Origin of the sequence: Ideonella lacteola, from assembly GCF_038066555.1 — a bacterium.
GTDB classification, from domain to species: domain Bacteria; phylum Pseudomonadota; class Gammaproteobacteria; order Burkholderiales; family Burkholderiaceae_C; genus Ideonella; species Ideonella lacteola.
Map to the genome: position 1 here is coordinate 1 of NZ_JBBUTG010000030.1, position 56,736 is coordinate 56,736.

Here is a 56,736-nt window from a genome sequence, read left to right on the forward strand (position 1 = left end):
GTTCCCGAAGGGTTGCCACCAGAACCAGCCGCCCGCGGCGTTGCAAAGCCTCGCCGGGGCCGCACCCCGGCTTCGTTTTACGCCTTGCGCTCGACCGGTTCTGGTGGCAACGCATCGGGCTTGCATAGTGTGAACACGCCCTAGAGGCTGAGAGTCTTTCGCCGATGCCCGCCTTGACCCCCCAAACGGCCCGGCTCTTCGTTGCAAATGCTCGCCATAGCCCGAGCTATGGCTGTGCTTTGCGCCTCGATCCGGGGCGCCTGGGGGCCCCTTTCGGGCACCGCCGAAGAACTCTCAGCCTCTGAGTCCGCATCAGGCGGCCACTCCCAGGACGAACCGCGCGATGAGAAGCGCCAGCCCCAAGGGCGCGACCAGCGGCAACATCACCAGGGCGCCGCGCGCCGTTGATGGATGCCGTGCACCCCGGCGACCGAAGGCGCGACACCGCCCACCCACAGCACCAGGTCGCAACGGTCCTCGCTACGTCGTATCAGCCGCCGCGCCAGTCGCCGCCTGCGGTCGTCGCGGCTGCTGCTTCCAGCGTGCGCTGCATCGCCTTCAAGCCGTGTTCGATCATCCCTGCGACGGCGGGCGCCATCTCGTGTGGCAGCAGGTCGGCGATCCAGACGACGCGGCTGCGGCTTTCGCCTTCGTCGAAGACCTGCGCCGAAGCGCTGTGGTGTGTCAGTCGTTCGCCGGTGGCAGACCAGGCGACGCGCCGCTGCTCGTCGCACACATCGAGGATCCGTTCGCTGACCTGCAGGCCGTTGGAGAAGCGCACGAGGCGCGTTGCGCCTTCGAGCTTGCAGTCGGTGACGAAGCCTTGGGCCAGGCGCGTGTGCAAGGCGCCCACGTCGCGCAGCGCATCCCACACATCGGCGGGCGCAGCGTCGATGCCGATTTGCCTGTGAATCGAAGCCATGTTCTTGTCCTCGGTTCGGTGTTGGAACAGGGCCTCAGCTTAGGTGGGAGGTCGCAGCCTGTCATGCCGTTTTCGGACCTGTGCATCGCTTGGGCGTCACCCCGCGTTGGCTCAACAAATCACCAGATTGCGCGCGACCCGTGAAGAACTCTGCGCCCTCCAATAGAGGTGCCCGCCGATAATCCGCCGCTTTAGAACAATCGTGGTGGAGGGATCCATGCAGCAATATTCCGCGTTCGCACGTCGATCGGCCGCCGCCCTGGTGGCCGGACTGGCCGCCTTCTCAGCGACGGCCGAGGAAGAGGCCCAGCATCCGCTGCGGGGTGCCTACATCATCGGTGGCCTGGGTGAGTCGCACTACGTCTCCGATCCCGGCTTCCTGCTGTGCCGTTGCCGCCAAGACCGCTCGATGGCGTTCAAGCTGGGTGGTGGCTACCGTTTCGGCGTCACGTCGCTCGAGGCCTGGTACATCGACTACGGCGATGCGACCTTCGGCGCCGACTCGTTGGGCGGCAAGGGCAACGCGCACATCCGCACCATGGCCATCGGTCCGGCGTGGACCGCGCGTTTCGGCGAATCGGTCGAGATGACCTGGCGCCTGGGCGTGGCCGGCGTCGGCGTGTCCAGCGAAGGGCAGAAGACCCACTACGAGACCAGCGTCATGTACGGCACGGCCGTTGGCTATCGGCTCAACCAGTCGGTCACGCTCGAGCTCGGGGTCGACTACGTCCTGGGCGGGCAGGACAGCCGGGGCACCGGCGTGGACGTGATGTCGTTTGGCCTGGCCACGCGCTATCGATTCTGAAATCGAGGGCGGCAGCGCCCTCGCGCTGTCCCCCGGCGCGTTGCCGTCGCATGCGGCGACATTCCGCGAATCGGCTTGAGGCGCGCTGCGAAGCAGGGGTTGCTGATCACCACCTCGCTGGTGGGCTTGCCCTTGCTGGCATTCGCGGGGCATGACCTCTTCGCCTTCCAAAGCGGGCGAGACGAGATCCTTGCCATCACGCGACATAGGCGGACGAAGCGCCTGAGCGCCTGGCGCGCTGGCGCGCCAGGCTGATCAGCCAGGTGTCCGGCCATGCGCCGTAGCGTGCAGGCCTATCATCAGCGCCGCTGCCGCGCGTAGCTCGCCGTCAGCATCTCCCACCGGTGCACATCGGGCTGGTTCCAGTAGATGCCGCGGCCGCCGAGGCGGTGCTCACCTGCATGTCCATCGGCCCGAACACGTTCACCCAGTAGGGGCGTAGGCATCGCGATGCGGCCTCGCGTACCGCAGGGTGATCGCGTTAAGTCGCGCCCGCTGTCGCCCAACCCTTTAAGCGCTTGGCGACTCGTGCCATCGGTGGCTGTGCCAGCGCATGGAAGCCCAGCCGCCCGGGCGAGGGCCAACGCTTGGCGTCGGTGGCCGAAAGCACCACGAGATCTGGCGGCACGGCGGACACGTTCAGGCACCCGATGCCCCACCCTGCGCGCAGCGCCGTGACCACCGCCTGGCTGCCGCTGCATGCCAGGCGCACGTCGTGCGCGACGCCTCGCCGCGCCAGGGCCGCAAGCGCCATGTCCCGCACGGGGCATGAGTCGGCCAGCAGCACCAGCGGCAATGGCCTGTTGGGCGATGCGTGGAAGCCCGGCGCGGCCACCCACACGAGTGATTCGCGCGCGACGAGCAACGCATCGGCCGGCGGCGTGGTGGCGCTGACGATGGCGAGGTCCAGGGCGCCTTCCTTCCACTGGCGCTGCAGTTCACCGGACCGCGACCACGTCACCTCGAGCCGCGCGCCGTCGGCCTGCTCCTCCAGCAACGCCAGCAGCCCCTTGAGCCGAGCAGGCATGAAGTACTCGCTCAGGCCGATACGCCACAGGCCACGTTCGACGGGAGGCTGAAGGGCCTGCAGCGCGGCTTGCTGCAGGTCGAGCAGCTCGCGGGCATAGGGCAGGAAGCGCTGGCCTTCCTCGGTCAACTGCAGGCGTCGGGTGGTGCGCTCGACCAGCCTCGCGCCCAAGGTCGATTCGAGCTGCTTGAGCTGCAGGCTGAGGGCCGAAGGGCTGCGATGCACGCGGGTGGCGGCACGCGCAAGCGCGCCGTGCTCGGCGATCGCGACGAAGCTGTGCAACCAGTTCGGATCCAGGTGATTCATCAGGATATCTCGTGAATCGAAAGAAAAAGATTCGCTTCGCGAACGATTGTCGCCTGCCTAGCATGGCGGCGTCATCACCTGAACAGGAAGACCTTCATGCCCTACCTGCACATCCAGATTTCCGGCCCGCCCGACGACGCGCTGGCGCAGCGCGTGGCCTCGGTGGCGTCCGAATTGACCCATCGCCTGCTCGCCAAGGACCCGGCGCTCACCGCGGTGGCCATCGACTTCGTGCCGGCATCTCAGTGGTTCATCGCCGGGCAGCGCCTGGGCGCCGGGCTGCCGCGCAGCTACCACTGGACGGTGAGCATCACCGACGAAACCAACACCAAGGCCGAGAAGGCGCGCTACCTCGCGGCGGTGCATCAGGCGATGGATGAGTTGCTTGGCGGGGCGGCCGAGCACTCGTACACCCATGTCGTCGATGCCCGGGCCTCGGCCTACGGCTATGGCGGCCGAACACAGGAATGGCGCTACCAGCACTCGGCGCCGGTGATGCCGACGCCCGTTTGAGCGGCACCTTGGGTCCGCAGGGGGGTGTTCAGCGCCCGATCGGCGTGGCCTTGAAGGCGCGCTGTTGGCCGAGGTAGTCGCCTTCGCCCACGATGACGCCGTGGTTGTTGACGCCGCGGGCGCTGAGGTTCGTCCACGATGGCCCGCTGGCGTCCAGGTGCGTCGTCAGCAGCTGGCACTGGCCGTTCTGGATCAGGGCCGTGCGGCGGTTCTGCCGGCTTCCGTACACGCCCACCACCAGGTCGTCGGTGGTCACGCCGACCGGCTCGATCGCCCGCTTGCCCTCGCACAAGGGCAACTCGTGCATCACCGAGCCGTCATGGAGGAAAGTTCGCGAGCTGCCATCGGCCAGCGAAGACGAGCCCGCCACATGACCCAGCTCGCTGATCGCCGAGCCGTAGGAGTTCAGGCCTCCCAGCGTGCCCAACGAGGTCATCGTTCCGTTGTGCCAGATGAAGGCCCGCCTTGAGCCATCTGCCTGCTCCGAGCTGCCGGCCACTTGACCAGCGTCGTTGAGGTCGCTGGAATAGGTGTGAGTGCCGCCCAGCGTGGGCAGCACGGACAAGGTGCCCTGTTGCCAGACCACCGGGGCGTCGATGGCCACACCCTGGCGGGAACAATGCAGGTGAAAGAGGACGTCGCCCGGGCCATTGAGTCCGCCGGGGGAGGTGTAGTCGAGGGGCTTGAACGCGTCGCAGCCCGCCAGCGTCCCCAGATCCACCAGGGTACCGTCCGCCAGCCACAGCGCGCCCTGCACGGATTGGTGGTCCAGGTGGTTGCCGGTCACCTCGCCCGCATCGTTCACGTCGATACGGCCGCTGCCCGCGCTTTGCGAACCGTCCATGACCACTGGCTTCCCGCCGTGCGGGGCGAGGAACGTGGCGGTCGTTTTGGACCCGCTCAGTCGGCCGTAGCCTGCGATGTTGCCGTTGTCGCTGATGGCATAAGCGGACGTCGGAACGATGCCGTTGCCCTTGGGAACCAGTTCAATGCGGTAGGTGGGTGCCGCCGCCGCCGCCGCCGCCGTGGCAACGGCAGCCAGCACGAAGGCGGCGAGTTTGAACGATGGTGAAGTGATTTGGCGCATGTTCGGCGCTCCCCAACGAATGAAGGAGCACGGATGCTAGGTCAATTGACTCCCCAAATTGGTCCCGCAGTGCGTTAAATTAATAGGTTAGGATCTGATGCCAAAGCGTTCCCCTGACCGAGGCAACGGGGCGATGGAGGGTGATGACGCTGACAAGTCTCGAAGGCTTGGCCGAAACGAAAATGGCCCCGCGATGCGGGGCCTTTGGGCGGCGATAGCCGGTGAGGCTCAGGCGGCCTGCACGTTCTCGATCAGGCCCATGTCGGCGGCGCTCATGAGCGCGGTGATGTCCATCAGGATGAGCATGCGCTCGCCCACATTGGCGATGCCGGTGATGAAGCTCATGTCGACCTGGCTGTTCATGCCCGGGGCCGGCTTGACCTGGTCGGTCGACAGTTCCAGCACGTCCGAGACCGAATCCACCACGGCGCCGACCACGCGGCCCATGATGTTCAGCACGATGACGACGGTGAAGGCGTTGAAATCGGCGGTGTTGCAGCCGAGCTTCACGCGCAGGTCGATGATCGGCACGATCACGCCGCGCAGGTTCACCACGCCTTTGAGGAAGTTCGGCGAGTTGGCGATGCGGGTCGGCTGCTCATAGGAGCGGATTTCCTGCACACGCAGGATGTCGATCCCGTACTCCTCGCCACCGAGGCGGAAGGTCAGGTACTCGCCATGGGTGGCCGCCGCAGCAGCGCCCTTGGCGCCCTTGGCTGCCCGTGCGGCTTCGTGCTTGGCCACCTGCTTGGCTTCGGTGATCATGTCCATGTGTCGGGGTCCTTTGGGGTAGAAGGTGCAGTTGGCACGCAAGGCCACTTGGGAAGGTTATCGGCGGTTGCGCGACTCGATGTAGGGCGGAATTGGCAACGGGCGTGAAACAGGTCAGAAACTCTCCCAGTCGCTGTCGCCACCGCGGGCCGGCGGCGGCGCCGAGGGGCTGGCCGCCGGCCGCGCCGTGCGAGATGAAGCGGCCTGGATGACCTCGTGGGCCACCCGCTCGTGGGCGGTGGTGGCGACGGCAGAGGGCGCCGCGGCGGGGCTTTTCGAGGTCGCTGATCGGGCGCCGGCAGCGCTGGCGGAGCGCGGCGCCTGCGCAGAGGGGCTGGAATGGTGAGGTGTCGAGTCGTCCAGCCGGAACACCGAGACCACCTCCGACAGCCGCGAGGCTTGCTGTCGCATGCTGTCGGCCGCCGCAGCGGATTGTTCAACCAGCGCGGCGTTCTGCTGGGTCATCTGGTCGAGCTGGGTGACGGCCTGGTTGACCTGCCCGATGCCGTCGCGCTGTTCCGAGGCGGCCGCGGCGATCTCGCCGATGATGTCGTTCACACGTCGGACCTCGGCGACGATCTCGCCCATGGCGGTGCCGGCGTCTTGCACCAGCGCGGAGCCACTTTGCACCCGCTCGACGCTGGCGCCGATCAGGCTCTTGATTTCCTTGGCGGCGTCGGCCGAGCGTTGCGCCAGTGAGCGCACCTCGCCGGCCACCACCGCAAAGCCCCGGCCTTGCTCGCCGGCGCGGGCGGCTTCGACCGCGGCGTTCAAGGCCAGGATGTTCGTCTGGAAGGCAATGCCATCGATCACGCCGATGATGTCGGCGATCTTCTTCGAACTGTTGCTGATGTCGTCCATCGTCGAGACGACCTGCGCCACCACCGCGCCACCCTTGGCGGCCGACGCGGACGCCGAATTGGCGAGTTGGTTGGCGGTGCTGGCCGAGTCTGCGGTCTGCTTCACGGTGCCGGTCAACTGCTCCATCGACGAGGCGGTTTCCTGCAGGCTGCTGGCGGCTTGCTCGGTGCGGGCGCTCAGATCCTGGTTGCCGGCGGCGATTTCAGTGCTGGCGCAGGTGATGCTCTCGGTGGCCGCGCGCACCTGTTTCAGGATGGCGGCGATCTTCTCGGTGAAGGTGTTGAACGCGGCGGCGATCTGGGCGATCTCGTCGTTGCCGTGCACGGGCAGCCGTCGCGTCAGATCGCCACTGCCGGCACCGATCTCGTCCATGGCGTCGCGAACGCGGGCCAGGCCGCTGAGCATGGTGCCCACCAGCCAGGCCACGATGACACCCGCCCCGACCAGCACCAGCACCAACGTGAGGCCCGCGGCGCGCAGCACCGAGCTGAGCGAGCCCAGGGCTTCGCCGCGCTGGGCGGCGGTGACCAGCGTCCAAGGCGTGCCGGCCACTGGGGCGGCGCGCAGCAGGTAGTCCTGCCCGCCGATGTCGGCGTCGACCCAGTTGCCGTTCTCGGCGAGGGCCTGCCTGATCGATTCCGCATTCAGGGCCGCCGAGAGTTCTGACACCGGCTTCAGCGATCGGGCCGCATCGGGGTGGGCCACGATCTTCTGATCCGTGTCGACCAGAAAGGCGAAGCCGCTGGCGGTCGGCTTGATCGATTCCACCGTCTTGACCACGCCATCGAGGTACACGTCGGAGGCCACCACGGCCTGCGTGCTGCCGCCTTGCTTGACCGCCAGCGCGAAGGTGACCACCAGTCGCTTGGTGGCCGCATCCGCATAGGGCGCGGTGAGAACGGTGCTGTCAGACGAGGCCGCCTGCTGGTACCAGGGGCGCGCCGTCGGGTCGTAACCCTCGGGCAGTTGCTGCGGGGTGGAGAAGACGACACGCTTGTCGGCGTAGCCCACGTAGGCGGTGTCGATGCGGCCGGACTTCACCGCCTGCTGCAAAGCCGGGATGGGTTCGGGCTGCGCCGCAGCGGGTACCAGCGCCTCGACGATGTCCTTCTGGGTGCGCACCCAGGCGGCGATCGTGCCAGCGTGGGCGCGGGCCAGGGCATCGAGCGAGCGGGTGACGTCTTCGCTGGTGTGCTTGCGCACGGTGACGTAGTTGGCCGAGGTGGCGAGCGCGAGCGTCACGACGACGATCGCGAAGGTCAGCCCGATCAGACGGTTCTTGATGCTGTGGAACATGGTCTTGGAGCTCGCGAGGGGAATGGGTGGGATGCTCTATGGCGAATCGGCTCAAGGCGGCGTGAAAACGCCGGCGAAGGGGCCGGCGTTGGAGGTGCGTTCTGGGCGTGCCCGGGCGGTCAGAAGGCCGTCCAGTCGCCGTCGTCGCCACCGGCCGTGGCGGGCGTCGACGGGGCGGGGGCCGGCGAGGGGGCCGCTGCGGCGGGCGTGCTTTTCGGCGTGCTGGCAGTGGTTGCCTTGGGCGCGCTGCTGCTCGCCGGGCGCGTCGCGCCGGGGGCGGTCGCCGGGCGTGCTGCCGCCGCGGACGGCTTGTACGTCGCGGCATGGCTCAACGAGGGCGATGCGGCGTCGCCGCCGGTCAGTGAACCGGTGTCGTCCAGTCGGAAGGTGGCCACCACCTGCATCAGGCGCGAGGCTTGTTCCTTCAGGCTCTCGGCGGCGGCGGCTGATTCTTCGACCAGTGCGGCGTTCTGCTGCGTCATCTGGTCGAGCTGATTGACGGCCGAGTTGACCTGGCCGATGCCTTGGCTCTGTTCGCTGGAGGCGGCGGTGATCTCGCCGATGATGTCGTTCACGCGGCGCACCGAGCCGACGATCTCGGTCATCGTGGAGCCGGCTTCCTGCACCTGGCGGGCACCGTTTTCGACACGATCCACCGAAGAGCCGATCAGGCTCTTGATTTCCTTGGCCGCCTCGGCACTGCGCTGGGCCAGCGTGCGAACTTCGCCCGCCACCACCGCGAAGCCGCGGCCCTGCTCGCCAGCGCGGGCGGCTTCCACCGCCGCGTTCAGCGCCAGGATGTTCGTCTGGAAGGCGATGCCGTCGATCACGCCGGTGATGTCGGCGATCTTGCGCGAGCTGGCATTGATTTCGTCCATGGTCTTGACGACTTGGGCGACGACCTTGCCGCCGCGCTCGGCCACCTGGCTGGCCGATGAGGCGAGCTGTGTGGCCTGCGAGGCCGAATCGGCGCTGTGGCGGACGTTGCTGGTCAGCTCTTGCAGCGAGGCCGCGGTCTCTTGCAGGTTGCTGGCCGCGTGTTCGGTGCGTTGGCTCAAGTCGAGGTTGCCGGTGGCCACCTCGGCACTGGCGGTGGAGATGCTGTCGGCGCTGGCGCGAACCTGGCCGACGATGTCACGCAGCGATTGCTGCATCTCGCCCAGTGCGCGCACAAAGGCGGAGATCTCGTCCTTGCCGGTGTCTGAGATGTTCTCCGACAGATCGCCCCGGGCGATGCGCTGGGCGCAGGCGGTAGCGGCCGTCAGCGGTTTGGCGATCGAGCGTGACACCAGCCACATCAGCCCGAAGAACACACCCAAGACCACCAGCGCCGCCACCAGGCGGACGTTGCTCTGGATCGTGCCGACCCGCTTGGTCTCGTCACGCTCGGCTGCGATGCGTTCTTCGGTTTCTTTCACCATCGCGGCGAAGGAGGTGCGGGCCTTTTCCAGTTCTGGCAGAGAGCGCTGGGCGTAGGCATAGCCGGCGGTCATGTCCAGGCGGGCTTCCACCACCTGCTGCAGGATCGGGCCCAGCTCCTTCGCGTAGGCGTTCAGCCCCGCCAGGCCCTCTTCCAGGTGCTTGGCGCGCTCGGCGTCGTCGGTCTTGGCCGACAGCAGCTCTTTGGTGGCCGCCACTTCCTTGTCCCAGCGGCCCTTGTGGTCGGCCGCCTCGTTGGGGTTGTTGCCGTTGAGCAAGACCGACTGTTCATGACGCTGGATGCGGTCGAACGCGGCCAGGATGGCGCCGGTGTCGCGGCTCACTGAAGCCTGCGCATCGAGCAGTTCGTCGGCCTGAGACTGCAGACTCTTGTAACTGATGCTCGCCCAGATGCCCAGCGCCATGATCAGCACGCTCACGACGAGCATGCCGCCCAAGAGCCGGTGGCGGATCGAAATGCTTCGAAGGTAGGTTTCCATGGGGGGCTCGCTGACTGCTCAAGGATTCGGTTAGTGCACGGCCGTGTCGCTCAGGTGGAAGCGGGCAACCAGGCCATTGAGAACGCTCGCCTGGCCTTTGAGGCTTTCGGCGGCGGCCGCGGACTGCTCGACCAGCGCGGCGTTCTGTTGTGTCATCTGGTCCAGGTGCGTCACGGCCGAATTGATCTGGCCGATGCCCTGGCTCTGTTCCGTGGACGCGGAGTTGATTTCCCTGATGATGTCGTTGACGCGTTGGACCGACGTGACGATCTCGTTCATCGTCGCGCCTGCGTCCTGCACCTGCCGGCTGCCCGAGTCGACCTTCTCGACCGAGGCGCTGATCAGTGTCTTGATTTCCTTCGCCGCTTCGGCGCTGCGCTGTGCGAGCGAGCGCACTTCGCCAGCCACCACCGCGAAGCCGCGGCCTTGCTCGCCAGCACGGGCGGCTTCGACCGCCGCGTTCAGCGCCAGGATGTTGGTCTGGAAGGCGATGCCGTCGATCACGCCGATGATGTCACCGATCTTGCGCGAGGCATGGTTGATCTCGTCCATGGTGTTCACCACCTGCGCGACCGCTTCGCCGCCGCGCTGCGCGACCGAGGTGGCCGACTGGGCCATTTCGCTGGCCTGGGTGGCGGCCTCGGCGCTGTGGCGAACGGTGCCCGTCAACTGCTCCATCGAGCTGGCGGTCTGCTGCAGGTTGCTGGCGGCCTGCTCGGTGCGGTGAGACAGGTCGGCGTTGCCCGAGGCCACTTCGTTGGAGGCGGTGTGGATGCTCTCGGACGCCTGGCGGACTTGGCCGACCAGGCCCGACAGTGACTGCTGCATGTGCGCCAAGGCGCGCAAAAGGTCTGCGGTCTCGTCCTTGCCATCCGCATCAATGCGGTGGGTCAGGTCGCCCTCGGCGATCGCCATCGCCACTTCCCGGGCGTGCGTGATCGGCCGGGTGATCGACACCGAGTTCAACAGTGTCAGGGGCACCACCAACGCCACCACCAGGCACAACACACCGACAAAGACAGCGAAGGTGTTGCGCAGCGATGCGGTGAACTCGGCCTGCGTTCTTTCCGCCTCGTCTTTGACGATCTTCTCGATCTCGTTCACGCCGGCTTCGACCTTGCCAACATGCTCTTTGGCCTTCGCCAGCATCTTGTCAGCCGTGCGGGCGTTGTCGTAGGCGCCGTTCTGAATCTGTTCCAGCACCTTTTGGGTGGAAGCGGCGTAGGCGTCCAGTTCGGCGATGCCTGCGCGGGCGATGGGGTTGTCTTCGTCTTCTTCGCCTTCCAGCAGCCCGCCGAGAGCTTGCTTGGTGTTCGCGATGGCCTTGGCCCACAACTCACGGTGCTTGAGGACGGCGACGCCGTCTTCATAATCGATCACCATGTTCTTCTCGTGCTGGCGCACTTCGCCGAGCGTATTGCGGATCTCACCCACCGTGCGCACCTCATGCACCGAGTGGTCCATGAAGCCTTTGTTGAGCGCCGCCATGTGGCGGCCACCCAGCAGCCCCGTGATGCCTACCAGCGCGAAGAGTGCGAGCACCATGCCGATGGCACCCTGCATACGAAACTTGATGGAAAAGGCTCTCATCCAGTTCATGCTCTGACTCCGTCCTGCTCTTGTGTCCAGATGACCTGTGGGGGCGCGCTGGAAGGGTGTGGGCTCAGAAGGTTTCCCAGTCGCCGCTCTCGACCGCGGCGGCCGGCATGGGCGCGGGTGCGGGTGCGGCCGCCGGCTTGGGCGCCGCCGGGGCAGCCGCCTTGGGCTTGGACGCCGAGGTGCTCACCGACGACACGGCCGGGCGAGGTGCCGGGGCGCTGCTGGCAGGACGGGGCGAGGCGGCGGCTTGGCGGACTTCATGGCCGCTGCCGACACGGAAGTTCGATACCACGCTGGCCAGCCTGTTGGCTTGTTCCTTCAGGCTCTCGGCCGCAGCGGCCGATTGCTCGACGAGCGCGGCATTCTGCTGCGTCATCTGATCCAGCTGGACCACGGCACCATTGACCTGGCCGATGCCCGCGCTTTGCTCGCTGGCCGCGGCGCTGATCTCGCCGATGATGTCCGACACGCGCTGGACGCTGGAGACGATCTCGTTCATCGTGGCGCCGGCATCCTGCACGAGGCGAGTGCCCGATTCGACACGGTCGACGCTGGCCCCGATCAAGGTCTTGATTTCGCGTGCCGCTTCGGCCGAGCGACCCGCCAGCGAGCGCACTTCACCCGCCACCACCGCAAAGCCGCGGCCTTGTTCTCCGGCACGCGCGGCTTCCACAGCGGCGTTCAGGGCGAGGATGTTGGTCTGGAAGGCGATGCCGTCGATCACGCCGATGATGTCGGCGATCTTCTTCGAGCTGGCGTTGATCTCGTCCATGGTGGTCACGACTTGCGAGACCACTTCACCGCCGCGGCGTGCCACCTGCGTGGCCGAGCTGGCGAGCTGGTTGGCCTGGCTGGCGGCGTCGGCGCTCTGGCGCACGGTGCCGTTGAGCTGGCTCATCGAGCTGGCGGCCTGCTGCAGGTTGCTGGCGGTCTGCTCCGTGCGTTGCGACAGGTCCTGGTTGCCGCTGGCGATTTCGGTGGCAGCCACGGTCACGCTGTCGGCGCCGGTGCGGATCGCACTGATCGAGCGGCGCAGTTCCACCTGCAGGGCCTGCAGCGCATTGAGCACCGCGGAAGAGTCAGAATTTCCGCCTTCGATGACGATGTCGACCGACAGGTCGCCTTCGGCCAGGCGTCGGGCGTGGGCGGTGAACATGGTCAGGAACTGGCGCAGCACCGTCATGCCGGTGAAGAACAGCACCACCGCGAGACCGGTGAAGAACAGGCTGCTGCCGATGATGGCGCCGCTGGACCAGCCGGAGTTCAGGCCAATCACGACACAGGCCTGGCTCGCGACGAGCGTGCCCAGGGTCAGCATCGAGCGCTGCTTGGTGGAAAGGAAGGTGAGCATGGAGGATCCGTCAGAAGAAGAGTCGTCGAGGGCCGTGGCGGCGAACCTGCGTCAGGCGTGTTCGCCGCGGCGCGATGTCAGTGGCGGCTGTGGCGCACGAGGGCACCCACATCGAGGATCAGTGCGACGCGGCCGTCGCCCATGATCGTGGCGCCGGAGACGTCCTGCACCTTGCGGTAGTTGGCTTCGAGGTTCTTGACCACGACCTGCTGTTGGCCCAGCAGCTCGTCGACCAGCAGGGCGACACGGCCACCTTCGGCTTCGACGACGACCATGATGTTTGACACGTTCTCGAAGTCGAACCGCGGCACGTCGAAGACCTTCTCGAGGTCGATGACGGGCATGAACTCGTCGCGCACTTCGACCACGCGGCCGGAGTTGCCGATCGTCTTGATCATGGCTTGGTCGACCTGGAAGGACTCGACCACCGACGACAGCGGGAGGATGTAGCACTCATCGCCTACGCCGATCGACATGCCGTCCATGATGGCCAGGGTCAGCGGCAGGCGAACCTTGACGCTCATGCCGTAGCCCTCGGCGGAATCGATCTCGACGGTGCCACCCAGCTGGGTGATGTTCTTCTTGACCACGTCCATGCCGACACCACGGCCTGAGACGTCGGTCACTTGCTCGGCCGTCGAGAAGCCGGGGGCAAAGATCAGGTTGTAGACCTCGGAGTCGGTCATCGAATCGGGGGCGTCGATGCCGCGTTCGCGGGCCTTGTTGAGCAGCTTCTGGCGATTCAGGCCGCGGCCGTCGTCGCGCACTTCGATGACGATCGAGCCGCCTTGGTGCGATGCCACCAGGGTGATCGTGCCGTGCTCGGCCTTGCCCTTGGCGAGGCGGTCGGCGGGCAGCTCGATGCCGTGGTCGCACGAGTTGCGCACCAGGTGGGTCAGCGGATCGGTGATCTTCTCGACCAGGCCCTTGTCCAATTCGGTGGCTTCGCCCTGGGTGACCAGCTCGACTTTCTTGCCCAGTTTGGCGGCGAGGTCGCGCAGCATCCGCGGGAAGCGGTTGAACACCATCGACATCGGAATCATCCGGATCGACATCACCGCTTCTTGCAGGTCGCGGGTGTTGCGCTCCAGGTCGGCGAGGCCGGACAGCAGCTGCTGGTTCAGCGCCGCGTCCACGCCCTTGCTGTTCTGCGCCAGCATGGCCTGGGTGATGACCAGTTCGCCCACCAGGTTGATGAGCTGGTCGACCTTTTCCACCGAGACGCGCAGCGTCGTCGAATCCGGGCCGGCGGCGGCAGCGCGCGCTTCGGCGCGGCCGGCCGGCTTGGCCACCGGCGCAGCGGGTGCGGCAGCAGGCGCAGCGGCGGCGGCTTCCGGGGCGGCGGCCGGCGTTTCAGAGGCTTGGGTCGGCGAGCCGGGGGCGTCGTCAAAGAAGCCGTAGCCCAGCTCCGCCGGCGCTTCTTCCTTCGGCGCTTCGGGGCGCTCCGGGAAGAAGCCATAGCCCGCGTCCATCGGCTCCAGGCGCATCAGCTCGCGAGCGATGTGGAAGGTGAACAGGTCCAGCAGGTCGTTGTCGCTGGAGGTCGTCACGATCTTGAAGCGGCGCATGCCGTCGGCGCTCTGGCCGTTGGACAGCGCCTCGATCGTGCCGAGGTTGGTGATTTCTTTGAACAGATCGAACAGGCCGTCCGCCGTGGCCGGGTTCTCCAGCGGGCCGACGGTCAGTGCGATGGCGCGTGCGATCACGCCGTTCTTCGGCATCGCGGAAGCCGCCGGGGCCGGAGCCGCTGCGGCAGCCGGCGCGGGAGCCGGTGTCGGTGCGCTGCCGCCCTCGGCCAGCGCACGGATGTGAGCGACGAGCTCGCGGGTGTCGACGGCGTCGCCGCCCGAACCCTGGTGACGCGCCAGCAGGGCCTTGAGCGCGTCGCCCGAGGCGAGCAGCACATCGACCATCTGCGGGTTGGGTTGCAGCTCATGGCGACGCAGCTTGTCCAGCAGCGTTTCCATGTGGTGCGTGAGTTCTGCCACGTCGGAGAAGCCGAATGTCGCCGCCCCGCCCTTGACGGAGTGCGCGCATCGGAAGATGGCGTTCAACTCTTCGTCGTCGGCCGCCTCGACATCCAGTTCCAGGAGCTTTTGCTCCATGTTCTCGAGGTTCTCGCCGGCTTCCTCGAAGAAGACTTGATAGAACTGGCTGAGGTCGATGCCATCACCCAGGCTGCTGCTGCTTTCGCTCATTTCGGCCATCGCTGGCTCCTCAACTTTGTGGTCGCGTCGGATTGACTTGTCTTGCCCTTCCAGGAGGTCAGTCGCGCCTTAGCGAATGACCTTGCCGATCACTTCGATCAGCTTGGCGGGGTCGAAGGGCTTCACCAGCCAGCCGGTGGCACCGGCGGCACGTCCAGCCTGCTTCATCTGGTCGCTGGACTCGGTGGTCAGGATCAGGATCGGCGTCGACTTGAACTTGGGGTTCTCGCGCAGCTTCTTGGTCAGGCTGATGCCATCCATGCGGGGCATGTTCTGGTCGGTCAGGACCAGGTTGAAGTCACGCGTACCGGCCTTTTCCCAGGCGTCTTGGCCGTCTACGGCCTCGACGACGTTGAAACCGGCGTTTTTGAGGGTGAACGCCACCATTTGGCGCATCGAGGGCGAATCGTCCACGGCAAGAATCGAGTGCATCGCTTTTCTCCGAAAAATCTGGAAGGGCTGGGGGCGGGGGCTGTGAAAGGGGGGTTAGAACAGCTCGATGGAACCGGCGTCCATCTCGTCCTGGGTGACCGGGTTGGGTCGTCCAGGGCCGTCCTCGACGATGGCGGAACCGTCCTCATCGTCTTCGCCCATCGCATCCCGGGCGATTCGGTCGGCACAGGAGCGCAATCGCTTCTGCGTGTGGGCGATCAGCTGGATCGCCATGTCATGAAACTGCAGCGCGGTGATCGCGCCCGCGAGGTTTTGCATCGCACCTTGCATCGCTTCGGTGCCCAAGGCGGCCTCCGCGCTCTGCATCAGGCCCTGCAACTGGGTGGAGGCCCCGTAAAAGTGGCCGGACAGCGTTTCGCTGGCGTCATCCAGCAGGCGCTGCAGCCGCTCCAGGTCGTTGCTGGCCACCATCAGGTGGTCCTGCAAGTCCGCCGCTGCCAGCAAGGGCAGTCCGGGGCTGTCCGGTACGGGGCTATCTGAATTCAGCATCGTGGCTCCGCGGTGCTCTTCGTGGGTCCGGGTCGGCCGTTGCCGGCTTGCTCGGAAGTTGTCAGGGATTTTTCGGCAGTGCCGGGCTCCTTATTGACCCGATCACCGGGTCAAAAGCGGGCCTAATTCCGTCAAAGACGACACAGCCGGGTCTCCTACCTGCCGCCAGACGGCTGCGCGATACTCGACCCATGAAGGGCGATATCGGCGCGAACACGCCAAGCCGTAGCCTGCGCGTGCTGCACATCGAAGATTCGGAACTCGATCACGAGTTAGCGATGGCTCACCTGCGCCGCGGGGGGGCCGAGGTGTCGGCGCGGCGGGTCGACAGCGAGCTGGCGTTCCGCGCGGCCTTGCGCGAGCGCTGGGACGTGATCCTGTCGGACTTCAACATTCCCGGCTTCTCCGGCCTGCATGCGCTGGACATCCTGCGCGACAGTGGCGTGCAGGTGCCGTTCATCCTGGTGTCGGGCGAAATCGGCGAGGACGTGGCGGTCCAGGCCATGCGCAATGGCGCGGCCGACTATCTATTAAAGGCGAACCTCGCCCGGCTGGCGCCAGCCACCGAGCATGCGATCGACGCGTTCGAGACCTTGCGGGCCCGGCAGCGGGCCGATCGCGAGCTGGCGGCCTCTCGGCAACGGCTGTCGGAGCTGGCCCAGCACTTGCAGACGAGCGTGGAGATGGAGCGTGCGGCGATCGCCCGCGAGATCCACGACGACGTGGGCGGCTCGCTCTCGGCGCTCAAGTTCGACCTGGCCTGGATGGCCCGCCATGCGACCACGCCTGAATTGAAGGCCCGCCTGGACAGCGCCATGGAAATGGTGACGCACGCGCTGGAGGCCAGCCAGCGGATCATGCACAACCTGCGCCCAGCGATCCTGGAGCAGGGGCTGGTCGCGGCGCTGCAGTGGCTGGCCAACCGCTTCGAGCGCCGCACGGGCGTGGTGTGCAGCTTCCGCACCAGCCACGACAATCCCCAGCTGCCTGCCGGTGTGCCCTTGGTGGCTTATCGGACAGCGCAGGAAGCGCTCACCAACATCAGCAAACATGCCCAGGCGAGCCGCGTCAGCATCGACCTGTCGCTGGCGCAGGGGGTGTTGTCGCTGGAGGTCAGCGACAACGGTCGCGGCCTGTCGGATGCCGACTTGGCGAAGGCCCGCAGCTTCGGCATCCGCGGCTTGCACGAGCGGGCCTCCACCGTCGGAGGGTGGGTTGACTTGTCCAGCAGCCCGGCCGGCACGACCCTGATACTCTCCATCCCGTTGGGACACCACGCCAGCGGCCCGTCAGAGGCCACGCATCCTGACGAATCGGAACACGACCCGTCTGTGTGGGGAGAGCTATGACAAAAGTGATCGTGTGCGACGACCACGCCTTGATCCGGCGCGGCATCCGCGACACCTTGTCCGATGCGCCTGATCTGGAAGTGATCGGCGAGGCCGGCGATTACGGTGAGCTGCGCGCCCTGATGCGCAAAGACACCTGCGATGTCCTGGTGCTGGACATCAACATGCCCGGTCGCAGCGGGCTGGATGTGCTGCATGTGCTGAAAGACGAGGGCTCCACCGTCAAGGTGCTCGTGGTCAGCATGTACCCCGAAGACCAGTACGCGATCCGGGCGCTGCGCGCTGGGGCCTTCGGTTACGTGAACAAGGGTGGCGATCCGCACCTGCTGGTGCAGGCGGTGCGCACCGTGGCGCAGGGGCGCAAATATGTCACGCCCGAGATTGCGCAGATGCTGGTCGAGAGCCTGACGACGCCGGAGGTCGTCAATGCGCACGAGAAGCTCTCCGACCGTGAATTGCAGACCTTGGTGATGATCGCGTCCGGCAAGCGCCTGGCCGACATCGCCAACGAGCTGACCCTGTCGCCCAAGACGGTCAGCGTGTACCGGGCCCGGGTGCTCGAAAAACTCGGTCTGGCCAACAACTCCGAGCTGACGGTCTACGCCATCCGCAACGGGCTCGTGGGCGAATAGGCGTGTCGCGGCTTAGGGCCGCGCCAGCGTGAATTTGTCGCACCTGGCGGGGCGACCCGGCGAGCCCCCCTACTTTGGATGTCGTCGCAGCGGCGCGGTTCGCGTCTGCTTGGACAAGCGCCCGCTGTGGCCGACGGGTCGACCCCGACGGCGGCGAGCGCCCATGAGACAAGCCACGCAACCAAGCAAAAGGGTCACCATGCAAGTTGACGACACCATCCATGAACTCGAACTGGCGGTCAAGCTGGCTTCGCTCGATCTGATCGAGTTCACCGAGCGAAGCGGTTTCCTGCTGGAAATGCCCGCCGGCAGCGACCAGCCGCCGCACTACGTCGTCGTGGGCACGGCATCGGAGATCGGATGGTTGCTCAACGCTCACGCCGCCAAGAAGGCCCCCGCCGACACGGCCGTGGCGTCCACCGCCGACCGCTGCCACTGACCGGGGGCCCCGGCCGGCCCCAGCCCCGGCCGTTGGGGGCCGGGGCTCGGCGGTGCTCAGGACTTGAGCATCGCCAGCAACAGCAGGCGGGCCTTTTCCCAGTCGCGGCCGATGGTGCGCTTGTTCAGATCCAGTGCCTCGGCTATCTCGGCATCTGAATAGCCACCGAAATACCGCATCTCGACGACCCTGGCCAGCCGCGGCTCGACCTCTTCGAGCGCCAGCAGCGCATCGTTGATCCGCAGGATTTCGCTCTCACCCGCGGGCAGGTTGTCCTGCAGCAGCGTGTTCAGCGTCAACTCGGCCATGCCACCCCCTCGGCGCTCGGCCTGGCGCTCGCGCACCGTGTCGACGATCACCGAGCGCATTACCCGCGACGCGTAGGCGAAGAAGGCGCGGCGATCTTCCAGTCGCAACTGGTCGGCGGAGAGAAACCTCAAGTAAGACTCGTGCACCAGTGCGGTCGTGTCGAGCACGGTGTTGCGCCCACCTCCGAGCAGCCGTGCGCGGGCCAGCTTGCGCAGCTCGGGGTAGGCGGCGGCGAACAACTCTTCGCGTCCCGGCGGGCTGTCAGAGGCCATGCGCTGGATCAGAACGGTCAGGGTCGTCGTCATCGGCCACCTCCCATGGCGCGGGTCTTGTGCGGCCCGTCGGACATGCGTCGCGTGGACAGGCGCTGAGTCGAGTCCGGATTCTGCCGTCGGGCCCGGCGGCGGGCATGGGCCGATCGTGGGGGGTGTTGAGTCCGAGCCGATGTCGCTTTCGGGGCGCCCAATCCGTCTGGTCGGGTATCAGGACAGAAGGAGTCCCCGCTGAGCAACCCGATCACCCGGTTGTGACGAATCCTGAGGGGTCGCTCCGGGCAGGCCCGCCCACCCGCGCGTGGCCTGCCACTGAGTTAAGGTGATCGAGTGTCTGGGCCGTGTGCGTCGTGATCCGGCGTGCGGGCGAACCATGAATCCAAACTGTCGAGGGGGCCGCCGATGAATTCGGGCGGCATGGCGATCGTGCAATCCGGGGAGATGTGTCTGTGGCCCTCAGCGCCGCTGAGCTGAGCCGGCTGAGCGACCTGCTCGAGCAGGCGCTGACCCTGTCGCCAGGCGAGCGGCAGGCGTGGCTGGCCGCCTTGCCCCCGGCGGATCGACCGCTGCAGGGCGCGCTGCGCGACATGTTCGATGCGCAAGCCCAGGCGTCGCCGTTCCTCGAGACGTTGCCGCGGGTGGAGAGTCCGCTGGGCCCCGAAGCCGGAGAGCCGCAACCCGGTGACACGGTGGGCAGCTACCGGCTGGTGCGTCTGGTGGCGCGAGGCGGCATGGGCAGCGTCTGGCTGGCCGATCGGGTCGATGGCGCACTGCACCGGCGGGTGGCCTTGAAGCTGCCCCACCTGGCCTGGGGTGCGGGCCTGGCCGAGCGCATGCGCCGCGAGCGCGACATCGGCGCCCGGCTCGAGCACCCGCACATCGCCCGGCTCTACGACGCGGGCATCGACCACCGCGGCCACCCCTTCCTCGCCTTCGAGTTCATCGACGGCGTGGCCATCGACCTGTGGTGCCGCAGCCGCCAGTTGCCCACCCGCGCGCGGCTGAAGCTGTTCCTGCAGGTGGCCCAGGCGGTGGCCTATGCCCATGCCCGGCTGGTGGTGCACCGCGACCTGAAGCCCTCGAACGTGCTGGTCTCCTCCGACGGCCAGGTGCACCTGCTGGACTTCGGCATCGCCAAGCTGCTGCACGAAGGCCCCGAGGACGCCAACGCCACGCTGCGCCTGGGCGCGGCGATGACACCGCACTACGCCTCGCCCGAGCAGTTGCTGGGCGAGCCGGTCACCGTGGCCTCGGACGTCTATTCACTCGGCGTGCTGCTCTACGAGCTGCTGACCGGCGAGCGGCCTCATGCGCCCGACGGTGCACGCGGCGGGGCCGGCGGTGGGCCACTGCCGCTCGCTGCCTGGCAACGGGCGGTGCAGCACGAGCCGCCGCTGGCCAGCCAGCGGGTGGCCGACCGGCTGCTGGTGCGGGGCTTGCGCGGCGATGTCGATGCCATCCTCGCCAAGGCGCTGCGTCGTTCGCCCGAGCAGCGCTACGCCACCGTCGACGCGTTGGCCGACGACATCCAGCGCCACCTCGCCGGCGAGCCCGTGCGGGCGCAGCCCGAGCGTGCCGGGCAGCGTTGGCGGGCGATGTTGAAGCGCTCGCGTGCCAGCATCGCGCTGGGTACGACGGCGGTGCTGGCGGTGGCGGTGGCTGCGGTGCTGTCGCTCAGCCAGATGCAGCGCGCCAATGATGCGGCGGCGCGCGCCAGTGCGGTGAAGGATTTCGTGCTCGACACCTTCCGCATCGAAACCGCCGGTGACCCGACCGGGATCGAGCTGCGCGGCACGCCGCGTGAGCTGCTGCTGCAACGCGGTGCCCGCCTGATCGATGTGCGCTTTGACGGTCAGCCCACTCTGCAAGCCGAGCTGCACGGAGTGGTCAGCAATCTGTTCGACGAGATGGCCAACTTCGAGCTGGCCGAGCTGCACGCCGCGCGGCGACTGGAAGTGCTGTCGCACAGTGGGGCGCCTTCTGCCGACAAGGCGGTGGCCGCCATGGCCGTGTCGCAAGCCTTGCTCAAGCTGGGGCGTGCGGGCCAGGCTGAAGAGCCGGCGGCGCAGGCCATCGGCTGGGCCGACGGCGAGCCGCGCCTGTCGGTGATGGCGCGATTGCAGATGGCCGCCTCGCTGGCGGCCCAGTCCAAGACCGAGGCGCTGGCCGGTGAGCTGGATCGAATCGATGCCGAGCTGGCGCGCGAAACGTCCCCGGCCACCATCGAGCGGGCCCTGGCTTGGGGGGCACGGGCCAGCCTCTTGGCCCTGAAGGGGCAGGGTCCTCAGGCCATCGAGCAGGCGAACCGGGCGGTGACCTTGGCGGCCTCGATCGAAGGCGCGGCCTCGCCCCGCGTGCTCAACCTGCGATGGGCGCAGTGGCGGCTGTTGATGGAGTTCCGCCAGGTCGACCGGGCGCGTGAACTCGGCGCATCGATCGTGGCCGACCTGCGCCAGCTCGGCGGTCCGAAGGACGGCACCGCCGCATTCGCCGAGATCTACACCACCGCCTTCCTGTTCGCGGACGATCCCGAGCATCGCCTGTCGTTCGATGCCGCCGAAGCCATCGTGCTGGCCGATCGGGACATCGTGAGACAGCACGGCTGCCGCGGCATTGCCGACGCCGATGCCTGGAGCGACTACCTGCTCGGCAGCCTCTACGCCGCCTGGCACGACTTCGAGCGAGCCGAGCCATTGCTGAGCCAATCGCTCGCCCGCATCGCGCCCGTCGGCGACGAGCTGACGCTGATTCCTTATGCGTCGCGCGCGCTCGCCTGGGCCTGGACCGTGCGCGGCGAGCACGCGCGGGGCGACGCCTTGCTGCAAAGCCAGATGGGCCTGATGGCCCGGCGCGGCAGCCCGCTGGCGCGCTCGGCACGTGCCACGCTCGCATTGAGCCAATCGATGCAGGGGCGGCACCGCGCCGCGATCGAGCTGATCGAATCCGCCTTGCCGGTCGCCGGCGTGGCCCAGGGCAAAGCCGCGGAGACGGCGTCTTCTCAGCCGCTGCCCGCGATGCCGCCTGAACTGGCGCTGTGGCGTACGGCGGTCTGGCTCGGGAACGGCGATGCTGACCAGGCGCTGGCCAGCTTGCCGCCCGCCGCTCAGCTGGCTTCGTTGCCGGAGGGCGATGGCGGTTGGGCGGGTGAGGCGGCGTGCGTCGCGGGGCGCCACCGCGAAGGCCTGGCCGCGCTCGACGCTTACTTGCAGCGCGAGGCGCCGCGTCGCTCGCCCGCCAGCCCCTTCATCGCGCGGGCCCGGGCGGTGCAGGGGCTGTGCGCGCTTCGTGCGGGCGACCGGAAGCTGGCGCAGGCACTGGCCCGACAATCGCGCGCGGCGCTGCCACCCCCATCGGTCGTCAGCCCTTACTTCCTACAACCCCTGGACAAGCTGGAGGGGGCGCTCGGCACGGCCTCGACAGTCCGGGTCGCCCGGAAATGAACGCGATGCCTTGCTTGATGAGTCGCCTGTCGGCCGGGCTGGTCCTGGCCGGCCTGTTGACGCTCTCCACCGCGCAGGCCGCCGACGGGCCGGTCGATGCGCTGGACGTGGCCGGTGGCGAAGCGCCGGTCCTCACCTCGACCCACATGCCGCAACCCGTGCGCGACATCCCGGCGAGCGTCACCATCCTGTCGGCCGACATGCTGGCGCTGTACGGCTTCCAGGGGCTGGCCGAATCGATGCGCCTGGTCGCGGGGGCGTCGCCCGACCGCCTCGCCGGAGCGAACTACAGCCTGCCGGTGGCGGGCCGGCGTGCCACCGGGCCGATCCGCGTGACGCTGCTGGTGGACGGCATCGAGGTGGGCGGCGCGGTGCTGTCCGAGGACGACGATTGGAACGACCTGCCGGTGGCCCTGAGCGATGTCGAGCGCATCGAGGTCTCCACCGGCGCTGGCGCGGCCGGCTACGGGCGGGCGTCGAAAGTGGCGGTCGTCAACTTCGTGACGAAGCACCCGGCAGACGTGGAGCGTGGCTATGGCGCGATCTCGCTCGGATCGTTCGAATCGGTGCGCGCCATGGTGCGAGGGGGCTGGAGCTTTGGTCCGGCGTCGGTTCGGTTGACGGTGCAGCATCGCCAGCGCGAGGCCATCGACGACCGCCGTGCCTTCACGCCCGGCGACGATGCGGTGGGCGTGGACCGGGTGACGATGCGTACCGCGCTGGCGGTGGCAGAAGGTTCGAACCTGTCCTTCGATGCCGCGTTCCTGAACTCTCGCTACGAGGGTGAGCCCGAGGCAGCGAGGCCGCTGGGCCCACGGGATCTGCGCAACGGCTACGCGGCGCTGCTGTGGACGCAATCCTTGAACCCCGAGAACGACGTGAGCGTGCGTCTGGAGCAGTGGGCCAACACCTCGCGCGAGTTTCCGGTGGCCTGCGACGCGGCGCGCCAACTGTGCCCGCCCGACGATGTGAACATCGAACGACGCACGAAGTTCGAGATTCAGGACGTGCAGCGCCTGTCCGAGCATTGGCGCGTCAGTGCGGGGCTCGGCTTTCGCCAGGCGGTGGTTCGCCTGCGCGAGACCGACGAGGCCCGCTGGTCGGCCCGCTACCGGCGCGTCTTTGGCTCGGTGGATTGGACGCCCACCCCGTCGTGGTCGGTCGGCGCGGGCTGGTCGGCCGACGAGGCCGACAGCGACAACCACGACCGCACCTGGAACCTGGGCGCCAACTGGCATCTGAGCGAGACGCAGACCTTGCGTTGGGCCTTTTCGCGGGGCGATTGGGCTTCGGATCAGGCGCTGCGCATCGGCACGAGCGGCGCGCTGACCAGCCAGGAGCGGATGCGATCGACCGAGCTGGGCTACCGGCTGGAGTCTCCCGCCCGGGGGGCATCGGTCCAGGGGCGCCTCTTCTGGTCAAAGGTCGACGGGCGTGTGTGGCGGCCACGATTGGAGAGCGATTCGCCAGCGAACGGCGAGTTCTACGGCGTCGAGCTGCGGGCGGCGGGAGACCTGTCCGACAACTGGTCGGGTTTTGTCAGCGCCACCGTGTTGACCGAAGGTGACCATTCGGGTGCCCAGGACGACCACCGGGCTCGCCCATGGTTGGGCGCTGCTGGCGTGGCCGTGAACCTGGGGGAAGGCTGGCGTGGGTCGCTGGGCTACTACGCATCGTCTCGTTTCGGGTCGTCCACCCAGAACGCCGGCCGCACGGCGATCACCGCCACGCGCGACTTCCGCTGGTCGGACTGGCGATGGCAGCTGGTGCTCAACGCGCGCCTGGCCGACCACCTGCGCGCCCGGGCCGGCGATGGCTCGAGCGACACGCCCCACACGGCGACGGCGTGGACCTTCTTCGCGTCGCTGGCCGCGGCGTTCTGACGCCAGAGATGAGCGCCACCCCCGCCTTCGCCCTTTCGCGACCGATGATGAGTCGACGGGCTGCGCTGCGCGCGCTGGCGGCGGTGTGCGGCTCGTCGATGGTGGCGGAGGCGGCGCGGGCGGCGGGCGCTGAGTTGCGTGTGCTCGTCACCACCTCGGGCGACGCGGCGGTGCCCATCCACACCGCGCTGACGCGGCGCTTCCCCGCGGCACAGATCTCGGATGACCTGAAGGCGCTGACGGCTCGCGGCGGCCCGGCGATGTACCTCGCCATCGGCCCGGGGGCACTGGAAGCGGCGTTGAACGCCGATGTGGCCGGCCCTTTGGTGTCCGCGTTTGTCTCGTCGGCGGCGTATCTGCGCCTGGTCGCGGCGGCGCCCCGGCGGACCAGGCCGGTCACCGCGGTGTTTGCAGAGGCCGCGCCTGCGGCGCAGATGCAGTTGATACGGCGCCTGTATCGGCGCAAAGTGGTGGTCGGCGTGCTGCTCAGTGCCGCCACGCGGCACCTGCAGGCGCAGATCGAGCGCGCGGCCAACGCCGCCGAACTGGCCGTGTCTTTCGAGCTGGTCGAGCCGGGCGCCAGCCCGGTCCGCGCGCTGTCGGCGCTCACGTCGGCCACCGTGCTGCTGGCCGTGCCCGATCCGGACCTTTACAACGCCCAGGTCGCACGGGCGGTGCTGGAGTCGTCCTATCGTCGTCGGCAGGGCGTCATCGGTTTTTCGAAGGCGATGGTCGGCGCCGGCACGCTGGCCGCCGCGTACGCGACCATCGAAGACGTGGTGGCGCAGCTGGGTGACGTGGTCGATGCGCTCGCGTCTGGCGCTGCGGCGATTGAACCGCAGTACCCGGTGTACTGGCGCGTCGCCATCAACGACAACGTGGCCCGCTCGCTTGACATGGTGGTCGATCCCGCCGTGCGCGGCTTGGGGCACTTTCCGGGCTGAGCGGTGATGAAGCGCGACACGACACCGTCTGCTCGTCACCCCGGGCTCGCCGCGATGCTGCTGACGATGGCTGCGTTGCCCACGGTTCTGACTCTGCTGGCGGTGCTGTGGCTGCACCGTGGCGCCGATGATCGGCTTCGGCGCGAGCTGGAGCAGCGGGCTGCGCTGGTGGCCGGCGCTTTGGCCGAGACCAGCGAGTACGGCCTGGTCTCGGGCAACCCGGCGGCGCTGGATCGCTCGGTGCGCGAGCTGCTGGCGCGCGACAAGGCGATCGCGTCGATCGACATCCTCGATGCATCGCGCCGGTCGTTCGTGTCCTTGCCGGGCCAACCCTTGGCGCCGGGCCTGCCCGCGGTGGAATGGCCGGTGCGATCGAGCGTGCCGGACATCGACTTCTTCGACCGTGCGACACCGCACGTCTCGATGGCGGACGACTTGCAACCCACGTTCCGGCTGGGCCCGGTGACCGGGTATGTGCGCGTCACCATGGCCACCGAAGGGCTGCGGCAGGCTCAGCAGCAACGCCTGTGGACCGAGCTCGGGGTCGTGGCGGGCGCCGGGGCGTTGGGCCTGCTGGTGGTGGGCGGATGGGCGCGCCGCTTGTCTGCGTCGTTGCTGGCGCTGCTCGATGCCCTGCAGTCCATCCGCCAGGGCCGCTACGTGTTTGGCGAGGGGCCGATCGTGGGCCGTGAACTGCGGCGCCTGTACGGGGTGGCACACGAGTTGGCCGACAGCCTGGCCATGGCCCGAACGCCGTCGCCCGTCGATTCTGCGGCGCCGTCGTGGCGTCAGCCCGAGGGCGTGCAAGGGGTGGCGTCACGTTTGCTGGGCCGCCTGGAAGCGGGTCTGGTGGCCGTGAGGCTGACGGCGTTGCACATCGCGCGCCGCGCCGAGCCGGCGCCTACCGAGGGCCCGGCGCCGGGATCGGCGCAACTCGCCGCGCGCATCCTGGCGCTGGCCGATCAGTCTCGGGTCGCCGGCCAGGCTTTATGGGAGCCCCTGCGCTCGCAGATGGTCGAGTCCGTCGGCCTGGATGCGGCGCTCGCCGAGCTGTTGCAGATCTGTGCCCGGGCCCAGCCCGCGTGCGTCTTCAGTCTTCATCGGGAGCCCCATGCGGTGTGCGGCGACCTGCGCCTCGCGGTCGCGATCCACCGGGCCGTGCAGGGCGCCCTGGTGCTGGTGATGACCAAGGCCCTGGCGACGCAGGCCACGGTTCGCGTGGAGGGGCCTGTGGGCGAGCGAGGTTGGCGCGTCTGCATCTCGGACAACGCACCGGTGGGCGATTCCGCTGCCGCGGCAAGCCGACGGGCTGAATGGGGTGAGGCGTGCGTCCAGGACGGCGCCGTCGTTGACGTCCAGCATCTGCCTTCAGGCGTCACGACGGTGACGCTGCAATGGCCGACGGGGGCCGTCGGCGGGCTCGTCGATGGGGTCGGCGCGGCCGAATGAGCCAGGGCGTCAGCCGGTGGCGCTGGGGCGATTCGCAGCTCGGTGATCAAGGCCCTGGATGAGGCGTTGCAATACCCGGCGGTAGGCCGCATGGGCCGCGGGTTGCGCGTCGAAAGCATCACGCGCCTGGGCGGCCAGTGCGCGCGCCTGTGGACGGTCTCCTGCGGCCAGCGCGCAAAGCCCGCGCACCGCCAACCACTGTGCCCGCTGAAGGCTGGGAGGAGCGGATGTCGCCGTCTCGGCGCTGTCCGGGCCCGGTGTCGAGGGGACGTTGATCCTGTCCAGCAGGGCGATGCCGGCGTCGGCCTGTCCCGTGGCACACAGGGCCTCGGCCATCGGCTCCGCTTCTGCAGCGGCGCTGTGCTGGGCGAGTTCGCTGGCCCGTTGCGATTCGCCGCGATCCAGCAGTGCGCGCAGCCTCAAGCTTCAGGCGTCACGACGGTGACGCTGCAATGGCCGACGGGGGCCGTCGGCGGGCTCGTCGATGGGGTCGGCGCGGCCGAATGAGCCAGGGCGTAAGCCGGTGGCGCTGGGGCGATGCGCAGCGGGGTGATCCAGGCCCTGGATGAGGCGTTGCAGTACCCGGCGGTAGGCCGCATGGGCCGCGGGTTGCGCGTCGAAAGCATCACGCGCCTGGGCGGCCAGTGCGCGCGCCTGTGGGCGGTCTCCTGCGGCCAGCGCGCAAAGCCCGCGCACCGCCAACCACTGTGCCCGCTGAAGGCTGGGGGGAGCGGATGTCGCCGTCTCGGCGCTGTCCGGGCCCGGTGTTGAGGGGCCGTTGATCCTGTCCAGCAGGGCGATGCCGGCATCGGCCTGTCCCGTGGCACACAGGGCCTCGGCCATCGGCTCGGCCTCTGCGGCGGCGCTGTGCTGGGCGAGTTCGCTGGCCCGCTGCGCTTCGCCGCGATCCAGCAGCGCGCGCAGCCTCAAGCTGGCGGTGCGCGCTGCCGCTTCGCCCGCCGTGAACGATGCGGCGGTGTCGGCCGTGAGCTCGTCGAGCACGTGGGCTGCGTCGTCCCAGCGGCCCTGGTTGCCCAGGAACTCGGCCTGCACCAGCCGCGCCCGCCAGACTTCCCGGGGGAACTGGCGCAGGGCCAATTGCTGCCATTCACCCAGCCACTCGCTGGCGCGGCTGGCCGGCCCGGCGCGAACGGCCGCCTGTGCCAGCACCGCCAGCAACTGCAGCCGCGCACGCGATTGACGCACCTGGGGCAGCAGGCCATCGGCCAAGCCTGAGGCGAGCACTTGCGCGCGTTGCACCTGGCCCAGTGCCAGCGCGGCCTGTGCCGCATGCGCGTCGGACCACATGCGCTGCAGCAAAGTGGCGCGCGATTCGGGTTCTCGGATGACGGCGTGGCTGTGAGCAATGGTGGCCAGCGCCTGCGAGGTGTGTGTGGACGAGGCGCCCGCATACAGCACAAGCGCGGCCAGTTCCGCTTCGATGAGCGCCGCCTCGGCGTCGCTGCCTTCGGTGGCGCGCAGCGCCGCGAGGGCTGGTGCGATCACGGCGCGCGCCGCGTCGTGGCGGCGGCGCAGGATGAGGTGGCGAGCGAGATCCAGTCGCAGGTCGATCGCCAGCCGGCCGGACGGCGTGGCCGTGCCATCGGCCATGTCGATCGCATGCTTGAGCAGTGTCTCGGCCTGGTCTGCCTGGTCGCGCGATTCGGCGATGTCGGCGCGCAGCGCCATCGCACGTGCGCGCTCGGCGAGGGTGGCACGTCCGGCGGCCTCCAGTTCGCCTTCCGCCTCGTCCAGCGTGCTGCCCGCGGGGCCCCAGAGCCCGGCGGCAGCCAGTGCCGCGCTGACCTGCAGCCTCGCCCTGGCGGCGATCGGGGTGCCCCGATCGGCGAGCGTCTGTGCCTGTCGCGCCTGCTGTTCGGCCTCGGCCGCCAGACCATCGCCCAGCAGGGCTTGCGACAGCGTGAGGTGCGCGGCAGCGCGCTCGCGGTCTGGTGCTTCGGCTTGCTCCAGCGCTTCGATCTGACGGCGGGCGTTGCGGGCGGCGAAGGAAAAGCTGCGTGCGTCCAGCAGGATGCCGGCGACGATGCCGTACAGCTCTGCCTGAAGCCGCGGGGTGTTGGCGCGGGAAATGAGCTGGGCGTTGTGTTCAAGCAGGCGCTCGAACGACGAGGCGCGGGTGTTCTCGTCCGCTTCATCGACCTGCGCGCTGGCGCGGAAGGCGTCGATCACGAACTGCTTCACCAGCAGGGCCTGCTCGGCGTCGGCGCGCGCGCGGCGGGCTTGATCGGCGATCACGCCGGTGCCCACGATGGCGGCGAGGGCCACCGTCGCGATGGCCACGCTGGCAGCGCGGTGCCGGGCGACCGTTCGCGCGAGACGGTGGGCGGCGGTGTCTGGCCGAGCGCCGATGGGCTCGCCGGCGAGGTGGCGCTGGATGTCGTCGGCCAGCGCGTCGACGGTGGCGTAGCGCTGCTCGGGCGCATGGCGCAGCGCCTTGGCAAGGATGGCGTCGACATCGCCGCGCAAGCCCCGTGCCAGCGCCCGGTCGGCCACCCGCTGGCTGGCCAGCGGCGGCTCGTGCTGCACCGCCCGTTGCCAGGCAGCGAGCGGCAGTGGCCCACCGCCGGCCCCACCGCCGGCCCCGCCGCGTGCACCGCCGCGTGCACCGTCGGGCGCATGAGGCCGCTCGCCGGTCAGCAGCTCGTAGAGCAGAACGCCGAGTGAATAGACGTCCGAGGCCACGGTGACCGGCTCGCCTTGCAGTTGCTCGGGCGAGGCGTAGTGCGGTGTCATCGCCGCGCCCAGGCGCAGCGTGGCGTTGGCGTCCTCGGGGCCTTCGTGCAGCAGCTTGGCGATGCCGAAGTCCAGCAGATGCACCTGGCCGTCGGAGGAGACCAGCACGTTCGAGGGCTTCAGGTCGCGGTGCACCACCAGCCGCGCATGGGCATAGGCCACCGCCTGGGCCACCTGCAGGAACAGCTTCAGCCGCGCGCGGGTGGGCAGCTGGCGGCTGCGGCACCACAGGTCGATGGCCACGCCGTCGATGAACTCGAAGGCGAGGAAGGGGTGGCCGCGGTGGTCGATGCCCGCGTCGTAGAGCCGGGCGATGTGCGGGTGCTCGAGCCGGGCGCCGATGTCGCGCTCGCGGCGCATGCGCTCGGCCAGGCCCGCGCCCCAGGCCAGGTGGGGCAGCTTCAAGGCCACCCGCCGGTGCAACGCGCCATCGACCCGGTCGGCCAGCCAGACGCTGCCCATGCCGCCTCGGGCCACCAGCCGCACCAGCCGGTAGCTGCCCACCGTGTCACCGGGTTGTGGCTCTCCGGCCTCCGTGGTGGGCGCAGCAGCATCGCCACTGCCGGCTTCCGGCCAGAGCGTGTCGGGGCTGGGCGGCAGCGAACCGGGCAGGGCGGCGAGCCACGCGCGCGCAGCACCGGACTCGCGCTCGACGGCGTCGTCGAGCGCAGGGCTCCAGGCATCGCGATGGTCTACGTCGTGCATCCCTCGTCTGCCCGGTCTCGGCCCGCCGTCTGCACCGGCGCAGAGGCTTCACCTTCTGCACTGGTGCCCGGTCCGTCCCTGGCACGTTGTCTTTGCGAGGAAGAATAACCTGCGCGTCACCAGCGCCGTGCTTGTCGCGTCAGGGGAAGTAACCAAGGTCATCGTTGCGCATCCCCCGCCAGGTGAGATGTGGCGGGGGATGCGGCGCGAGAGCCGCCGCCGTTGGCGCCGGTGGGCGGTGCAGAGGCCAGCGCGGCAGGCCGAACTCAGGGGGCCGCGACCTGGTCCTTCACCCACGCGCCCAGGGTGGCCATGCGCGAGTAGATACCGTAGTGGTTGGGGTCGGCGCAGCCGTAGCCCCAGCTCACCACGCCGACTTGCAGGTGGAACTGGCCGTCGCCGTTCTTGGCCACCAGCGGGCCGCCCGAGTCGCCCTGGCAGGTGTCCTTGCCGCCTTCGGCCAGACCGGCGCACAGCATGGTGTCGGTGACCTTGCCGTTGTAGGCATCGGCGGCGTTGCAGACGGTGCGGTCGGTCACCGGCACTTTCACGTTCTGAAGCTGGTTGGGGAAGTGCGGTGTCGTTTCGGTCTCACCCCAGCCCATGCCCCACACCGGCTTGCCGGCGGCGGCGTATTTGTCCTCTTCCGCCAGCGTGCTGGCGTATTCGACCGGCGTGATGTCTGTGACTTCTTCTGCCAGGCGAAGCACGGCTACATCCGAGTCGCTGGTTCGGCTGTTGTACTTCGGGTGCACGGTGATGCGCGCGATGTTGACGCGCCGGCCACCGCTCTTCAGATCCTGGGTTCCCACCAGCACCTGAATCTGGGCCGGCTTGGAGCCCTTGACGCAGTGGGCGGCGGTCAACACGTCGCGGCTGCTGATCAGCGAGGCGCCGCAGAACTGGGCGTCATAGTTGCTGGCAGTGCCCGCGTCCAGCAGGGCGACCATGAAGGGCCAGCGCCCATCCTTGGCGGTCTTGCCTCCCACGACTTCCGGCTGCGCGTTGAGGTCCACGCCCCAATACTTGGCCATCTTGGCTTCGATGGCCTGCACACGATCTCGTTGCGGGTTGCCCGACTGGGCCATCGCGGGCGCGGCACCAGCGGCGCACAGTGCGGCCAGCGCGGCGAGGCTGATCGTCCGGCGGGCGTTGACGTTGAGCTTCATCAGGGTCGAGGTCATGGGGTGTGTCTCCACTGAAGGGTTGGGCCAAACCGTGCTGAAAAGGGGGATGGCACGGCTGCGCACCGCCGGGCATCGTGTTGCGGCGACTGTGTTGCGGGGGGCGCCAATGCATGGTGCCCATCAATTCAGATTGCAAGGTTCAGCGATGATCAGTGACGAGGTGTTGCGAACCCAGGGAACCGATGGCCAACGGAATGGCTCTGAGCTAACCCGATATCGAGACGGATTCCACTTCATGACGATGCCTCTGATGCTCCGTGGTGCCGCGGCGCTTTTGTTCGCGGCGGCCGGCTTGCTGCTGGCACCCCAGGCATCCGCCGCTGAGGCTGTCAGCTGGATCACCACTTGGTCTGCGGCACCCGACCAGGCCGGGCCGGCCTTGCGGCCGCAGACCATCCGCCAGATCATGCGCGTCAGTGCCGGCGGTCAGCAGGTGAGGGTCCGCCTATCGAACTTGTTCGGCATCGCGCCTTTGACCATCGGCGCCGCTCATGTGGCCCTGCCGGCGGAGGGGTCGGCGATCCAGACAGGAACAGACCGAGCGCTGAGCTTTGCCGGAAAGCCCGGCGTCACCATTGCGCCGGGCGAAAGTGCGCTGAGTGATGCCTTGCCGATGGCGGTGGCACCGCTGCAGTCGCTGGCCGTGAGCCTGTACCTGCCGCAAGGCAGTGAGGCGCCGACACTGCACGGTATCGGCACCCAGACGGTTCATTTTTCCGATGGGGTCGACGCGACATCCGCGTCGACCTTGCCCAGGCATGAGTTGGACGACAGCCGCTACTTCGTCACCGACATCGAGGCTTTGGCGCCAGGCCAGTCGGCGGGGACGCTGGTCGCCCTCGGCGACTCGGTGACCGACGGTGTCGGCTCGACACCGGACCAATCGCGCCGCTGGACCGATGCGTTGGCAGAGCGCCTGCAAGGCGTGCCGGCCACCGCTGGCATCGGCGTCGCCAATGCGGGCATCGCCGGCAACCGGATATTGCGCGATGGGATCGATCCCTACATTGGGCCCAGCGCACTGTCACGTCTTGAAGGAGATGTGATGAGCAAACCCGGCGTGCGGTGGGTCATCCTGTTGGAAGGCATCAATGACATCACGGCGGCTTCGGTGTTGCCGTTGCCGGAGGATCAGCCATCGGCGCAGCGCATCATCGAAGGCATGAAGGCCATCGCCGAGCGTGCCCATGCCGGTGGCGTCAAGATCGTTGGCGCCACCTTGCTGCCACGTGCCGGGGCGACGGGCGTCCGGGCGCAGACCCCGCAGGCTGAAGCGAAGCGTCTGGCGGTGAATGAGTGGATCCGAAACGGTCGGGCATTCGATGCGGTGCTCGACTTCGACCGCGTCTTGCAAGACCCTGATCAGCCCGATCGCCTGCGACCGGATTTCGACAGCGGCGACCACGGCCACCCGAACGACGCCGGTTACCGGGCGATGGCCGCGGCATTCAAACTGGAATGGCTGACGCCCTGAACCCTGAGCGGTGTCATTCTGGAGACCGTTGCGTTGCGTCACCGGCTTCACCGGCGCTTTGTGCAGGTGCCAAGGTGACCTGAGGGCGATGGGCGCTTACATCCGGGCGCTCGGGCAGCGCGACGCTGGAGGAAACTTGCAGGGTCTCGAGGTGTCTGATCCTCGGACATGCAGGAGTCGAACATGGGCAAGCATCGGAGTGTTCGCATGGGCCGGGCCGTCGGGCTGCTGCTGGCGGCGTGCTCTCTCCAGGTCGGTGCGGCCGAGGCGGCCAGTACGGTGGCCGGCACGGCCTCGTCGGTCGCGACCCGCACAGGGGCGGCGATCCAGCGCGGTGCGGCAGCCACCGAACGGGGCTTGCAGAGGGCGGCCAGCGCGGTGGAGCATGGCGTGAAGAAGGCGGCTGAAGGGGTCGAGATCGCAGCCTCAGCCACAGGCCGCGCGATCGGCCGCACCGCGCAGAAGCTTGGCCTGCCTGCTTCAGGCGCGTCGGCGCCTTGAGTGGCGCCGACCTGAACGGCGCCTGGGCTGTCTGACGGGTCCAAGCGAAAGGGCAGCCCGAGGGCTGCCCTTTGTCATCGAGGTACTTGGCGTATCAGCGTTGGGCCACGGTGGTCGGCGCCGTCCGCACGTTGGCGGGGATGCGCAGGTCTGTCTCCGTGTCGAAGACATTGCGCTGCGCAGGCAGTTCGGCGCGGACGTCGTCGCGGCTGATGGCTGCGGTCGCCGCCGGCTGGCGGCTGAACAGCGCGGCGATGGCCTGGCTCGAGTCGTTGTTCTGCGCGAAGTAGGCGGCTTCCGGGTTGAAGCTGGCGATGTTGCTGGCTGCGCGCTTGGCGATGTACTGGGCCTGCACGGCGTCGCGGGTCAGGCCTTCGGCCGACGCGGCAGCGGGCATGCGCAGGTTGGTTTCGGTGTCGAACACATTGCGGTCGCTGGACTGCGCGAAGGCGCCGCTGGCGAGGGTCAGGGCGATGGCGGCAACGGCGATGTGGGCTTGCTTGGCGAACATGGTGAACATCCTTTCAGGGGCGATCGTTGAAGACTTCTTTTCCGGGCAGGGCGGCTGTCGTCGGGGTCACGCAGTCGTCTTGTCCAACCTCGGTGAGTCGTCGTCTGTGTTGCGGCTCATCGATGGACTCAACTGTAGATATTCAACCAAAAGGAATAAACGGCTCTGGATGTCATTGTCTGTTCTTGATTTGCGAATAATTGAGGCGTGCCTCGTTCTGTGGGGGCGGCGCCTCAGCGGCGCCGGAAAGGCGCCTGGTACAGCCAGACGGGCTTGCCGTCGACGTTGCGCAGCGTCGCCTGGGCGCGCCAATCGGTGGCTTCGAATTCCAGGCTGACGAGCCAGGCGCCAGGTCGCAGTTCCCGCGTCGCCTTGTCCATCGCCCGGGGCATGCTCTCGGGGCGCTGGAACAGGTACACGAGTTGGTAGCCCGACCAGTCGGCGGCCCAGATGTCGCCCCGCCGCACCCGGGCGAAACGGCAGCGCAGTGCGCACAGCGTGGTGAGTGGCCAGCTCCATTCCAGGCCGTGCAACTGGGCGCTCGGATATTCATGGTGCAAGGCGCGCAGGCCGGCGCCCGATCCGCAGCCTGCATCCAGCACCCTGGCGCCGGCCGGCAGCGCTGCCCGCGCACCCAATCCCGTGAGCGCACCCGCAGGCGTGGGAAACACCGGCGCATCGCGCCACGCCTGCATGGGGTAGACGGCCAGCAGCAGGCCCAGTGGCAGCAGCCAGGCCCAGGCCGGCAGCGCACCGGCGGCGCTGCCGGTGGCCACGATGGACAGTGGAAAGCCCGCCACGAGGATCAGCTTGCGCCAGGGTGGCGCTGGCAAGCGCCAGGCCACCGCCGCCACGCCGGCCAGCGCCAGCCCAAAAGCGGCCAGCGCACCGACGCCGAGCCGCGGCAGCCCGACGAACAGGCCCCAGGCGGCGGCCCAGGTGATCAGCGCAGGCAATGGCCAGACGAGCTTCATCGGCGGCGATCGTAGCTTCGGCCCTGGCAGCGTGAAGCCCCGAATCAAGGCACGCAAACCGCCAGAACCGCGCCCGATACGGGCCGCCCGTCATTTCCAGTGCAGTGTTTGATGCTGGGCGGAACTGAAGAAAACCGATGGATTGAGTCGCCTGGCGAGGCGCAAACCACAGCGGTGCCCTTCGGCATCGCGAGGATTTGCAACGACGCCAGGCGGCCGAAGGCACGGTTTTATGTTCCGCACAGTGTCGAACACTGCACTTAGGGGTGCCGCTTGAGTGATCCGCGCAACAGTGCGGCGCGCCGAGGTGGATGGCAGGCCACCGCGTCGTTAGCATCGCCGCCTGCACGGGCCACCGCACCGAGCACGAGCCTTGCTTGGCTGTCCCGGTCCACCAGACCCACGAGGAGAACGTCTAGATGCACCCCGCCCCCCATGTCGCGCCGCTGACCCGGCTGCACCCCCTGGCTGCCGCCGCTGTGCTGGCGGTGGCCCTGGCCGCCCCCTCCGCCTGGGCCCAGGCGGCCGAGGCCAACGAAGCCGGCAAGCTGCAGACGATCACGGTCACCGCCGAGCGCCGCACGGAGAACATCCTGAACGTGCCTCAATCGGTGAGCGCGATCCGCGGTGAGGAGCTGGAGGTGCTCAACAGCGGCGGCCAGGATGTGCGCCAGCTCGCGGCCCGCACGCCCAGCCTGAACATCGAATCGTCGTACGGCCGCGCCTTCCCGCGCTTCTACGTGCGCGGCCTGGGCAACACCGACTTCGATCTGAACGCCTCGCAGCCGGTGTCGCTGGTCTTCGATGAGGTCGTTCAGGAGAACCCGGTGCTCAAGGGCTTTCCGCTGTTCGACCTGGCGCAGGTCGAAGTGCTGCGCGGCCCGCAGGGCACGCTCTTCGGCCGCAACTCGCCGGCGGGTGTGGTCAAGTTTGAATCGGTCAAGCCCTCGCAGAAGCAAGACGGCTACGTCAGCGCCAGCTACGGCACCTACGGCACGATGAACCTGTCCGGCGCCTTCAACCTGCCGATGGGTGGCGATTGGGCGGCTCGCTTCTCGGCGCAGGTGCAGCACCGCGATGACTGGGTCGAGAACACCTACGACGCCGGCCCCACGCAGAAGCTCGAAGGCTACGACGACAGCGCCGCGCGCATCCAGGTGCTGTATGCACCACATTCGGATTTCTCGGCGCTGGCCAACATCCACGGCCGCGAGATGAAGGGCAGCGCGCGCCTGTTCCGCGCCAACATCATCAAGCCGGGCACCAACGACCTGATCGACGGCTTCGATCCCGAAAAGATCTCCACCGACGGCAAGAACGAGCAGGAGTTGTCCAGCCAGGGCGCCAACCTGCGGATGCGTTGGGGCCTGGGCAGTGGCATGACACTGCACTCGATCACCGGCTACGAGACGCTGGATGCGTACAGCCGCGGTGACATCGATGGCGGCTACGGTGCGTCGTTCCTGGGCGCCGGCAACTACGGGCCCGGAGAGATCCCGTTCACCGCCGAATCGGCGGATGGCATGCCCGAACACCGTCAGTTGTCGCAGGAGTTCCGCCTTGAAGGCGAGATGGGCAACGGCATCAAGTGGCTGGGCGGCCTGTACTACTTCAAGGAGCATCTCTTCATCGAGAGCTTCAACTACGACACGCTTGGCGGCGGCGTGCAGAACGGCTACGCGACGCAGAAGCAGGACAACACCGCCTGGGCGGCCTTCGGTTCGCTGAACTACCGTGTCAGCGATGCGTTCGAGCTGCGTGGCGGCCTGCGCTACACGCGTGACTCGAAAGACTTCGTGGCCGATCGGGTGCAGGCGCCGCCGTTCAGCGCCACCGAGCTGCTGCAGATCCCCAAGGAAACGCGTGCCTCGAACACCAGCTGGGACCTGAGCGGCACCTACTCGATCGACAAGGACACCAAGGTTTACGCACGGGTGGCCACCGGCTTCCGCGCGCCGTCGATCCAGGGCCGCCTGCTGTTCCCGCCCAGCGGCGCGGACATCGTGCCCTCGCGTGACTGGGTGACGGTGGCCGATTCCGAGAAGGTGCTGTCGTTCGAAGCTGGCGTGAAGGCCGAGCTGTTCGACCGCCGCGCCCGCCTGGCGGCCAGCGTGTTCCGCTACACCGTGAAGGACCAGCAGGTCACCGCGGTCGGCGGCACGCAGAACTTCAACCAGCTGATCAACCTCGACCGCACCATCGGCCAGGGCGTCGAACTGGATCTTCGCGCGATGCTGACCGACAACCTGATGGTCACGCTGGGCGCCAGCTACAACGACACCGAGATCCAGGACAAGAACGCGGCGGTGGTGCCCTGCGGCAATGGCTGCACGGTGACCGACCCGGTCGTCGCCGGCACCAACAAGGTCTCGATCGACGGCAACCCGCTGCCGCAGGCGCCCAAGACGGTGCTGAACTTCACCGCCCGCTACGGCCTGCCCACCGAAAGCGGCGGCGAATGGTTCGTCTTCACCGACTGGGCCTACCGCAGCTCGATCAACTTCTTCCTCTACGAGTCGAAGGAGTACACCGGCAAGCCGCTGCTCGAAGGTGGTCTGCGCATGGGCTACAGCTGGGACAACGGCAAGTACGAAGCGGCGGTCTTCGGCCGCAACATCACCAACCAGACCGTGGTGGTGGGCGGCATCGACTTCAACAACCTCACCGGCTTCATCAACGACCCGCGCACCTGGGGCGCCAGCTTCCGGATGAGCTTCTGACCGAAGGGGCTGGCGGCTCGTGCCGTCTGCCCTCAAACAGGGCTTCGAACAGGGCGCCCCTCGGGGCGCCCTTATTCATTCCGCGCTCATGCCGCGCCAGCGTCCCAGGCGTCGAACTGGGCCAGCGCCTGCTGCCGATCCGCTTCGGGCAGGAAACTGCGGGCGGCCGCCTGGCGGCCCATGGCCAGCAGGTCCGCCGCCGCCAAGCCTTGATGGCGCAGCAGCAAGGCGGCCTCCTGGCTCATCGTGGTGCACGACATCAGGCGGTTGTCGGTGTGGTACGACAGGCTCAGGCCGGCATGCCACAGGCGGCCAATCGGATGCTCGGGCAGCGAGGGCACGGCGCCTGTGTGCACATTGCTGCTGGGGCACAGCTCCAGGTGAACATCTTTCTCGCGCACCTGGGCCAGACGCGTTTGCCCATCCGGCGAGCCCAGCCAGTCCGCCAGCCGCACGCCATGGCCGATGCGCCGCGCGCCCAGTTGGGCGGCTTCGAGCACCCGATCGGCCACATCGGCCTCGCCGGCATGCAGGGTGATGGACACCCCCTGGTCGCGCACCAGCGCCAGGGCTTTGGCATGGCCACTGGGCGGAAAACCCGCCTCCGGCCCCGCGAGATCGAATCCCACCACGCCTTCGTTGCGATAGCGGATCGCCAGCCGCGCGACGCGCTCGCTGCGCTCGGGCGGCTCGTGCCGCATCGCGCACAGGATGAGGCCACACGGCATGGGGCTGCGGATGAGGCCCGCGAGCAGCGCCTCGATCGCGGCCTCTGCACTGACGTGGTCGCTTTCGAGCAGCAGCGGCGCCATGCGGAATTCGGCCAGCACACAGCCGTCGTCGCGGGCTGACTTCGCGGCCTCGTAGGCCACGGCCTGCATCGCGGCGGGCTCGGCCATCGCGGCCACGGTCAGCTCGAAGCCCTTCAGGTACTCGACCAGGCTGCCGGCGTGGGCCCGTGCTTCGAACCAGGCCGCCAGGCCGGCTTCATCCGGCGCTGGCGGCTCGATGCCGCGCGAGCGCAGCAGGGCCAGCAGGGTGCGGTGGGAAAGGCCGCCGTCCAGGTGCTCGTGAAGCAGCACCTTGGGCAGGCGGCGCAGGTCGTCAGCAGAGATCGACAGCTCGTTCATGCGCCATCGTAGGCGATGCGCGGGCGGCCGCACGCCACGCCGGTGACCAAGGTCCGGCTTGTCAGCCCAGCGCAGAGGGCTCGCTGTCGTCGCTGGTCGGGGGCTCGGTGGTGACGAGGTCGAACATCAGGGGTTCACTCGTCTCCAGCGTGTTCGCTTCGCTGGTTTGCTCCAGCGCGAAGCTGAACAACGACTCGGGTGACGCGAAGGCGGAGGCCGGCACCTGGTCGCTCGCCGGGGGTGGCGGAGGCGGCGGTGGCGGCGTGGGGCCATCGCCGCCACCCCCGCCGCAGCCGGCGACGATGGCGGCACTGGCGACGGCGGCGAAGAGCCCGGCCAGGCGAGGGCGGGTGGTGAGCTGGGAAGGGTTCACGATGCGTTCTCCTCGATTCAGCGGCCCTGGCCACGCATCGCTGCGGGGGCGGACTGGGCTGTCTTTGCGGTCTTGGCCGCCACGGCACCGGCCCCGGGGATGGGTGTGTTCAGGTAGGGGAAGCCGGGCAGCAAGGGCTGCTGCGCCTGGTCGACGTTGTCGTTCAGGTTGAACACCGCCGAGCCCAGGGGCACCACCGAAGGCTTGCAGGCCGTGCCGAAGCCCAGCGCGTCCGTGTCGCCATTGGCCACGCACAGGCCGCCCATCACCGCGATCAGCGAGATGTCGACGATGTCGTCTTTCGGCCGCCGGCCGTTCGGGTAGCCCGCCGAGTCGTTGCCCCCGGCGAGGATGTTGCCAACGATGCCCAGCCGGTTCTGCTGGGCATACGGCACGGCGGGGATCGCGGTGTTCAACCGCAGCATCTCGGACGCGACCACGTTGGCCGGCTTGTTCACACCGGGAATGCCCGTCAGGAACGTGGTCACCAGGTCGTTGCGCGGCAGGTTCGTCGGCGCAGCGCCGGGCAGTTCCAGATAGGTTTCCAGCAGCTTGGGGTACGACGGGTTCGTGACGTACCCGGCGAACTGCCCGTCGTCCTTCGGCTTGGCGGCGTTGAAGCGGTTCTTGTCCTTCAGGCCGATCACCAGCTCATTGACCAGCGGCATGCCCAGGCGCGAGACCTGCGTCCACGCGCCGCCAGCGCGCTCGGCCGTCTGCAGGCCCGGCTTCGGGCTGGGGTCGAGCAGGCGCGTCTGCCGCAGGCTGGCGGTGGTCCAGCCGCCGATGACTGTCTCGCTGCCCTGCGTGAGGCAACTCTTGGCCACTTCGAGTGCGATCGCGGTGACGTTCTTGTCGGCCAGTGTGCTGGCCGAGGCACCGATCGCGTTCGGATCGGTGAGTGCCGAGACCGGTGCGGCCACCTGGTCGAAGATGACCCCGAGGTTCACCGCGAACGGGTCTTGCCGCTGGCCGACAAAGAGCCGGCCCGGCGTCGAGCAGCCCGGGATGTTCACGGCGTAGATGTGTTGGCCGGCGTACGCCGCGTAGTCAGGGATGGTCTTGGAGCCGATGTTGTCGGCTGGTTTGTCGAAGGTGGCCGAGCCGCCGCTGGCCTGGGTCACCGCCGAGGCGGTGCCGGTGCGCCGGTCGCCCCGCACCAGAGTCACCGTGTAGGTTTGGTTGATCTGCAGATGCGGGTCGCGCCGGGTGCTCACCGTGCCCTTTTGCAAGGGCGCGATCTGGGGCGACTGGTCGCCGACCGATTCGGTGATGCCGGTGCCGCCGTTGGACAACTCGTTCTTGAAGCGGAACTGGAATGTCAGGTCCTCTTTCGCGTCGCCGTTGTTGTCGACGTGGATCTCATACAGCGCATTGCCGTCGAGGTCGAAGTAGTTGGGGCCGCCGTAGCTGTCTTGCAGGGGCAGGTAGTTGGCGATCAGCGTCACGAAGTTGCTTCGGCCGGACTCGTAGCTGTTGAACAGGTAGAAGTCGGCGGCGTCGACCTTGGGCGAGGTGGTGATGAACGGTGCCTCGCGATGGCTGGAGGCCTGGGCGCCGCCGGCCAGGGCCAGCAGCACGGCGGCGGCGAGGGGGCTGGCGCGTCGCGCCAGAGGGTGACGATGGGATGGCATGGATGGAACTCCAGGTGGACAAAAGGGCTCGGCGCTCCGTCACCTGACCAAAGTCAACTGCCCGCAGCGTCCGTGGGCTTCTTTACGGGCCACCGGGCCGATCGGATGCAGCACCGATGCCGGTCGCCCGCGGCGGGCGCCGGCCCCGCCGGCACGGAACCCGGCGCCCTGTCCCTGAATCAGGCTTCAAAGTTGCTATCCTCCCCGCCACTTCAGAACCCGGCATCCTCGCCAAGGACCTTCATGTTCCGCAGATTGACCATTGCCGCCGCGCTGTCGGCTGGCCTCACGGCCGTTGCCTGGGCCGACCCCGCCCTCGTCTACGACATGGGTGGCAAGTTCGACAAGTCCTTCAATGAAGCCGCCTACCGCGGCGCGGAGCGCTGGAAAAAAGACACCGGCAAGTCCTACCTGGATTTCGAGATCGCCAACGAGGCCCAGCGCGAACAAGCGATGCGCCGCATGGCCGAGCGGGGCGCGAGCCCGGTGATCGGCATCGGCTTCTCGCAGGGATCGAGCATCGAGAAGGTCGCCAAGCAGTTTCCGAAGCAACAGTTCGTGATCATCGATTCGGTGGTCAAGCAGCCAAACGTCGAATCGATCGTCTTCAAAGAGCACGAAGGCAGCTTCCTGGCCGGCATCATGGCCGCCATGGCCAGCAAGACGGGCAAGCTCGGCTTCGTCGGCGGCATGGACATTCCCCTCATCCGCAAGTTCCAGTGCGGCTACGAGCAAGGCGCGCGCTACGCCAATCCGAAGATCGAGATCAGCGGCGCCATGACCGGTACCACGCCCGCCGCGTGGAGCGATCCCTCGCGTGCCGGCGAGCTTGCCAAGGCCCAGATGGCCAAGGGAGCGGATGTGATCTTCGCGGCGGCCGGCGGCTCCAGCGTCGGTGTGTTCCAGGCCGCCAAGGACGCCGGCAAGCTCGCCATTGGCGTGGACAGCAATCAGAACCATCTGCATCCGGGCACGATGCTGACCTCGATGGTCAAGCGGGTCGACGTGGCCGTCTACAACGCCGCCAACAAGTCGACGCCCGGCCTGACCGTGCTCGGGCTGAAGGAAGGTGGCGTGGACGTGGCCATCGACGAACACAACGCCAAGCTGGTCAGCGCCGCCATGAAGGCCAAGGTCGAGGCCGCGCGTGCCGACATCATCGCCGGCAAGATCAAGGTCGTCGACTACATGACCAACAACAGCTGCACGCCTTGAGCGCGATGGAGCCTTCGGCCACCGCGCCCGCCAGCGCAGTGGCGATGACGCGCATCTGCAAGCGCTTTGGAGAGCTTCGGGCCAACGACGAGGTGAGCCTGCGCGTCGAGCGCGGCAGCATCCACGGCATCGTCGGCGAAAACGGGGCGGGCAAGAGCACGCTGATGTCGATCCTGTACGGCTTCTACCAGGCCGACAGCGGCGAGATCGCGATCAACGGCCGGCCGGCCCGCATCCGCCATTCCCATGATGCGATCGCGCTGGGGATCGGCATGGTGCACCAGCACTTCATGCTGGTCGAGACCTTCACCGCGCTGGACAACGTGCTGCTCGGGGCCGAGCCCAGTTGGCGGCTGGGGCCGGCGCGTCAGCGCGTGCGCACAGAGCTCGAGGCGCTGATGCGCGACACCGGCCTGCAGTTGAATCTCGATGCCATCATCGAGACGCTGCCGGTGGGCGAGCGCCAGCGTCTGGAGATCCTGAAGGCCCTGTACCGCGGTGCGCGCATCCTCATCCTCGACGAGCCGACGGCCGTTCTCACACCCGCCGAGACCGACACCTTGTTCGGCACGCTGCGCCAACTGCGCGAGCGTGGCAGCACGGTGCTGCTGATCACCCACAAGCTCAAGGAGATCGCCGCACTGTGCGATCGGGTCACGGTGATGCGTTCTGGCAAGGTGGTGCTGGACACCCGTACCGCCGACACCACGATCGACGGCCTCGCCGAGGCGATGGTGGGCCGGCGCGTCCAACTGGGCCGCCGCGAGGTGGCCGCTTCGCCAGCCGGCACGGCCCCCTTGCTGCAGGCGCAGGGCCTGACCTGGCGCGACGCGCAAGGCGTGGTGCGGCTGAACGATGTGTCGCTGGCGCTGCGGCCCGGCGAGATCGTCGGCATCGCTGGCGTCTCTGGCAACGGCCAGAGCGAGTTGCTCGATGTGCTGGCAGGCTTGTCGGCACCGATGGCGGGCCATCTTCAGCTGGCGGGTGAAAGGTTCGAACCGGCGCGCTGGTTGACGCCGGCGCGTGCCCGGCGGCTTAAGCTGGCCCACGTGCCGGAAGATCGCCACCGCCGAGGCTTGGTGCTGCCGCTGGCGGCCTGGGAGAACGCAGTGCTCGGTTACCACCGCTTGGCCCGTTATGCCCGGCGCGGTCTGGCCCGGCGCGTGGCCATGCGAGAAGACACCGTGCGGATGATGGAAGACTACGACGTCCGCCCCCGGGCGCCCATGTTGCGCAGCGCCAAGTTCTCGGGCGGCAACCAGCAAAAACTGGTGCTCGCCCGCGAGGCGCTGCACCAGCCCCAGGTGCTGCTGGTGGGGCAGCCCACGCGCGGCGTGGACATCGGCGCGATCGAGTTCATCCACGAGCGCCTGCGCGCGATGCGAAACGCAGGTGGCGCGGTGCTGCTGGTGTCGTCCGAGCTGGACGAGATCCTCGCGCTCGCCGACCGCGTTCTGGTGATGAACGCCGGCCGCATTGCGGGCGAGTTGCCGATCGCCGATTGCAGCGAGGCCGCGCTCGGGCGACTGATGGCTGGGGTGGCAGCAGGCGCTGTGGCGAAGGAGGCGGCATGAGCCCCCAAGGCCTCTCACTGGGCCCATCTCTGGGCCCATCTGCGGACAGCAGCCAGGGCGGAATCTCCCCGCGGGTGACGGCGGCGCTGGGCGCCAAGAGGACAAGATGAGCAGCAGCCAGAGTTACGAGCTGCCCCGCTGGATCGACCTGGGCGTGTTGCCCGTGCTCAATGTGGGCATGGCGCTGGCCGTGAGCGCGCTGGTGGTGGCGTTCACCGGGCAAGACCCGGCGCAGGCGTTGGGCTTGTTGCTGCGCGGCGCATTCGGCAGCGCCATGGGTTTCAGCTACACCCTCTACTACGCGACCACCTTCGTTTTCACCGGCCTGGCCGTCGCGGTGGCCTACCACGCTGGCTTGTTCAACATCGGCGGCGAGGGCCAGGCGATGCTGGGGGGCATTGGCACGGCGCTCGTGGCGCTGTGGCTGGGCGATCACTACCCCGCGTGGGTGGTGCTGCCGGCGATGATCGTTGCTTCGATGCTGTTCGGCATGGCCTGGGCGGCGGTGCCGGCGGCGCTGCAGGCCTGGCGGGGCAGCCATGTGGTGATCACCACCATCATGTTCAACTTTCTCGCCTCGGCGCTGCTGTCGTACCTGCTGGTCGAGGTGTTGAAAGAGCCCGGCAACATGACCGTCGAGAGCCGTTCGTTCGGGCCGGCCGCGCTGATGCCCGGGGTGCACGACGCGCTCGCGGCGCTCGGCATCGAATGGCCCCGCTCGCCGTTGAATCTGTCGGTGCTGTTGGCCGTGGCCGCGCTGGTGGGCGTGTACCTGTGGCTGTGGCGTAGCACCTCGGGTTTCGCCGTGCGCACCGTGGGCCATTCGGCGGGGGCGGCGCAGTATGCCGGCATCCGCCCGGCGCGTCAGGTGATGGTGGCGATGTGCGTCTCCGGGGCGCTGGCTGGCTTGTTGGGCATCAACGAGCTGGCGGGGGTGCAAGGCCGCCTGCTGCTCGACTATGTGGTGGGCGCCGGTTTCGCCGGTATCGCGGTGTCACTCATCGGGCGCAACCACCCCGTGGGCGTGGCGCTCTCTGCCTTGTTGTTCGGAGCGCTCTACCAAGGCGGGGCCGAGCTGTCGTTCGAGATGCCGGGGGTCAGCCGCGACATGGTGTTCACGCTGCAGGGCCTGATCGTGCTGTTCTGCGGCGCGCTCGGCCAGGCGGCCGCGCCGACGCTGGCGAAACTTTGGGCCCGCTGGCGCAGCGCACCCGCCGCGAAGGAGGCCGTCCATGGATGAGATCGGCCTGGCGACGCTGATCGCTTCGACGCTGCGGGTCGCGACGCCGCTGATCCTCTGCGCGCTGGCGGCCACCTTGTCCGAGCGCGCGGGCGTCATCGACCTGGGCCTCGAAGGCAAGATGCTCGCCACCGCGTTTGCCGCGGGCAGTGCCGCGGCGCTGACCGGGTCGCTGCCGCTGGCCTTCCTGATCGCGATCGTGGTGGGCGTGTTGCTGTCGATGCTGCACGGCTATGCGTGTGTCAGCCACCGAGGCGATCAGGTGGTGGCCGGCATGGCCATCACGATGACGTGCGCCGGGCTGACCGTGGTGCTCGGCATGGCCTGGTTCCACCTCGGGGGGCAGACGCCAGCGCTGCCGGACGAGTTGCGGCTGTCTCGCTGGTTCGGCGGGCCGGGCGGTGCCACGCCCTTCTTCGGTTTGCTGGGGCACAACGCGCTGGTGTACGTGGCACTGCTGTTGGTGCCCGTGGTGGTCTGGCTGCTCGACCACACCCGCTTCGGCCTGCGGCTTCAGGCCACCGGCGAGAACCCGGCGATGGTCGATGCCGCGGGTGTGTCCGTGGTGGGTATGCGCTATCAGGCGCTGGCGCTCAACGGTGTGCTGTGCGCCCTGGCCGGCGTCTACCTGGTGCTGGCCCAGAGCCCGCAGTTCGTGCCCAACATGACGGCCGGCCGTGGGTACATGGCGATGGCCGCGATGATCTTCGGCCATTGGCGCCCCCTGGGGGCCTTGGGTGCCTGCCTGCTGTTTGGTTTCCTCGATGCGCTGGCCATCCGGCTGCAGGGTACCCCGCTGCCGGGCATCGGCGCCGTGCCGGTTCAGGCCATCCAGGCCTTGCCGTATGCGCTGACGGTGGTGCTGCTGGCAGGCTTCATCGGCCGCGCCCGCGCGCCCAAGGCCCTGGGCCAGCCGTATGTCAAAGAGCGTTGAATGAGCGAAGACCTGGATCAGCGCGCCGCCCCCTTGCCCGAAGCGCAGTGGCATGCCTTGCTCGAGGCCGCGCGCGGCGCGCGTGAACGCGCCTATGCACCGTACTCCCACTTTCATGTCGGCGCGGCATTGCTCGACGAAGCGGGTCGCATCCATGCCGGTTGCAACGTCGAGAACGCGGCGTATCCCGAAGGCGTGTGCGCCGAGGCTGGGGCCTTGTCGGCCCTGGTGCTGGCGGGCGGGCGCCGCATCGTGGCGGCGGTGGTCGTTGGTGCCGGCACCGAGCCGGTCACGCCGTGTGGCGGTTGTCGCCAGAAGCTGCGCGAGTTCGGCGCTCCGTCGTTGCCCGTGCGCATCGCCGACGCGCAGGGCTGGCGCGGCGAGCACACGCTGGCTGCGCTGCTGCCGTCGAGCTTCGGGCCCCAGAACCTCTCTACTTCCCCCTTGCCTGCGAGCCAGAAAGACAGCGGCGATGCATCCTGAATTCGAATCTGACGTGCGCCGCTCCGCCGCGCTGTTGCGCGAGCGCGCCGGCGGCGCACCTGGGCCCCGCATCGCCGTGGTGCTGGGCTCTGGCTGGGGTGGCCTCGCGGCCGAGGTGGAAGACGCGGTCGACGTGCCGTATGGCGATCTGCCGGCGTTCCCGCCCATCGGCGTGGGTGGCCACGCCGGCCGCCTGCTGATCGGCCGCATCGGCCCCACGCCGGTGATGGTGCTGTGCGGTCGCAAGCATGCCTATGAGACCGGCGATGCGGCGGCGATGAAGGGCGTGATCCGCACGCTGGCGGCAGCCGGCGTGCGCACGCTGGTGCAGACCAACGCCGCCGGCAGCCTGGACCCGGCGCTCGGCCCGGGCGAAGTGATGCTGATCGCCGATCACCTCAACCTGGTGCAGCGCTCGCCGCTCATCGGTGAGACCGGCAACGAGCGCTTCGTCGACATGGCCGACGCCTACGATCCGCTGCTGCGGCAGCAGGCCCAGTCGGCGGCGCAGGCCTTGGGCAGCCCGCTGCGCGAGGGGGTTTACGCCTGGATGCTCGGCCCACAGTTCGAGACACCGGCCGAGATCCGCATGCTGCAACGCCTGGGTGCCGATGCGGTCGGCATGAGCACCGTGCCCGAGACCATCCTCGCTCGGCATGCTGGGCTGAAGGTGCTCGCGCTGTCGCTCATCACCAACCTCGGATGTGGCCTGGCCGAGGTGGCGCTCAGCCACCACCAGACGCTGAGCGTCGCCGCCCAAGCCGGCGATCGGGCGGTGGCGCTGCTCTGTGCGATCCTGCAAGCCCTGCCCCCGGAGACTGCGTGACCATGAACGACGCTGAACTGCAGCAGGCGGCCCGCCAGGCCCTGGCCTGCCTGGATCTCACCCGCCTCAACGACGACGACACCGAGGCCGACATCGAACGCCTGTGCGAGCGCGCGCACACGCGCCATGGCGAGGTGGCCGCCGTCTGCGTGTGGCCGCGCTTGGCTGCGTTGGCACGGCGCCGAGCGCCCGCCGGTGTGCGCGTGGCGGCGGTGGCGAACTTTCCCCACGGCGAGGCCAAACCCGAGCGCGCCCAACGCGACGTGGGCGAGATCGTGCAGGCCGGCGCGCAGGAGGTGGACGTGGTGCTGCCCTGGCAGGCGCTGCTGGACGGCGACACCGGCGCGGTGGCGCGGGTGCTGGCCGCCACGCGGCGCGCTGCCGACGGGCTCACGCTGAAGGTCATCCTCGAAACCGGCATGCTGCAGTCGGACGCGCACATCACCGAGGCCAGCCGCATCGCGCTGGGCGAGGGCGCCGATTTCCTCAAGACCAGCACCGGCAAGGTGCCCACCGGGGCGACGCCCGAAGCCGCTCGCGCGATGCTGCGTGCCATCGCCGGCGATGCGCGCCGGGCTGCGGTGGGCTTCAAAGCCTCCGGCGGCGTGCGCACCGTGGCGGAGGCGGGGCTCTATCTGAAGCTGGTCACCGAGCACCTTGGCGCCGAGGCCGCAGCGCCCGCGCGCTTTCGCATCGGCGCCAGCGGCCTGTTGGACGACATCGACGCCGTGTTGAGCGGGCGAGCGTCCTCCGTCTCCGGCGCAGGCTATTGAGCACGGTGGGCGACATGACGACCGTGCTGGCGCAGGAAGTCATCCGCCACAAGCGAGACGGCGGCGCGCTGCCCGCGCGCGAGATCCAGGCATTCGTCGACGGCTTGTGTGCCGTGCCGGGCGATGCGCGGCACTGGAGCGATGCCCAGGTCGCTGCATTGGCGATGGCGGTGTGCCTGCAGGGCATGGGTGAACCTGAAACCGTGGCACTCACCCGGGCGATGGCCGACAGCGGTGAGCGCCTCGACTGGCGCCGCGCCGACCTGCCCGGCCCGGTGCTGGACAAGCATTCCACCGGTGGCGTGGGCGACAAGGTCAGCCTGATGCTGGCGCCCATCATCGCGGCCTGTGGCGGCTTCGTGCCGATGATCTCCGGCCGCGGCCTGGGCCACACCGGTGGCACGCTGGACAAGCTCGCCAGTTGGCCCGGCTACCAGCTGATGCCGGATCAGGCCCGGTTGCGCCAGGTGGTGCGTGAGGCGGGTTGCGCGATCGTGGGCGCCAGCGCGGCGCTGGCGCCGGCCGATCGGCGGCTGTATGCCATTCGCGATGTCACGGCCACGGTCGAATCGTTGCCGTTGATCGTGGGCAGCATCCTCTCGAAGAAGCTCGCGGCCGGGCTGCAATCGCTGGTGATGGACGTGAAGGTCGGCAACGGGGCGTTCTGCCGCGACATGGCCCAGGCCCGGCCGCTGGCCGAGGCGCTGGTGCGTGTGGCCGGCGCCGCCGGCATGCCCACCCGCGCGCTGTTGACCGACATGAACCAGGTGCTCGGACACCACGCCGGCAATGCGCTCGAAATGCGCGAGGCGATCGATTTCCTCACTGGCCGCGCCCAGGAGCCGCGCCTGCTCACGCTGACGCTGGCGCTGGCGGGCGACATGCTGCACCTGGGGGGCTTGGCCGATACCCCCGCCGCAGGTGAAGTGCGGGCGCGCCAGGTGCTCGAAGGCGGCCAGGCTGCCGAGTGCTTTGGCCGCATGGTCGCCGCGCTGGGCGGGCCGCGCCGTGTCCTGGAAGACGATGAACTTCCCCGTGCGCCGGTGGTCAAGCCCTTGAAGGCGCCCGCCGACGGTCAACTCGGCGGCATCGACACGCGCTCGCTGGGCCTGGTCGTCGTGCAACTGGGCGGCGGCCGACGCCGGGCCGAAGACCCGATCGATGTGCGCGTGGGCCTGGCCGACGTGCTGCCGCCCGGCCATCCCGTTCAGCGGGGGCAGCCCGTGCTGTGGGTGCATGCGGCCGACGAGACCACGGCGGATGAAGCGCTGGTGCAGTTGGCGGCCACGATTCGTGTCGAGGCACCGGGGCCGGTGGAGCACCGGCCGGTGGTTTTGGCGCGCCTGGCCGAAACGGGTGGGCCCGCATGATGTGGGCGCACCAAGCTGATGGAGTCTGATAGTCGATGCGTCGCCGATTGCTGATCACCGCTTCCGCACTGGCCCCCTGGCTGGCGGCCTGCCAAACCGCGCGCAAGCTGATCGCGCCGCCATTGAGCAACTACCGCGAGCCGCACCGCCCGCAGTTCCACTTCACGCCTTCGGCGGGTTGGATGGACAAGCCCTGCGGCCTGGTCTTCCACCAAGGCGTGTACCACCTGTTCTACCAGTACCACCCGGCGGCGACGCTGTGGGGGGCCATCCACTGGGGGCACGCCACCAGCCGCGACCTGGTGCGCTGGGGGCCTCAGCCGATCGCGCTGGAACCCGAGGAAGAGCGCTTTGCTTTCTCAGGCTCAACCGTTGTCGACACCGACAACACCGCCGGCTTCGGCGCACAGGCCCTGGTGGCGCTCTACACCCGCCACGACATGGCGGCCGAAATCGACGATCGGCGCGATTTCCAGACGCAGCACCTGGCCTACAGCGTCGACGGTGGCCGCAGCTGGCTCGCCTTCGACGACGAGCCAGTCATGCCCAACCCCGGCGCGGCGAAAGACTTTCGCGATCCCAAGTTGCTGCGGCACGCGCCCAGCCGCCGCTGGGTGGCGGTGGTGGCGGCCGGCGATCACGTCGAATTCTGGGTCTCGCGCGATCTGAAACGCTGGGAGTGGAAGAGCGACTTCGGCCGCCGCTTTGGCAGCCATGCCTCGGCCTGGGAATCGCCGGACTTGTTCGCGCTGCCCGTCGAGAACGGCGGCGGGGGTGAGCAGCGCTGGGTGCTGCTGCAGAGCATGACGGCGGGCTCGCCCAACAGTGGCTCCGGCATGCAGTACTTCATCGGCGAGTTCGATGGCGAGCAGTTCGTGCTCGACGAGCGTTTCGAGCGCGAAGTGCCCTACGGCCGTGGCGTGTGGCTCGACCAGGGGCGTGACCACTTCGGTGGCCTCACCTGGCCCTTTGGCAGCGAGGGCCAGCGTGCGCTCATCGCCTGGATGAGCAATTGGGACTACGCGCGCCAGGTGCCCGCCAGCAGCTGGCGCGGTGCGATGACGCTGCCGGTCACGTTGTCATTGCGGCAGACCCCGCTCGGCTTGCGGCTGCACACCCGGCCGCTGCCGGCCCTCGAAACGCTGCGCCAGCAGAGCGCTTCGCTGGCCGCGGCGCCGATCCGCGGCGCGTCCATCGATCTGGTCACCGCCAGCGGCGGCATCGACCCCCGGGCGATGGAGCTTGAGCTGGTGCTCGAGCCGGGCACGATGGGCCGCTGCGGTGTCGAGTTGTCCAATTCACGCGGAGAGCGCTACCGCATCGGATTCGATGCCACCCAACAGCTCTACTACAGCGACCGCACCGAGGCCGGCGACCACCGCTTCTCAGCCCGTTTCGCCGGCACCGTGCACACCGCGCTGCGCCCACCGGGCGGCGGGCCGCTGCGCCTGCGCCTGTTCTTCGACGCCTCGTCGGCCGAGCTCTTCGCCGACGACGGCGCGCTGCAAATGACGGAAGTCTTCTTCCCCAGCGAAGACTTCACCCACGCGACCCTTTTCGCCGAAGGGCCGGGGGCGAAGCTGATCAGCGGCCGCGTGCACCGACTGGCGCGGATCTGGCCCTGATCGAGCCGCACTCGCGCGCTCGAAACGACAACGCGCCCCGGAGGGCGCGTTGCGAAGGAAGAGCCGTTGACCGTGCGGCTCAGAACCCGAGGCTCGCCAGCAGATCGTCGACCTCACCCTGGTCGGCCACCACGTCGGTGCGGCCTTCCGGGTTCACCACGGGGCCTTGCAGCACCGTGGGGTCGACCTTCTCGCGTTGATCTGCGGGCACCACCTGGACCAGCAGCTTGACCAGGCTGTCTTCCAGGTCGTTGGCCAAGGTCACCACCTTCGCGACCACCTGGCCGGTCAGGTCGTGGAAGTCCTGGGCCATCATGATGTCGGTCAGGTGCGAATCGATCCGTGACGTGCGCTGTTCCACGTCGTGGACGAAATTCATCACCGCGCCGCTGGCCACGGTGCGCACCGGATCGGCCACGATGGCATCTGCCAGGGCGCGCGTCGCCGCGGCGATCTCGGCGTGTTCGGCCTTGGCCTGGTCCACCGAGTTCAGCACCTTCTCGGCGGCCGCGGCCGTCTTGGTGGCGATGTAGCTCAGGCGGCTGCGCGCATCGGGCAGGCCGTCGGTCGCGATCTGCAGCTTGGGCATCACGCCCAGCTGCTGCATCGTGTCGTGCAGCACGCGGGTGATGTTGCCCAACTGCTGAAACACTTCTGGGGAGACCTGCAGCGGCTCTGCCGCTGAAAGCTTGGAAATGTCTTCCATCTTCATGTCGGTACTCCCGGGTCAGGCCGTCGCGGCCATTTTTTGCATGATCTTCTGGACTTTTTCTTCCAGAGTCGCTTTGGTGAACGGCTTGACGATGTAGCCCGCCGCACCGCTTTGGGCGGCCAGCACGATGTCTTCCTTGCGGGCCTCGGCCGTCACCATCAACACGGGCAGGTGCTTGAGCGAGTCGTCGGCCTTGATCGCCTTGAGCAGATCAAAGCCGTTCATGTTGGGCATGTTGATGTCGCTGACCACGAAGTCGAATTTGGCCGACTTCAGCATGCCGAGAGCGACTTGGCCGTCTTCGGCTTCTTCGCAGTTGTTGCAGCCCATCTCCTTGAGCAGGCCCCGCACGATGCGGCGCATCGTGGAGAAATCGTCGACAACAAGGAATTTCAGGTCACTCTGGTTCATGGCGGTCCTTCAGCGGGGTCAGCGAGGTTTGAAGCGTTATCGGTCAACGGGACGGGGGACTTGAGGCCGTTTCATCGCCGTCTTCGGTCTCCTCGACGGCAGTGCGGAATACCCGGTCTTCCGCTTCACGGTTCATCACGATGATGCTGATGCGGCGGTTGCTCGGGCTGGTGGGTTCGTTGCGCAGGAAGGGCTGGCTGAAGGCCAGGCCTTGCACCCGAAGCACCCGGTTCTCGGCGAGCCCGCCGGCCATCAGCTCTCGTCGGGAGGCGTTGGCGCGGTCGGCCGACAGCTCCCAGTTGCTGTAGCGGAACTCGCCGGCCGCAAACGGGGTGGCATCGGTGTGGCCTTCCAGTGTCAACAGGTTGGGCACTTCGGTGAGGATCGCGCCGATGGCCTGCAGCAGCTCACGCATATACGGTTTGACCACCGCACTGCCCGAATCGAACATCGGTCGGTTCTGCTCGTCCACGATCTGTATTCGCAGGCCGTCGCGCGTCATGTCCAGCCGGATCTGGGATGACAGCGCCTTGAGCCGTTCGCTCGCCTGGATCTTTTCTTCGATCGTGTTCTTGATCTCTTTCAGCCTGGCGATTTCGGCGCGCTTTTGTTCGGCCTTCAGGGCGGCCAGATTGATCGTCTTCTTCGGTGCATCGACATCGCCGCGCTTGATCTGGCCGTTCGAGCGGGTCAGGTCTTCGCCGCCGCCCTTGACCACGTGCGAGGCGTCGCCCGAGCCGGCTCCGCCGGCGAGTGCCACCTTCAGTGGTGAGCCGAAGTAATCGGCAATGCCCTTCTTGTCGCCCTCGGTGGTCGAGCCCAGCAGCCACATGAGCAGGAAGAAGGCCATCATGGCCGTGACAAAGTCGGCGTAGGCGATCTTCCAGGCGCCACCGTGGGCGCCGTGGCCGCCCTTCTTGATCTTCTTGACGATGATCGGCTGCAGCTTCTTGGCGTCACCGGCCATGCTCAGCCTCCATCGTCTTAATCAGCGGACGGGTGCCGCGGGTGATGCGCAGCCGGGTCACTTCTTGCCTTTCACGTGGCCTTCCAGCTCACTGAAGGTGGGGCGCTCGGTGGAATAGAGCACCTTGCGGCCGAACTCGATGGCCACTTGTGGCGCGTAGCCTTGCATCGAAGCCAGCAGCGTGGTCTTGATGCACTGCAGCTCCTTGCCGTCTTCGTCGATCTTTTGCTCGAGCAGGCCCGCCAGGGGTTCGGCAAAGCCATAGGCCAGCAAGATGCCGAGGAAGGTGCCCACCAGGGCCGAACCGATCATGCCGCCGAGCACCGCGGGCGGCTGGCCCACCGAGCCCATGGTGTTCACCACGCCGAGCACCGCGGCCACGATGCCGAAGGCGGGCAGGGCGCCGGCCAGGCGCGCGATGGCGGCTGCGGCGGCGTGTGCCTCGTGGTGGTGGGTCTCGACCTCGCTGTCCATCAGCGATTCGATCTCGTGGGCGTTCAGGTTGCCGGAGACCATCATGCGCAGGTAGTCGGTGATGAACTCCACCACATGGTGATCGTGTCCGACGGTGGGGAATTTCTGGAAAAGAGGCGAGTTGTGCGGGTCTTCGACGTCCTTCTCGATGGACATCAGGCCTTCCTTGCGCGCCTTCTGCAGGATCTCGTACAGCAGCGCCAGCAGCTCCATCGCACGGGCCTTCGAATACTTCGAGCCCTTGAAGCAGGCGCCCAGCCCCTTCGCAGTGGCCTTGAGGACCTTGGGCTGGTTGTTCGCCACGAAGGCGCCCAGCGCACCGCCGAAGATGGTGATCAGCTCGAACGGCAACGCATGCAGGACGACGCCGATGTTGCCCCCGTGCGCGACGAACACGCCGAAGATGCAACCGATGGCGACCAGCCAACCGACGATGACAAACATGTTGAGGGATTCCGGGCTAACGTGGGTGCGCTCGAGGCCGCAGCACTGCGGTCCTTGCGGTGATATCGGTTAGCCCTTGTCGCGGCTTGAGCGCCAAAACCCCTGAATTGCCCGTGAACCCGGGCGTTTGTTGCAATGCAAAAAGAAAAAAGGCGGACTCACGTGGAGTCCGCCTGAAAGCACAGGGGTTGTGCTAGGAGGAGACAAGCATGAACAAAATCAGTTCCGACACCGTTTGTATTCGGCCGGTGCCCCCGGGTTTCAAGTGCCGATGCATTCGGTAACCTGCAAGCCGGGAATAGTTGGCAGAGATGGCCTGGGCCCCGAGGGCTTCAGACGACGTCGTCGGTGGCCAGCTGCCGCGCGCCGGTGGCAGTAGGCAGTTGCAGCGCGCCGGCCTGACGGCCCTTGCCGGCACGGGCGGGCGGGTTGCACAGGCCGCAGATGAAGTGCTTGGCGATCTCGTGAGGGTGGCTGACATAGTGCCCGCCGCACTTGGTGCACTTGGTCATCGTCAGCATGCCGTTGTCGACAAACTTCACCAGTCGCCAGGCGCGGGTCACGGAGAGCATGGGCTCCAGGCCTTGCGCCGAGGTCTGCTCCAGGTAGAGCTGGTAGGCCTTGATGACGGTGTCGATTTCCTCGAGTTCCGACGTCTTGTTCAGGTACTCGTGGATGTTCAGGAACAGGCTGGCGTGGATGTTCGGCTGCCAGGTCATGAACCAGTCGGTCGAGAAGGGCAGTTGGCCCTTGCTGGGCGACTTGCCCGACACCTCTTTATAGAGGCGCAGCAGGCGCTCGTAGGACAGGTCGGTCTCCGACTCCAGCACCTGCAGGCGGGCGCCGAGGTTGATCAGCGTGACGGCACGCTCAATCTGCTTGGCTTCGGTCAGGATGCTCTTGGTGCGGGCCATGGTGTGTTTCTCCGTCCTCAGGTGTGTTCATCGCGTACCGAGCCGGCGCCGGGCCGCTCCCAAGGCGGCTCGGCCACCCCTCGGGGGTGGGCTTGCGTACCCGCAAGCCCAGGGCAGACATTCAGGCTGCTTCCTGGTGGCGGCCGGCCATCAGGATCGAGGCGTGCAGGCGGCTGACGCTGTCGTTGGCGGCGGCCTTGCCGTGGCTGGTGAGCAGGCCCCAGACGAGGTCATCGTCCATGCGGAAGCGGCACAGCAGCGTGTTGCCGGTGGCGATCTTCATCATCTGTGCCGGGGTCAACGTGGCGATCAGGTTGGCGGTTTCTTCCGAGACGCCCAGGCGGAACAGCGCTTGTTCGCGGTCGGCGCGGATCAGGCTCTGAGCCAGCATCAGGTACGACAGGTTGGCTTCGCGGATCTCGGCGAGGATCTGGTTGGTGTCCATGATTCGTTCCTTGGCTTGTCTGCTGTTTCAGGGAGAAGAGACTTGTCGTCTCGGCATGGGATGAACTGTAAGGATCGAAACAAAGCCGAAACATCAGTTCACTTCCGCGGCTGAAGTCCGGCTTTTTCCGTCCGCCTTGTCAGGCAAATTCCTACACGCTGTCGGTCGCGGGGCGGGTAAACGGCTGCCGCGAGGGGGCCTTCGAGGGGCTCTGACGCATCAGGAGGCGGCCTGGCACACGGGCGGGTAACCGCTCGGTCGGTAGGCGGTGGGCGAGGTGGTGAGCAGGACGGTGGGCGAGGCTGGCGGGGAGGCGCCGCTGAGCCGCCTTCGGGCAAGACCTGGCCGGCCGGCCTGCGTCGCAGTGGCCGGGTCGCCGTGGCTGCGTCTGTCATCCAACTGCGCATGGCTCCCTCGCTGCGCGGGTGGGCGGCACCGGCCCTGCGGCACGACACGTGGTCGCCTTTGCGCTGGCAGCAGCCTTGCAGGCGACCGAGTCTTCCTTCCGCGCTGTGGACGACAGTGTGCGCCGGTTCGCCGCGAATGTGTGGAATTTCACGCGCGCCGCGTGGGCTCGCCCGTGGGTCTGAGACGGTTGCCCGACGTGCTTGCGGCGGGCCACCGGGGCGCCAAACAGGCCCGACTTGGCGCCGCATATCCGCCCTTCACCGCGCGGGGCGCTGCCTACAGTGATGGCGCATTGGCCGGTGGATCGGCCGAAGAAGCCCTGCCCATGATCAACGCCTCGCTGCCCCCTTCCGTGAACCCCGCCGGCTTGCCGCCTGCGTTGCCCGTTGGCGACGATTGGGCGGCGTTGGACGAGCGCCTGGGCGCGATCGAGGCCTTTGGCGGCCAACTGAGCCAGGCGGTGGAGCAACTGGTCGAGGCGGTGGTCGGGCTGCAAGAGCAGGCGCAGCAGGTGGCGGCACCGGCGCCCCCGCAGCTCGCCGGTGGCGCCGAGGCGGCGCTGGCCGCCATCGGGGCGCTCAACAGCCGGGTGGTCGAGCTGGAGCAGCAGTTCGCGCTGGAGCGCAGCTGCCGCGATCTGGAACGCGTCTCGCGCATGCACCCGAAAGACCGCGTGGTGGTTTTCGTGGCCACCACCTATCTGGGCTGCAATGCCAAGTACGCTTGGCTGGCCTTCCGCGAGCGCGCCAAGGCCGAGGGCATCACCGCCTGGCTGCTGCCGCAAAACGCCGAGCAGGAGCGCATGGCGAAGAGCCTGGGCGAAAAGTGCTTTCCCCACCGGCACGCCGACTGGTCGGCCGAGCATGTGCATGCGGCGTTGTCCGCGGCGGTTGTCGTCACCTGCGACCACTTCCTGAACCCCAACCCCTATGCCCCCGCGCTGCTCGCCGGGGCGCGGCATGTGCAGTTGTGGCACGGCATCTCGATCAAGGAGATCGGCCTGCGCAACCTGGCGCCGATGCGCAACATGACGCCACGCTACGCCAAGGTGCTGGCCACGACCGGCCCCTACACCCGGATGGTGGGCACCGCGGCGTCGGCCGAGAATGAATGGCGACGCTGGTTCAGCTTTGAGCGCTATGCGCCGATCGGCTATCCCCGCAACGACGTGCTGCTGCGCGAGCCCACCGAAGGCGATCTGCTCAACGTCGACCTCGAGATGCTCAACGCCGCCGTGGCGGCCCGGCAGGCGGGCCGCCGCGTCGTGCTTTACGCCCCCACCTTCCGCGACGTGAAGCGCGGCACCTGGGTGGTCGACGCCGGCCTGGAGCGCCTGGCCAAGCAGCTTGACGAGCGAGGCGACCTGTTGATCGTGAACCTGCACCCGGTGGAGCAGCCGATGATCCCGCAGCTGAAAGAGGCCGTGCCCACCGCACGATTCGTGGCGCCGCGGACCGACATCTACCCGCTGCTGCCGCACACCACCGAGCTGGTCACCGACTACTCCTCGGTGATGTTCGACTACCTGCTGCTCGATCGCCCGATTCTTCTGTTCCGCCCCGACCACCAGGAATACGTCACTCGCTCACGCGCGCTGTACGACGACAAGCTGGACACCAAGCCCGGCCCCTTGGT

General features: G+C 68.1%; 48 protein-coding genes and 1 pseudogene (1 of these 49 only partly in view). 22 read left to right on the forward strand and 27 right to left on the reverse strand.

The features are described from left to right. Positions 1-490: 490 nt before the first annotated feature. Complete coding sequence (locus tag AACH06_RS27035; RefSeq protein ID WP_341428930.1) at positions 491-922, reverse strand: SRPBCC family protein; 432 nt, start codon at positions 920-922, stop codon at positions 491-493. 217 nt (positions 923-1,139) lie between these two features. Between AACH06_RS27035 and AACH06_RS27040 the strand changes: the two genes are divergently transcribed. Then, positions 1,140-1,727, forward strand: a complete 588-nt coding sequence (locus tag AACH06_RS27040; RefSeq protein WP_341428931.1) for a hypothetical protein — start codon at positions 1,140-1,142, stop codon at positions 1,725-1,727. Between the two features lie 299 nt (positions 1,728-2,026). Here the strand turns inward: AACH06_RS27040 and AACH06_RS27045 are convergent, their stop codons facing one another. Continuing rightward, a complete protein-coding gene (locus AACH06_RS27045) occupies positions 2,027-2,173 on the reverse strand; it encodes a hypothetical protein (RefSeq protein ID WP_341428932.1) in 147 nt (48 codons plus the stop codon). 35 nt (positions 2,174-2,208) lie between these two features. Further along, entirely contained in the window at positions 2,209-3,060 is an 852-nt protein-coding gene (locus AACH06_RS27050; RefSeq protein WP_341428933.1) for a LysR family transcriptional regulator, read from the reverse strand. Between the two features lie 96 nt (positions 3,061-3,156). Here AACH06_RS27050 and AACH06_RS27055 point away from each other — a divergent pair, with 96 nt between their 5' ends. Then, the gene (locus tag AACH06_RS27055; protein ID WP_341428934.1) at positions 3,157-3,573 is read left to right on the forward strand and encodes a tautomerase family protein; all 417 of its coding nucleotides are present in this window, start codon (positions 3,157-3,159) and stop codon (positions 3,571-3,573) included. Between the two features lie 28 nt (positions 3,574-3,601). On the opposite strand, the gene AACH06_RS27060 is transcribed toward AACH06_RS27055, so the two are convergent. The 9 genes and pseudogenes from AACH06_RS27060 to AACH06_RS27100 all read right to left on the reverse strand — a co-directional run bounded on the left by AACH06_RS27060 (position 3,602) and on the right by AACH06_RS27100 (position 15,606). Beyond that, complete coding sequence (locus tag AACH06_RS27060) at positions 3,602-4,660, reverse strand: hypothetical protein (RefSeq protein WP_341428935.1); 1,059 nt, start codon at positions 4,658-4,660, stop codon at positions 3,602-3,604. A gap of 228 nt (positions 4,661-4,888) precedes the next feature. Continuing rightward, the gene (locus AACH06_RS27065) at positions 4,889-5,431 is read right to left on the reverse strand and encodes a chemotaxis protein CheW (RefSeq protein WP_341428936.1); all 543 of its coding nucleotides are present in this window, start codon (positions 5,429-5,431) and stop codon (positions 4,889-4,891) included. A 114-nt stretch (positions 5,432-5,545) separates the two neighbouring features. Beyond that, positions 5,546-7,588 carry a methyl-accepting chemotaxis protein gene (locus tag AACH06_RS27070; protein WP_341428937.1) on the reverse strand — a complete coding sequence of 681 codons (2,043 nt, stop codon included), beginning with the start codon at positions 7,586-7,588 and terminating at the stop codon, positions 5,546-5,548. 119 nt (positions 7,589-7,707) lie between these two features. Further along, a complete protein-coding gene (locus AACH06_RS27075) occupies positions 7,708-9,507 on the reverse strand; it encodes a methyl-accepting chemotaxis protein (RefSeq protein ID WP_341428938.1) in 1,800 nt (599 codons plus the stop codon). A gap of 30 nt (positions 9,508-9,537) precedes the next feature. Next, the gene (locus tag AACH06_RS27080; protein ID WP_341428939.1) at positions 9,538-11,106 is read right to left on the reverse strand and encodes a methyl-accepting chemotaxis protein; all 1,569 of its coding nucleotides are present in this window, start codon (positions 11,104-11,106) and stop codon (positions 9,538-9,540) included. A gap of 64 nt (positions 11,107-11,170) precedes the next feature. Further along, positions 11,171-12,091, reverse strand: a pseudogene (locus AACH06_RS27085) (methyl-accepting chemotaxis protein); the annotation flags it as partial. A gap of 443 nt (positions 12,092-12,534) precedes the next feature. Next, the gene (locus AACH06_RS27090) at positions 12,535-14,664 is read right to left on the reverse strand and encodes a chemotaxis protein CheA (protein WP_341428940.1); all 2,130 of its coding nucleotides are present in this window, start codon (positions 14,662-14,664) and stop codon (positions 12,535-12,537) included. 69 nt (positions 14,665-14,733) lie between these two features. Next, positions 14,734-15,096, reverse strand: a complete 363-nt coding sequence (locus AACH06_RS27095; RefSeq protein WP_341428941.1) for a response regulator — start codon at positions 15,094-15,096, stop codon at positions 14,734-14,736. Positions 15,097-15,150: 54 nt separating this feature from the next. Then, a complete protein-coding gene (locus AACH06_RS27100) occupies positions 15,151-15,606 on the reverse strand; it encodes a hypothetical protein (RefSeq protein ID WP_341428942.1) in 456 nt (151 codons plus the stop codon). A gap of 191 nt (positions 15,607-15,797) precedes the next feature. On the opposite strand from AACH06_RS27100, the gene AACH06_RS27105 reads away from it, so the two are divergent. The 3 genes from AACH06_RS27105 to AACH06_RS27115 all read left to right on the forward strand — a co-directional run bounded on the left by AACH06_RS27105 (position 15,798) and on the right by AACH06_RS27115 (position 18,026). Beyond that, positions 15,798-16,955 (forward strand): hybrid sensor histidine kinase/response regulator, encoded by a 1,158-nt coding sequence (locus AACH06_RS27105; protein WP_341428943.1) that lies wholly within the window; start codon positions 15,798-15,800, stop codon positions 16,953-16,955. After that, positions 16,952-17,587 carry a response regulator gene (locus AACH06_RS27110; protein ID WP_341428944.1) on the forward strand — a complete coding sequence of 212 codons (636 nt, stop codon included), beginning with the start codon at positions 16,952-16,954 and terminating at the stop codon, positions 17,585-17,587. Before AACH06_RS27105 ends, AACH06_RS27110 begins: the two co-directional genes overlap by 4 nt. 199 nt (positions 17,588-17,786) lie before the next feature. Continuing rightward, positions 17,787-18,026, forward strand: a complete 240-nt coding sequence (locus AACH06_RS27115) for a hypothetical protein (protein WP_341428945.1) — start codon at positions 17,787-17,789, stop codon at positions 18,024-18,026. Positions 18,027-18,082: 56 nt separating this feature from the next. Here AACH06_RS27115 and AACH06_RS27120 read toward each other — a convergent pair whose 3' ends face one another. After that, on the reverse strand, positions 18,083-18,640 hold the full coding sequence (locus tag AACH06_RS27120; RefSeq protein WP_341428946.1) for an ECF-type sigma factor: 558 nt from the start codon (positions 18,638-18,640) through the stop codon (positions 18,083-18,085). Positions 18,641-19,056: 416 nt separating this feature from the next. Here AACH06_RS27120 and AACH06_RS27125 point away from each other — a divergent pair, with 416 nt between their 5' ends. Genes AACH06_RS27125 through AACH06_RS27140 form a run of 4 tightly spaced genes read left to right on the forward strand, consistent with a single transcriptional unit; the run spans position 19,057 to position 26,323 of the window. After that, positions 19,057-22,047: a serine/threonine-protein kinase gene (locus AACH06_RS27125; protein ID WP_341428947.1), complete on the forward strand. Its 2,991-nt coding sequence runs from the start codon at positions 19,057-19,059 to the stop codon at positions 22,045-22,047. 5 nt (positions 22,048-22,052) lie between these two features. Beyond that, the gene (locus tag AACH06_RS27130; protein WP_341428948.1) at positions 22,053-23,930 is read left to right on the forward strand and encodes a TonB-dependent receptor plug domain-containing protein; all 1,878 of its coding nucleotides are present in this window, start codon (positions 22,053-22,055) and stop codon (positions 23,928-23,930) included. An 8-nt stretch (positions 23,931-23,938) separates the two neighbouring features. Beyond that, positions 23,939-24,874, forward strand: a complete 936-nt coding sequence (locus tag AACH06_RS27135) for a hypothetical protein (protein ID WP_341428949.1) — start codon at positions 23,939-23,941, stop codon at positions 24,872-24,874. Positions 24,875-24,880: 6 nt separating this feature from the next. After that, the gene (locus AACH06_RS27140; RefSeq protein ID WP_341428950.1) at positions 24,881-26,323 is read left to right on the forward strand and encodes a hypothetical protein; all 1,443 of its coding nucleotides are present in this window, start codon (positions 24,881-24,883) and stop codon (positions 26,321-26,323) included. A gap of 9 nt (positions 26,324-26,332) precedes the next feature. Here the strand turns inward: AACH06_RS27140 and AACH06_RS27145 are convergent, their stop codons facing one another. From AACH06_RS27145 to AACH06_RS27155, 3 genes are all read right to left on the reverse strand, one after another. After that, positions 26,333-26,746, reverse strand: a complete 414-nt coding sequence (locus tag AACH06_RS27145) for a hypothetical protein (protein WP_341428951.1) — start codon at positions 26,744-26,746, stop codon at positions 26,333-26,335. Positions 26,747-26,749: 3 nt separating this feature from the next. Continuing rightward, the gene (locus AACH06_RS27150) at positions 26,750-29,782 is read right to left on the reverse strand and encodes a serine/threonine-protein kinase (RefSeq protein ID WP_341428952.1); all 3,033 of its coding nucleotides are present in this window, start codon (positions 29,780-29,782) and stop codon (positions 26,750-26,752) included. 266 nt (positions 29,783-30,048) lie between these two features. Continuing rightward, positions 30,049-30,966: a serine protease gene (locus AACH06_RS27155; protein WP_341428953.1), complete on the reverse strand. Its 918-nt coding sequence runs from the start codon at positions 30,964-30,966 to the stop codon at positions 30,049-30,051. Positions 30,967-31,204: 238 nt separating this feature from the next. Here AACH06_RS27155 and AACH06_RS27160 point away from each other — a divergent pair, with 238 nt between their 5' ends. Together AACH06_RS27160 and AACH06_RS27165 are read left to right on the forward strand one after the other, a co-directional pair. Beyond that, positions 31,205-32,443: an SGNH/GDSL hydrolase family protein gene (locus AACH06_RS27160; protein WP_341428954.1), complete on the forward strand. Its 1,239-nt coding sequence runs from the start codon at positions 31,205-31,207 to the stop codon at positions 32,441-32,443. Between the two features lie 183 nt (positions 32,444-32,626). After that, a complete protein-coding gene (locus tag AACH06_RS27165) occupies positions 32,627-32,944 on the forward strand; it encodes a hypothetical protein (RefSeq protein WP_341428955.1) in 318 nt (105 codons plus the stop codon). Positions 32,945-33,038: 94 nt separating this feature from the next. Here the strand turns inward: AACH06_RS27165 and AACH06_RS27170 are convergent, their stop codons facing one another. Next, entirely contained in the window at positions 33,039-33,455 is a 417-nt protein-coding gene (locus AACH06_RS27170; RefSeq protein ID WP_341428956.1) for a hypothetical protein, read from the reverse strand. Positions 33,456-33,688: 233 nt separating this feature from the next. After that, positions 33,689-34,429: a class I SAM-dependent methyltransferase gene (locus AACH06_RS27175; RefSeq protein WP_341428957.1), complete on the reverse strand. Its 741-nt coding sequence runs from the start codon at positions 34,427-34,429 to the stop codon at positions 33,689-33,691. A gap of 419 nt (positions 34,430-34,848) precedes the next feature. Between AACH06_RS27175 and AACH06_RS27180 the strand changes: the two genes are divergently transcribed. After that, positions 34,849-37,149 carry a TonB-dependent receptor gene (locus AACH06_RS27180; protein ID WP_341428958.1) on the forward strand — a complete coding sequence of 767 codons (2,301 nt, stop codon included), beginning with the start codon at positions 34,849-34,851 and terminating at the stop codon, positions 37,147-37,149. A gap of 86 nt (positions 37,150-37,235) precedes the next feature. On the opposite strand, the gene AACH06_RS27185 is transcribed toward AACH06_RS27180, so the two are convergent. From AACH06_RS27185 to AACH06_RS27195, 3 genes are all read right to left on the reverse strand, one after another. Further along, the gene (locus AACH06_RS27185; RefSeq protein WP_341428959.1) at positions 37,236-38,279 is read right to left on the reverse strand and encodes an adenosine deaminase family protein; all 1,044 of its coding nucleotides are present in this window, start codon (positions 38,277-38,279) and stop codon (positions 37,236-37,238) included. Positions 38,280-38,340: 61 nt separating this feature from the next. After that, on the reverse strand, positions 38,341-38,652 hold the full coding sequence (locus tag AACH06_RS27190; protein ID WP_341428960.1) for a hypothetical protein: 312 nt from the start codon (positions 38,650-38,652) through the stop codon (positions 38,341-38,343). Between the two features lie 17 nt (positions 38,653-38,669). Further along, positions 38,670-40,286, reverse strand: coding sequence for a DUF4331 domain-containing protein (locus tag AACH06_RS27195; RefSeq protein ID WP_341428961.1), 1,617 nt, complete (start codon positions 40,284-40,286; stop codon positions 38,670-38,672). A 243-nt stretch (positions 40,287-40,529) separates the two neighbouring features. On the opposite strand from AACH06_RS27195, the gene AACH06_RS27200 reads away from it, so the two are divergent. The 9 genes from AACH06_RS27200 to AACH06_RS27240 all read left to right on the forward strand — a co-directional run bounded on the left by AACH06_RS27200 (position 40,530) and on the right by AACH06_RS27240 (position 50,326). Further along, complete coding sequence (locus AACH06_RS27200) at positions 40,530-41,501, forward strand: BMP family lipoprotein (protein WP_341428962.1); 972 nt, start codon at positions 40,530-40,532, stop codon at positions 41,499-41,501. Between the two features lie 5 nt (positions 41,502-41,506). After that, complete coding sequence (locus AACH06_RS27205) at positions 41,507-43,075, forward strand: ABC transporter ATP-binding protein (protein ID WP_341428986.1); 1,569 nt, start codon at positions 41,507-41,509, stop codon at positions 43,073-43,075. 106 nt (positions 43,076-43,181) lie between these two features. Beyond that, a complete protein-coding gene (locus AACH06_RS27210) occupies positions 43,182-44,315 on the forward strand; it encodes an ABC transporter permease (RefSeq protein ID WP_341428963.1) in 1,134 nt (377 codons plus the stop codon). Next, entirely contained in the window at positions 44,308-45,249 is a 942-nt protein-coding gene (locus tag AACH06_RS27215; protein ID WP_341428964.1) for an ABC transporter permease, read from the forward strand. The genes AACH06_RS27210 and AACH06_RS27215 overlap by 8 nt, the downstream gene beginning before the upstream one ends. Then, on the forward strand, positions 45,250-45,732 hold the full coding sequence (locus AACH06_RS27220; protein WP_341428965.1) for a cytidine deaminase: 483 nt from the start codon (positions 45,250-45,252) through the stop codon (positions 45,730-45,732). Continuing rightward, a complete protein-coding gene (locus tag AACH06_RS27225; RefSeq protein ID WP_341428966.1) occupies positions 45,722-46,558 on the forward strand; it encodes a purine-nucleoside phosphorylase in 837 nt (278 codons plus the stop codon). Before AACH06_RS27220 ends, AACH06_RS27225 begins: the two co-directional genes overlap by 11 nt. A gap of 2 nt (positions 46,559-46,560) precedes the next feature. Further along, positions 46,561-47,331 carry a deoxyribose-phosphate aldolase gene (deoC, locus tag AACH06_RS27230; RefSeq protein ID WP_341428967.1) on the forward strand — a complete coding sequence of 257 codons (771 nt, stop codon included), beginning with the start codon at positions 46,561-46,563 and terminating at the stop codon, positions 47,329-47,331. A 14-nt stretch (positions 47,332-47,345) separates the two neighbouring features. Beyond that, positions 47,346-48,701 carry a thymidine phosphorylase gene (gene deoA / locus AACH06_RS27235; RefSeq protein ID WP_341428968.1) on the forward strand — a complete coding sequence of 452 codons (1,356 nt, stop codon included), beginning with the start codon at positions 47,346-47,348 and terminating at the stop codon, positions 48,699-48,701. Between the two features lie 35 nt (positions 48,702-48,736). Next, entirely contained in the window at positions 48,737-50,326 is a 1,590-nt protein-coding gene (locus tag AACH06_RS27240; RefSeq protein WP_341428969.1) for a glycoside hydrolase family 32 protein, read from the forward strand. A 79-nt stretch (positions 50,327-50,405) separates the two neighbouring features. Here the strand turns inward: AACH06_RS27240 and AACH06_RS27245 are convergent, their stop codons facing one another. From AACH06_RS27245 to flhD, 6 genes are all read right to left on the reverse strand, one after another. Further along, a complete protein-coding gene (locus tag AACH06_RS27245) occupies positions 50,406-51,038 on the reverse strand; it encodes a protein phosphatase CheZ (protein ID WP_341428970.1) in 633 nt (210 codons plus the stop codon). Between the two features lie 15 nt (positions 51,039-51,053). Then, on the reverse strand, positions 51,054-51,449 hold the full coding sequence (gene cheY / locus AACH06_RS27250) for a chemotaxis response regulator CheY (RefSeq protein ID WP_341428971.1): 396 nt from the start codon (positions 51,447-51,449) through the stop codon (positions 51,054-51,056). 43 nt (positions 51,450-51,492) lie between these two features. Next, a complete protein-coding gene (motB, locus tag AACH06_RS27255) occupies positions 51,493-52,416 on the reverse strand; it encodes a flagellar motor protein MotB (RefSeq protein ID WP_341428972.1) in 924 nt (307 codons plus the stop codon). Between the two features lie 57 nt (positions 52,417-52,473). Continuing rightward, a complete protein-coding gene (motA, locus tag AACH06_RS27260) occupies positions 52,474-53,334 on the reverse strand; it encodes a flagellar motor stator protein MotA (RefSeq protein WP_341428973.1) in 861 nt (286 codons plus the stop codon). A 332-nt stretch (positions 53,335-53,666) separates the two neighbouring features. Then, positions 53,667-54,248 (reverse strand): flagellar transcriptional regulator FlhC, encoded by a 582-nt coding sequence (gene flhC, locus AACH06_RS27265; protein ID WP_341428975.1) that lies wholly within the window; start codon positions 54,246-54,248, stop codon positions 53,667-53,669. Positions 54,249-54,369: 121 nt separating this feature from the next. After that, positions 54,370-54,693: a flagellar transcriptional regulator FlhD gene (gene flhD / locus AACH06_RS27270; protein ID WP_329722013.1), complete on the reverse strand. Its 324-nt coding sequence runs from the start codon at positions 54,691-54,693 to the stop codon at positions 54,370-54,372. A gap of 733 nt (positions 54,694-55,426) precedes the next feature. Between flhD and AACH06_RS27275 the strand changes: the two genes are divergently transcribed. Continuing rightward, a protein-coding gene (locus tag AACH06_RS27275; protein WP_341428976.1) for a CDP-glycerol glycerophosphotransferase family protein crosses the window boundary here: on the forward strand, positions 55,427-56,736 show its 5' portion. The gene runs 178 nt beyond the window's last position; only the first 1,310 of its 1,488 coding nucleotides appear in the window; its start codon is at positions 55,427-55,429; its stop codon lies off the right edge, out of view.

Coding starts and splice junctions, on each gene's coding strand:
- AACH06_RS27035 (WP_341428930.1), bottom strand. CDS start 922: ATGGCTTCGATTCACAGGCAAATCGGCATCGACGCTGCGCCCGCCGAT.
- AACH06_RS27050 (WP_341428933.1), bottom strand. CDS start 3,060: ATGAATCACCTGGATCCGAACTGGTTGCACAGCTTCGTCGCGATCGCC.
- AACH06_RS27220 (WP_341428965.1), top strand. CDS start 45,250: ATGAGCGAAGACCTGGATCAGCGCGCCGCCCCCTTGCCCGAAGCGCAG.
- AACH06_RS27065 (WP_341428936.1), bottom strand. CDS start 5,431: ATGGACATGATCACCGAAGCCAAGCAGGTGGCCAAGCACGAAGCCGCA.
- AACH06_RS27200 (WP_341428962.1), top strand. CDS start 40,530: ATGTTCCGCAGATTGACCATTGCCGCCGCGCTGTCGGCTGGCCTCACG.
- AACH06_RS27195 (WP_341428961.1), bottom strand. CDS start 40,286: ATGCCATCCCATCGTCACCCTCTGGCGCGACGCGCCAGCCCCCTCGCC.
- AACH06_RS27210 (WP_341428963.1), top strand. CDS start 43,182: ATGAGCAGCAGCCAGAGTTACGAGCTGCCCCGCTGGATCGACCTGGGC.
- AACH06_RS27245 (WP_341428970.1), bottom strand. CDS start 51,038: ATGAAGATGGAAGACATTTCCAAGCTTTCAGCGGCAGAGCCGCTGCAG.
- AACH06_RS27080 (WP_341428939.1), bottom strand. CDS start 11,106: ATGAACTGGATGAGAGCCTTTTCCATCAAGTTTCGTATGCAGGGTGCC.
- AACH06_RS27110 (WP_341428944.1), top strand. CDS start 16,952: ATGACAAAAGTGATCGTGTGCGACGACCACGCCTTGATCCGGCGCGGC.
- AACH06_RS27170 (WP_341428956.1), bottom strand. CDS start 33,455: ATGTTCGCCAAGCAAGCCCACATCGCCGTTGCCGCCATCGCCCTGACC.
- AACH06_RS27155 (WP_341428953.1), bottom strand. CDS start 30,966: ATGACCTCGACCCTGATGAAGCTCAACGTCAACGCCCGCCGGACGATC.
- AACH06_RS27150 (WP_341428952.1), bottom strand. CDS start 29,782: ATGCACGACGTAGACCATCGCGATGCCTGGAGCCCTGCGCTCGACGAC.
- AACH06_RS27070 (WP_341428937.1), bottom strand. CDS start 7,588: ATGTTCCACAGCATCAAGAACCGTCTGATCGGGCTGACCTTCGCGATC.
- AACH06_RS27100 (WP_341428942.1), bottom strand. CDS start 15,606: ATGCTGAATTCAGATAGCCCCGTACCGGACAGCCCCGGACTGCCCTTG.
- AACH06_RS27060 (WP_341428935.1), bottom strand. CDS start 4,660: ATGCGCCAAATCACTTCACCATCGTTCAAACTCGCCGCCTTCGTGCTG.
- AACH06_RS27175 (WP_341428957.1), bottom strand. CDS start 34,429: ATGAAGCTCGTCTGGCCATTGCCTGCGCTGATCACCTGGGCCGCCGCC.
- AACH06_RS27120 (WP_341428946.1), bottom strand. CDS start 18,640: ATGACGACGACCCTGACCGTTCTGATCCAGCGCATGGCCTCTGACAGC.
- AACH06_RS27090 (WP_341428940.1), bottom strand. CDS start 14,664: ATGGCCGAAATGAGCGAAAGCAGCAGCAGCCTGGGTGATGGCATCGAC.
- AACH06_RS27215 (WP_341428964.1), top strand. CDS start 44,308: ATGGATGAGATCGGCCTGGCGACGCTGATCGCTTCGACGCTGCGGGTC.
- AACH06_RS27165 (WP_341428955.1), top strand. CDS start 32,627: ATGGGCAAGCATCGGAGTGTTCGCATGGGCCGGGCCGTCGGGCTGCTG.
- motB (WP_341428972.1), bottom strand. CDS start 52,416: ATGGCCGGTGACGCCAAGAAGCTGCAGCCGATCATCGTCAAGAAGATC.
- AACH06_RS27180 (WP_341428958.1), top strand. CDS start 34,849: ATGCACCCCGCCCCCCATGTCGCGCCGCTGACCCGGCTGCACCCCCTG.
- AACH06_RS27135 (WP_341428949.1), top strand. CDS start 23,939: ATGAGCGCCACCCCCGCCTTCGCCCTTTCGCGACCGATGATGAGTCGA.
- deoC (WP_341428967.1), top strand. CDS start 46,561: ATGAACGACGCTGAACTGCAGCAGGCGGCCCGCCAGGCCCTGGCCTGC.
- AACH06_RS27055 (WP_341428934.1), top strand. CDS start 3,157: ATGCCCTACCTGCACATCCAGATTTCCGGCCCGCCCGACGACGCGCTG.
- AACH06_RS27185 (WP_341428959.1), bottom strand. CDS start 38,279: ATGAACGAGCTGTCGATCTCTGCTGACGACCTGCGCCGCCTGCCCAAG.
- AACH06_RS27040 (WP_341428931.1), top strand. CDS start 1,140: ATGCAGCAATATTCCGCGTTCGCACGTCGATCGGCCGCCGCCCTGGTG.
- AACH06_RS27105 (WP_341428943.1), top strand. CDS start 15,798: ATGAAGGGCGATATCGGCGCGAACACGCCAAGCCGTAGCCTGCGCGTG.
- AACH06_RS27140 (WP_341428950.1), top strand. CDS start 24,881: ATGAAGCGCGACACGACACCGTCTGCTCGTCACCCCGGGCTCGCCGCG.
- cheY (WP_341428971.1), bottom strand. CDS start 51,449: ATGAACCAGAGTGACCTGAAATTCCTTGTTGTCGACGATTTCTCCACG.
- flhC (WP_341428975.1), bottom strand. CDS start 54,248: ATGGCCCGCACCAAGAGCATCCTGACCGAAGCCAAGCAGATTGAGCGT.
- AACH06_RS27095 (WP_341428941.1), bottom strand. CDS start 15,096: ATGCACTCGATTCTTGCCGTGGACGATTCGCCCTCGATGCGCCAAATG.
- AACH06_RS27045 (WP_341428932.1), bottom strand. CDS start 2,173: ATGCCTACGCCCCTACTGGGTGAACGTGTTCGGGCCGATGGACATGCA.
- AACH06_RS27130 (WP_341428948.1), top strand. CDS start 22,053: ATGCCTTGCTTGATGAGTCGCCTGTCGGCCGGGCTGGTCCTGGCCGGC.
- AACH06_RS27115 (WP_341428945.1), top strand. CDS start 17,787: ATGCAAGTTGACGACACCATCCATGAACTCGAACTGGCGGTCAAGCTG.
- AACH06_RS27240 (WP_341428969.1), top strand. CDS start 48,737: ATGCGTCGCCGATTGCTGATCACCGCTTCCGCACTGGCCCCCTGGCTG.
- AACH06_RS27075 (WP_341428938.1), bottom strand. CDS start 9,507: ATGGAAACCTACCTTCGAAGCATTTCGATCCGCCACCGGCTCTTGGGC.
- AACH06_RS27225 (WP_341428966.1), top strand. CDS start 45,722: ATGCATCCTGAATTCGAATCTGACGTGCGCCGCTCCGCCGCGCTGTTG.
- AACH06_RS27205 (WP_341428986.1), top strand. CDS start 41,507: ATGGAGCCTTCGGCCACCGCGCCCGCCAGCGCAGTGGCGATGACGCGC.
- motA (WP_341428973.1), bottom strand. CDS start 53,334: ATGTTTGTCATCGTCGGTTGGCTGGTCGCCATCGGTTGCATCTTCGGC.
- AACH06_RS27160 (WP_341428954.1), top strand. CDS start 31,205: ATGACGATGCCTCTGATGCTCCGTGGTGCCGCGGCGCTTTTGTTCGCG.
- deoA (WP_341428968.1), top strand. CDS start 47,346: ATGACGACCGTGCTGGCGCAGGAAGTCATCCGCCACAAGCGAGACGGC.
- flhD (WP_329722013.1), bottom strand. CDS start 54,693: ATGGACACCAACCAGATCCTCGCCGAGATCCGCGAAGCCAACCTGTCG.